Source organism: Nitrosomonas sp. JL21 (genome assembly GCF_009833095.1).
Taxonomy (GTDB): domain Bacteria; phylum Pseudomonadota; class Gammaproteobacteria; order Burkholderiales; family Nitrosomonadaceae; genus Nitrosomonas.
On record NZ_QRCB01000035.1, the window covers coordinates 1 to 56,689 of the forward strand.

The following is a 56,689-nucleotide window of genomic DNA, read 5'->3' on the forward strand; positions in this document are numbered from 1 at the left end:
CTGCCGACAGCGTGCTCAATCTATCGGATACGTCCAATACCCTGAAACTCCACGGCAATGCCGGGGATCTTGTGACGGTGCAGGATGATGGCTGGGTCGATGGCGGCGTGAATGGGTTTTATCATACCTATACTCATGGCGATGCGGTGCTGCTGGTTGGGGCGAATCTGGCGATTGATTTTGCGTAGCCGAAAGCTGCGCTTTTATTTGTATCCTCCTTGAGCAAGCATGATGCGGAATCATTGCTTGCTCAAGACCGGCGCTTGATATCCGTGCGGCATCAGCACCCACATTTTCCCGGTCTGTTTCATTTTTCCGGCTTGATTGGCGGCGTCCTGGCCGAATCCCCAGAAGAAGTCAGCGCGTATGCCGCCTTTGATGGCGTTGCCGACATCCTGCGCTACCATCAGGCGGTTCAGCGGTTTCTGAGTGTTCGGCCAAGTGGTGGCGAGAAATACCGGCGCGCCTTGCGGGATCGACAGGGGGTCGATAGCGATGCTTCTGCCCGCAGTCAGCGGCACGCCGAGCGCGCCGATCGGCCCGGACGAATCAGCCGGTAATTCGCGAAAGAAGACATAGCGGGGGTTCTGCTGCAATAACTCGGGCAATTTTTGTGGATTCTGTTGTCCCCATTGCTTGATGCCCTGCATCGAGGCCTGCTCCAGCGCCATTTCGCCGCGCTGCACCAAGACTTTGCCGATTGAGTTGTAAGGATGGCCATTCTGGTCGGCATAGCCGATTTTCATGACGTTGCCGTCATCAAAAACGATGCGCCCCGAGCCCTGCACATGCAGAAAGAATAACTCGACTTCATCCTCTACCCACAGAAAAGCATATTTATCGAGTATGCCTGGGTTATTCATGATATCGGCGCGAGTGTAATACGGCACGATCCTGCGGCCATCGGCTCGGCCGCGCAGGCGCAGATCCTTGAGTTCCGGATAGGTTGCGCCCAGATCGATGGTCAATAACTCAGCGGGTGCGGTATGAAGGGCATGGCGGTAGCGTTTTGACGGCTTGCGGCTGCCTTTCAATAAAGGTTCGTAATAGCCGGTGACCAGTCCTTCTTCGGTCGCGTCGGCGTTGATGACCTGATACGGCGCAAAGTAGCGCTCGAAGAACGCCCGAACAGCGGCATTCGTCGGTTTTTGCAGTGCAATGGCCGCTTCGCAGGATTCTTTCCACAGGGACTGCTTTTTGAGCACCGTGCAACTTTTGACAAACGTCTGCCAAGCGGGCAATAGCTCATCTTGCGTCCAACCGGGCAAGGCTGACCACTGGACGGGTTTGTGAATCGATTTGGCCTGGGGTTTTTCCGCTACCGGCGCAGTTGCGGGAGCAGGAGGCTGGCTGGCCGGCGGACTGATGGTTCCGGTGGAACAAGCATTCAGCAATAACAGCAGGACAACGATAAAACAGGTTTGGTTTTTCATCGGATTTTGGTTAAAGTGACGGCTCAATTGATTAACTTTTGGTATTACTTGTAAAGTATGTGGTGGTTACTCGTCGTTGAAGCAGCAGTGGCATTGGGTTTGTTTCTTTTTATCATCTGGTGGACGATGTTTTCCGGCAAAAGGAAGAAAGATGATGACAACAAACAGTGATACGCTCATAGAGACACTCTGAAAAATTACTGCGCTCGGTCAACGAATACGGCAGCGTATGAAACCCTATTCGAAATGTTCATGGATCGACCATACACCGCGTATGTTGAATCAGAGTTCGCCATGCTTGATCCTCGCTGACTCTCTTTTCTGAGAGTTTCCTTGGCAATCGGTAATGATGGCCGTTGATGCCGTCCAGGTAATCCATGTCAGACGGGGTTGTCGATATCGATGAACTGGTGATGGATGGCGAATTTTTGCGCGATATGATCGCCCAGCGCCTGCACGCCGTAGCGTTCGGTCGCATGGTGCCCGGCGGCAATGAAGGCCACGCCGGATTCGCGTGCGCTATGCACCGACTGTTCGGAAATTTCCCCGGTAATGAACGCATCGATGCCGTGCTGGATCGCTGATTCGAAATATCCTTGCGCAGCGCCGGTGCACCAGGCCAACTGGCGGATGGGCCGATCCGGATCGCCGATCATCATGGGCTTGCGCAATAACGTGCGCGATATTTTTTCACCGAAGGCGCCCAGTGTCGTCGCCTGCGGCAATTCGCCCAGCATGGCAATATCCTGATCGCCGAAGCGACCAGTTTCGATCAATCCCAGTTTTTTCCCCAGTTGAGCGTTATTGCCGAATTGTGGATGCACATCCAAAGGCAGATGGTATGCAAACAGATTGATGGAATGATTCATCAGCGCAGCGATGCGGCGGCTTTTCAACCCGATGATGCGCATATCCTCGCCGCGCCAGAAATAGCCGTGATGCACCAGGATGGCGTCGGCCTTGGCCGCTATTGCGGCCTGCAGCAGATCCAGCGAAGCGGTAACGCCGCTGATGAGGGTGTGGATGGCAGGATGCCCTTCCACTTGCAGGCCATTTGGGCAATAATCCTGAAAGCGGGATATTTCCAATAAATGATTCAGGTGATTCTCAAGTTCATCGCGATGCATTTTTTTCCCTTTGTTCCAGACTGCTTAGTGAACGATAATACCGCAGCTATTTTAATTTGGGAGTAAAACATTTCCATGTACCGACTCTGGTTGATTTTTGCACAAACGGCAACTGTATTGCTGGCTATTTTTTTTGTGGTCTCGACATTGCGGCCGGATGTGCTGTCGCTGAGGCCGCGCGGCGAGATCGTGACGGTCAGGGAAGCTGCGCCGGTAGTCGACGATAACAGGCCGGACAGTTATTCCAAAGCGGCGGAAATCGCAATGCCCGCGGTGGTCAATATTTTTACCAGCAAAGAAGTCAACGAGCCGGCGCATCCGTTCATGGATGATCCCGCGTTCCGCAGATTTTTTGGAGAACAGTTCGAATCCAAACCGCGGCGCCGCTCAAGCCTGGGTTCTGGCGTGATTGTCAGTGCCAACGGCTATATTCTGACGAATCATCATGTGGTCGAAGCCGCCGATGAAGTCGAAGTGGCGCTGGTGGATGGGCGCAAAGCCAAGGCGAGCCTGATCGGATCGGATCCCGAAACCGACCTGGCAGTGCTGAAAGTCAATTTGCAGGATTTGCCAGCCATCACTTTGGGCCTGTCTGATCAGGTCAAAGTGGGCGATGTCGTGCTGGCGGTCGGCAATCCGTTCGGCGTCGGCCAAAGCGTGACCATGGGCATCGTCAGCGCATTGAGCAGAAGCAAGGTGGGCATCAATACCTTCGAGGACTTCATTCAAACCGATGCGGCCGTGAATCCGGGAAATTCCGGTGGCGCGTTGACGGATACATCGGGTAATTTGATCGGCATCAACACGGCGATCTATTCACGCAGCGGCGGTTCTCTCGGCATCGGTTTCGCGATCCCGGTTCACAGCGCCAAGCAGATCATGGAGCAGATCATTCAATCCGGCAGCGTCGTGCGCGGTTGGCTCGGGGTCAGCATGCAGGATCTGACCGAAGATCTGGCCGAATCATTCGGAATGGATCATTTGAATGGTTCCTTGATTGCCAGCGTGCTCCGGGATGGGCCGGCGGATAAGGCCGGCATCAAGCCGGGCGATATCATCATCGCCGTGGAAGGCAAGACGGTGAAAAGCACGTCGGAATTGCTCAAGGCAGTGGCCGCGCTGCCGCCGGGCAATACCGTTGACGTTACGATCATCCGCGGCAAGCAGGAAAAGTCGATTCCCGTCAATGTCGGCGTGCGTCCGCGGCAGAAATAATTCATTCACACACGATGCCGAGCTGACATGCTATGAAGAGTTTAGTAACCTCTAACGGAATTCTGATGATCATCACTCAGTGGTTCAGCGCGAATATTCTTGCGTTGGGACGTGAAATGCGCTTGTCCTATCTGCCGCCACTGATGGTCTATGTCGCGGCAGGGGTGTCGGGTTTAACCGGTATCGTCGGGACATTCTACGTCAAGGAAAAGCTCGGGCTTTCCGCCGAGTTTCTGGCCATGCTCGGATTCTGGATGATGTTGCCGTGGGCGCTGAAAATGCCGATGGGTCATTTGGTGGATCTGATATGGCGCTGGAAGAGTCTGTTGGTTTACCTCGGCGCCAGCCTGATCATGCTGAGCTTGCTGATCATGATAGGGCTGTTGGGGCATACCGAAACGATGACTGCGATGGCGTCGGTGGAAACGTGGTATGTGATTTCGGCATTGCTGGCGCCGATCGGGTATGTGTTGCAGGACGTGGTGGCGGATGCCATGACGGTGGAGGCGGTGCCGCGCGTGGATGAAAACGGCATCGCGCTGGATCCTGAAAAGCGCAAACTCATGCACGTCACGATGCAGACCTTGGGGCGCGTTGCGATCATCGGCGGCGGCGTGTTGATTTCGGTTGCCAATGTATTTTTATTGCGCGATGCCGGATCGTTGCCGGAAGCTGAAAAAGAAGCCGTGTATTTATTGGTGTATGAGTTGGCGCTGATCATTCCGCTCATTTCGATCATGGGCGTGGTGTTCGCATCCTGGTTGCGGCGCCGCGAGCGCAAGCACTTGTTGGCGCAAGGGCATCAACCAAAGGATATCGACGGGTTGCTCGGCATGCATTCCACACCGCCTTCGATCAATTGGTGGATACTCGGCGGAGGACTGGCGTTTACGCTGATATCGCTGGGCGTGGGTTTGAGCCGCATACCGGGCGGTGAGGAAATCATATTCGCGATTTCGATGACCATCGTGATCTTTCTGATGTGGCGATTGACCGATGAACTGGAACCTGAAGCCCGTAATGTGCTGGTCGGCACCGCGTTCATGATTTTCATTTTTCGCGCCATTCCCGGGCCAGGCGCCGGATCGACCTGGTGGATGATCGACGAACTGGGGTTTGATCAGCAATTTCTGGCGGTGTTGTCGTTGATCGGCGCAGTACTGACGTTATTCGGCATGTTCATTTTCCGCCGCTTCATGGCAGAGCGATCGATTGCCTATATCATCGGTTTTCTGACGATTGCCGGCACGGTGTTGTCTATGCCGATCATCGGCATGTATTTTGGCTTGCATGAATGGACTGCGGCAATGACCGGCGGAATCGTCGATGCCCGCTTCATTGCGCTGATCGACACGGCATTGGAGTCGCCGCTCGGCCAGATCGCGATGATCCCGATGTTGGCCTGGATCGCCAATTCCGCGCCGGAACGGCTCAAGGCGACTTTTTTTGCCGTGATGGCGTCATTCACCAATCTCGCTTTATCCGCGTCGCAGTTGGGAACCAAGTATCTGAATCAAATCTATGTCGTGACCCGGGAAGTCAAGGAATCGACCGGGGAGATCACAGTGCCCGCGGATTACAGCGAATTGGGTCCATTATTGATTACCGCCACACTGATTGGGTTGCTACTGCCGCTGATTTCAATCGTCCTGGTTAAACGTTCCCGTTTTCGGAATGCATGAAAATCGGTAGGCATGTCCTATAAATTAATTTCTGCTGAATCCGATGAAAGCCAGACCTGTATACCTGCCATCTGACAGTTGTGTTCAGGTTTTTTTCAACTAAAAACTGAAGTGCTTTTCTGGGCATCGGTTGTTTCTAATAAAGGACATACTATGAAGAAAATTCTTCTCGTCGTGAGTTTGACCATCCTGTTCGTGACTACCTCGTTTGCGGCGGTGAACATCAATACGGCGTCGCAGGCTGAACTTGAATCTCTACAAGGCATTGGTGCCGTTAAAGCAAAGGCCATTATCGAACATCGGGAAAAGAATGGTTCCTTTGTTGCCATCGATGACCTGAAAAAAGTAAATGGGATTGGTTCTGGAACGATCGAACAACTTCGCGACCTCGTGACGGTTGAGGGCGACGGTGCTGTGACCCCTGCCAAGCAGTAATCGTTGATACGTATTTTTCACGTTAAAACCCCTCTGGGAATCCCAGAGGGGTTTTTGTTTGTGATTCAGATGAGAGATGGTTTTAATGTGAGCGGCATGTGTGATAACCTCAAATGATTTACGTTGAAATTTTCCATGTATAAAACCATTGAACATTTTGTCGGCAACACGCCTTTGGTAAAGCTCAAGCATCTGCCTGGCGCCACCAGTAATATCATTCTCGCCAAGCTGGAAGGGAACAATCCTGCCGGTTCGGTGAAGGACCGTCCGGCGTTGTCGATGATTCTGCATGCCCAAAAACGTGGCGAAATCAAACCTGGCGATACGCTGATCGAAGCCACCAGCGGCAATACCGGTATCGCGCTGGCGATGGCGGCGGCCATCATGGGGTATCGCATGGTGCTGGTGATGCCCGAGAATCTGAGCGTCGAACGGCGCCAATCGATGCGCGCCTATGGTGCAGAGATCAAACTGACGCCTAAAACCGGCGGAATGGAACACGCGCGTGACGTGGCCGAGGCGATGCGCGATCAAGGTCAGGGCGTGATTTTGAATCAGTTTGCCAATCCCGACAATCCGCTGGCGCATTATGAAGGCACCGCGCCGGAAATTTGGCGCGATACCGACGGCAGAATCACGCATTTTATCAGCAGCATGGGAACTACCGGCACGATCATGGGCTGCTCGCGGTTTTTCAAGGAACAGAAACCGGCCATCAGAATCATCGGCGTGCAGCCGGAAGAAGGCTCGCAAATTCCCGGCATTCGAAAATGGTCGCCGGCTTATTTGCCGAAAATTTATGATGTCGGTCGCGTGGATGAATTATTGTATGTCTCCCAGCACGAAGCCGAAGAGTTGACCCGGCGCATGGCGAGCGAAGAAGGCATATTCGCCGGAATTTCATCGGGCGGCGCACTGGCTGCGGCATTGCGAGTTTCCGCCCAGGTCGAGCAGGCAGTGATCGTGTTCATCGTCTGCGACCGGGGTGACCGCTACTTGTCCACGGGGGTTTTTCCGGCCTAATGAACGATAATAACTAGGACGCAGCGTAAGGCGGTACCGAATGAGTGATGTCGGTGCCAATGACTTGAGTGGCAGGTTACAACTTCACAAAAGAAATCATTTTTATCATGGTGGTGCCCTTGGCAGCGTTTATAATGACGCTTTTTATGAGTCAAGGCATCGCGGCCGCCGGATGAAAACAAGCTGTGCCGGATGGCTTCGATCCGATCATCGCATCGACCGGGCAATTGAAAAATATAGGTTCATTTTCATCGAGTATTTTAGGGCATGTTGAGCAGTAATTTTTTACTTCCCATTCGGGTTTATTATCAGGATACGGATACCGGTGGCGTGGTTTATCATGCGTCATATCTCAATTTCATGGAGCGGGCCCGCTATGAGTGGCTCCGGGAATTGGGGTTCAATGCAAAATCGATGACCGAGACTCATAACATTTTTTTTATGATACGGTCGATCCAGATCGACTATGTCAAACCGGCGGTGCTGGACGATTTGTTGAATGTGACAGTGACAGTGAAAGAGGTTGGGAGAAGCCGTATTACGTTGTTTCAGGAAGTATTGTGCAGTCAGGTCAAATTAGTGAGTGCCACGGTGCATGTGGTGTGTGTCGGTGCGGATACGCTCAAGCCAGTCAGTATTCCAGTGCCATTACGTGAGAAAATTGGGAAGCCCGAATGAGTACAACAGTAACGCAAGATATGTCATTTCTGCATTTGATCACTGGCGCGAGTGTGTTGGTGCAACTGGTGATGTTGATTTTGGTGATGATTTCGCTGTTATCGTGGTGGTATATTTTTCGAAAATTATTCGTCATTCGTAACGAGATCAACAAAACCGACGAGTTTGAGGATGTGTTCTGGCGGGGCGCCGATTTGAATTCTCTGTATCAGCGCACCACCAATTCGCGTTACGTATCGGGCAGCATGGAGCGCATCTTTGCAGCCGGCTTCAATGAATTCAACAAGCACCCGATCGGATCGGATCTCGATGCCGTCATGGAAAGCACCAGGCGGGCGATGCGCGCTACCTATCAGCGAGAAATGGATTATCTCGAGTCGCATCTGTCATTTCTGGCCACCGTGGGCTCCGTCAGTCCGTATATCGGCCTATTGGGAACCGTGTGGGGCATCATGAATTCTTTCCGCAGCTTGTCCAGCGTTACGCAAGCGACCATCGCCCATGTCGCGCCGGGAATTGCCGAGGCGCTGATTGCGACCGCGATGGGCCTGTTTGCCGCCATTCCTGCGGTCGTGGCCTACAACCGCTACGCCAGCCGCACGGATCAACTGGCGACCCGGTTCGAGAGCTTCATGGAAGAATTGTCCAATGTCCTGCAGCGGCGTGCGGCACAATAAACGAACACGGAGAGGATAGCCATGGCACGTCGCAAGCATCGACTCATGAATGAAATCAATGTAGTGCCCTATATCGATGTGATGTTGGTGCTGCTGATTATTTTCATGGTGACGGCACCGATGATCAATCATGGTCAGATCGAATTGCCTCAGATCGGTAAATCGCTGGCGACGCCGACCATGCCGCTGGAGGTGATCATCAAGGCGGACGGCAGTCTCACGCTGCGCGATCGGGCCAAGTCGACGGCAGAGCAGAAAGTCGACCGCACTCAATTGATCGATGCCGTCAAACAAAAACAAGCGCAGAACCCGGAACAACCGGTGGTGATCGCCGCGGATAAAAACGTCCGGTACGAGGAAGTCATCAAGGTGATGGATGTGTTGCAGCAGAATCAAGTGCAGAAAGTAGGCTTGCTGGCTCAGCAAAAGTGAAGGGGCGGTCATGAGTGTGAGCGTGCTGCGCAATTATCCGCATTCCGAACCCAAATCCCTGCTGGCCGGCGGCCTGGCTATTTTGGTGCACCTGATCTTTATTGCGCTATTGATGTTTGGGCTGAACTGGAAGGATCATCCGCCAGAAGGCATGATCGTGGATATCTGGACGGAATTGCCGAAGCCTATTGTCCAGGAGCCCGTGAAAACGCAACCGCCTCCGAAACAACCCAAGCCTGTGCAGGAGGCCAAACCCAAACCCGAGCCGCCCAAGCCGGAACCCGCCAAGCCCGAGGCGGCAAAAGCGGTGACGCCGCCAGTCAAGAAACCCGACATCGCGCTCAAGGAGAAGCCTGAGCCCGTCAAGAAAGAAACCAAGCCCGACCTGGAAGAACAAAAGAAAAAGGAACAAGAAAAGCTCAAAGAACAGGAGCGAGTCAAGGAACTGGAGAAACAGAAAGAGCTTGAGAAAAAAAAGGAGCTCGAAAAGCAGAAAGAACTTGAGAAACAAAAAGAACTCGAGAAGCAAAAGGAAATAGAGAAGCAAAAAGAACTGGAAAAACAAAAGGAACTGCAAAAACAGAAGGAAAAAGAACAAGCCGCGCAACGGCAGCGTGAACAAGAAGCCAAAGCGCGTAAGGAGGCCGAAGCGCAACGTGCGGCGCAGCAGGCTGCCGCCAGGAATCAGATCACCAGCGAGATTGGCAAATACAAGGCACTGATTCTTGCCAAGATACGCAGCCGGATCGTGATGCCTCCGGATTTACCGGGGAATCCGGTTGCGGAATTCAGCGTGACCTTGCTGCCCGGCGGCGATATTCTGGATGCCAGGTTAAGCAGGAGCAGCGGTCATGCCGCGTTTGACAGCGCGGTCGAGCGAGCGATCTTTTTGTCGAAACCGCTGCCGTTGCCGCCCGATCCTTCATTATTCAATGAGTTTCGCAATTTGAATATTAAAGTGCATTATCTTGAATGATTGCTATAATCAACGAAATCTTTTGTCATCCCTCATCCTATCGTCATGTTCATTCATTGGTTCACACATACCCGTACTGCACTGATCGTGATGCTGCTGTGCATCAGCACCTCATTGCAGGCTCAACTAAATATTGAAATTTTCGGTGGCGGTGCATCGCGCATCCCGATCGCGATCGTTCCCTTTGCTGAGGAAGGCAAGCTGCAACCCGCAATCACGCCGATCATCAGTGCCGACCTGCAGCGCACCGGCTTGTTCAAGTTGGTCGATCCGGCCGGTCTGTCGCCGCATGAACCGGCCGAAGTCGCCTATGCCGATTGGGCCAATCGTGGCGCTAATGCCTTAGTGATTGGCCGGGCCATTTCGGTATCGGGCGATCATGTCGAACTCCAGTTCCGGCTCATGGATGTGGCTAAGCGCTCCCAGTTGACCGGATTGGCGATAACGGTACCGCGGACGCAATTACGCGCCGCGGCGCATCGGATTGCCGATACAATCTATGAAGCCCTCACTGGCGATGTCGGGGTGTTCAGTACGCGGATTGCGTACGTGCTGAAGCGCGGCAACAAATATGCGCTTCAAGTCGCGGATGCCGATGGCTATAACGCGCAATCGATCATCGAATATTCCGAGCCGATCATTTCTCCGGCCTGGTCGCCGGATGGCAATCAACTGGCCTATGTGTCGTTCGAGAACAAAAAACCGGTGGTATATGTGCAGACCTTGGCGAGCCGAGAGCGCAAAGCGGTGGCTAGCTTCAAGGGCAGCAACAGTGCGCCGGCGTGGTCGCCGGATGGCAGGAAACTGGCGGTGGTGCTGAGCAACCAAGGTGGATCTCAGATTTTCCTGGTCAATGTCGACGGCAGCGGCCTGCAACGATTGAGCAGAAGTTCCGGCATCGATACCGAACCTAATTTTTCTCCCGACGGTCGCTCGATTATTTTTACGTCCGACCGTGGCGGTAGTCCGCAAATTTATCGTATGTCGGTCACCAGTGGAGAAAACAGCAATGCCGAGCGCCTGACGTTCGAAGGCGGCTACAATGTCAGCCCGGATTTCAGCCAGGATGGCAAGAGTTTTACGTTCATACACCGCAATAGCAATAATCAGTTCAACGTGGCTGTTCAGGACATTGGTTCCCGTCAGGTGCAAATACTGACAAATTCCAAATTCGACGAATCCCCCAGCTTTGCCCCGAATGGCAAGATGATCTTATATGCAACGGAAATTGACGGCCATGGTATATTATCCGCCGTGTCCCGCGATGGTCAGACACGGCAGCATCTCACAGTTCAATCGGGCGATATTCGAGAGCCGGCATGGGGTCCCCTACCGAAATGGAAGTAAGGTTTTATCACAAAAGGAGCGCGTAAATGAGGAAATTGTTGGGTATTTCATTGATCATTCTGTTATCAGCTTGCGCCAGTCAAACCACGCAACCGGATGTTGAGGATCTCAATGCGGGTGGTGTGGGGAGCGGTGTAGGAGGAAGCGATTTGATGGGCTCCGATTCTGGCCGGCCAAGCTACTTCAAGCAACTTCAGGATCCTAACAGCATTCTGTCGCAACGCAGCGTCTATTATGACTACGATAGCTATACCGTAAAAAGCGAATACCGTGAGCTCGTCCTGTCGCATGCCCGCTTTCTGCGTGACAATGCCGGTGCGAGCGTCATTTTGCAAGGAAACACCGACGACCGCGGCAGCCGCGAATACAATCTCGCATTGGGGCAACGCCGTGCGGACAGCGTCAGAAACATGATGACGCTGGCAGGTGCACGTGATGAGCAAATCGAATCGGTCAGCCTCGGAGAAGAAAAACCGCGGGCTTTGGGCAATGGAGAATCGGTCTGGAGCCAGAATCGCCGTACGGACATCCTTTATCGAGGTGAATGAGCATGTTGATACGCGCTTTATTGCTGCTGTTGGTGATGGTGAGTTCGAATGCGCAGGCAGCATTGTTTGGTGATGAGGAAGCACGCGAGCAAATCAGTGCGTTACGCAAACAGGTCAGCGAAATGGAAGCGCGTATCGCAAAGATGGAGCAAACACTGAATAGTCAGGCGCTGCTCGAACTCTACACGAAGGTGGAGACGCTCGGCGCCGAGCTTGGCCGATTGAACGGCCAGATCGAGATGCTGAGCAATGATAATTCGTTGTTGCAGAAACGCCAGCGGGATTTCTATATCGACCTGGATAATCGCCTGCGCGACGTTGAGCCGGCTCATAAACGGGCGCCCGCGCCGCATATCAGCCCTAAAACTTCGCCGCAGAGCATGGCGCCTCCGGCTTCGCCTGCATCGGCGGACTCAATTGAATCCTCGCCGTCCGCGGCGGTTGCTGGCATGGCGGAGTCCCCTCCCGGGGAAACCGGCGATAAGCTTGCCCTGACTCAACCTTCGCCAGGGGAGTCAGCGCGTTTGTCAGCCAGCGAGCTGGTGCCCCCGAGTCCAGTGGAAAACAATGCGTATAAAGAGGCATTCAGTTTCTTCAAGAATGGCGATTATGCCAGCGCCATCGCGCAATTCGAAAGTTTCCTGGAAAACTATCCTCAGTCCAGCCTCGCACCGGGTGCAGCCTATTGGATTGGAAATGCGCGTTATGCCATGCGCGACTATCAATTGGCTATCGATGCGCAGAGAAAATTGATTAATAAATATCCGGACAGCTCAAAAACACCGGATGCCTTCCTGAATATGGCCAGCAGCCAGTCGGAGATGGGCGACAGCAAAGGCAGTAAACATACGCTGGAAGATTTGATCGCAAAATACCCTCAGAGTGACGCAGCGAAGAAAGCCAAGCAGCGACTCGCCAATTTCAAGTAATTGATCTCCCTGCAAATGGCGAGAGCTATTTGTTCACCATAACCCGCAACAATGCCCCTAGATTCTGAAGTTCCTCCCATCATCAGCAGAAATCCAATGCACGCGTTAGAGACAGTCACTTTACGCATCAGCGAGATATTCTTTTCCTTGCAGGGCGAAACCAGCCGGGTTGGCTTACCGACGGTGTTTGTGCGCTTGACCGGCTGCCCGTTACGGTGTGGCTATTGCGATACGGCCTATGCGTTCACTGGAGGCCAACATAGCTCCGTGGCTGAAATTCTGCATCAAATTGCTTCCTATCAAACCCGTTACGTTACCGTGACAGGTGGAGAGCCGTTGGCGCAAAAAAATTGCCTGACTCTACTCACGGCGTTATGCGATGCGGATTATTCCGTGTCTCTGGAAACCAGTGGGGCTCTGGATATCTCTCAGGTGGATGCGCGTGTGAGCAAAATCATGGATATCAAAACGCCGGGTTCGGGGGAAGCTGCCAAAAACCATTGGGCTAATTTAGATTGGTTGAGGTCCGGTGATGAAATCAAGTTCGTCCTGTGCGATGAAGCTGATTATCAATGGGCTCGCGAACTCATTCTGGGCAAGCAATTGCAACGGCTATGCCCCATTCTGATGTCGCCGGTGCATGGTCTTTTAACGCCGGTCATGCTGGCAGAGTGGATATTGCGCGATCAATTGCCGGTCAGAATGCAAATTCAGATGCACAAGCTGCTCTGGGGCGAAGGGCCCGGGCATTGAGCCGCTAATTCTTGATTGACAGGATGAGTCCATGAATAAAGCCGTCGTTTTGGTATCGGGTGGTCTGGATTCCGCCACTGCCCTCGGCATTGCGCGCGAAAAGGGGTTTGAGTGTTATGCGTTGAGTGTCGATTACGGCCAGAGGCATCGCTCCGAACTCACCGCTGCACAGAACGTGGCTCGTTCCTTGAAGGCTCATGCGCATCAGATTGTCCCGCTCGACCTGACCGTATTCGGTGGTTCCGCATTGACCGATCAGGCGATTGCGGTGCCCCACGCCGGAGGTGAACGCGAAGAAACCATCCCGATGACCTATGTGCCTGCCCGAAATACCATTTTTCTGTCATTGGCGTTAGCATGGGCGGAAACGCTGGATTGCCGGGATATTTTTGTGGGTGTGAATGCAGTGGATTATTCCGGGTATCCGGATTGTCGTCCTGAATACATCCAGGCGTTCGAGCACATGGCCAATCTCGCCACTAAAGCAGCGCTGGATGGAAAATTCCTGACCATACATGCGCCGCTGATGCATTTGAGCAAGAAAGAGATCATTCAAACCGGGATCAATCTCGAGATTGATTTCAGCGCGACAGTATCTTGCTATCAAGCCGACGTTCACGGGCGCGCATGCGGCTGCTGCGATTCCTGTGCCATCCGGCGTGAGGGATTTCTGGCGCTTGGTGTGGTCGACCCGACCCGCTATCGATAATTTTAATTACGCACTGGCTACTGGATATTGCCGTAGCCAGGCTCTTGCACTTTTCATCCGCTTGCCGGTATATCGGGCAAGGTTCTGAAAAAGTTATTGGCGACACGCCCAGAAATAATACATCATCGCTCAAAAGGGCGACTTATGGATACTCAGTGAGTATTCTAAGCCTGATCCGACTCAGTACATTCCAGAACTAGTCACTTTCCCAGAACTTTCCTAAGAAAACTCTGATTGATTGGTTGCGCAAGCGAAACGCTCCGTGCGTGATCTTTATTATTGTGTTGAGTCATCTCGGTGGCTGCGCCCCATACGCCTCACGCTTCCTCGCGTTCATCGAATGAATCAGCATTTTTCTAAGTAATGACTTAGAGATTTCTCCTGAATGCCTTTACAGCCTAATCAGATTAATCCTACTTACTCGACCTTGTTGCTGGCCGTACTATTAAACCGGGTTAAGAATATGGAAATAATAGACCCTGAATGTAGCATCGAAAGAAAATAATAAAAAGTTTGTCGCACACCAATAAAAAGAACTGTGGCGCTGGATTCAAGTGGCCCAGTCAAACAGTCTCCTAAATTTATATATAAAAAAAATTACGGAGGTAAATAAAATGGCTAATTTCAGTAGAACCGATCTTGATTTCATCATTCAACAAGCAATCATTTCCGAGGCCGATTCAGCAGCTCAGGTTGGCGGTAATTTCAATGCATTGCCGGGATTGATAGGCAGCCCGCTATTGCCCGATGGCCTGCGCAATGTTGATGGAACCTACAATAATCTGCGGCCGGGCAGGTCAACATATGGCGCAGCGGATCAGGTATTTCCGCGTTTGCTGCCAGCGGATTTAAACGCGGCTGAGCCGGTGGCATTTGATGTGGATGGGCCGGGAGGACAAGCGGTGGGTAATCCGACTTCCTACGCGCAAAACAACGGCGCGGTATTCGATTCGCAGCCCCGCCTTGTCAGTAATCTGATTGTCGATCAGACCGATGATAATCCTGCAGCCGTTGCCGCTGCGGCAAATACCGATGGATCAGTGGCAAATATCGATGGCAAGGGTACGTTCTTCATTCCCAATGTGACGCCGGATGTCGGTTTGTCGGCACCATACAATGCGTGGTTTACTTTCTTCGGACAGTTTTTTGACCACGGTCTGGATCTCGTCAACAAAGGCGGCAGCGGCACAGTGTTCGTACCCTTGAAGCCGGACGATCCGTTGATCACAGAAGGTCCGGACGGTATTCCGAACACTGGCGATGAAGTGCAGCCGCAAAATGCGTTTATGCCGTTGTCGCGGGCAAGCAATTTACCAGGGGCCAATGGAATCCGCGGGGATGGCGATGATGTCCATAACCACATCAATCAAACGACGCCGTTTGTCGATCAGAACCAGACCTATACCTCGCATCCATCGCATCAGGTTTTTCTGCGCGAATATGCGTTCAATGGCGCGAACGATCCGGTGTCGACCGGTAAGTTGCTGGATGGCGCCGCTGCATTAGGCGGATTGGCGACGTGGGCCGATATCAAATTACAAGCGCGGAATTTGCTGGGCATCAATCTGACCGATGTCGATTTGACCAATCTGCCGAAAATTAAAACCGATACGTATGGCAAATTCATTCCCGGCCCGAACGGTTTTCCGCAACTGATGCTGAACGGCGGTGGATTACTGGAAGGCAATCCTGCTGTGCCGGTGACGATTCCGGCCAATGTGGTTCGCACCGGTCATGCCTTTCTGGATGACATCGCTCATACCGCTGCGCCACGCGACTTGAATGGTGCGATGAAACCGGCGGATACCGATAATGCACTGGGGCTTTCAGAATCGAATGCCTATGATAATGAATTGCTCGACCGGCATTTCATCACCGGTGATGGCCGCGGCAATGAAAATATCGGCCTCACGACTGTACATACGGTTTTTCATGCCGAGCACAACCGCAAGGTCGATGAAATCAAGGATTTGGTTCTTGCCAGCAATGATCCTGCATTCATTGCGCAATGGCAATTGCCGGGCGGTGCATGGAACGGCGAGCGCTTGTTCCAAGGCGCGCGCTTTGCGACCGAAATGCAGTATCAGCATCTGGTATTCGAAGAATTTGCGCGCAAGGTGCAGCCCAACGTCGACATCTTTATCGGCTACAACAGCACGATCGATCCCGCCATCATGGCCGAGTTCGCTCATGTGGTTTATCGCTTTGGTCATTCAATGCTGAACGAGACCGTGGCTCGAACGGATATTGGGCCGGGAGGATTGCTTGATCCCAACAATATTGACCTGACCGATGCCTTCCTGAATCCGGTGTCCTACGGTGCCGGTTACACCAATAACCTCGAAGCGGCCGCTTCCGTAGTGCGGGGTACGACTAAACAGGTTGGCAACGAAATTGACGAATTCGTGACCGAAGCTTTGCGTAATAATCTGCTCGGATTGCCTCTCGATTTGCCGGCGATCAACATGACGCGCGCACGTGATACCGGTATTCCGTCGTTGAATGAAGCGCGCCGCATGTTCTGGGAAGATACCGGCCAGAACCCTACGTTGCAGCCGTATGAGAGCTGGGCGGAATTCGGCCTGAACATCCGCCACCCTGAATCGCTGACCAATTTCATCGCGGCATATGGCACCCATCCCAGCATCACCAGCCAATCGACATTGGATGGTAAGCGGGCTGCGGCGCAGGCGCTCATAAATCAGGAGCGCGTTGATGATAACAGCAATGGCGCCGTCGATTTCATCAATAGTACCGGTGGCGTTACCGCTCAATCCTCGGGTTTGAATACCGTTGATTTCTGGGTAGGCGGACTGGCTGAGAAGCAATCTCCTTTCGGCGGATTGCTGGGTCCGACCTTCAACTTTGTATTCGAAACGCAACTTGAAAATCTGCAGGACGGCGACCGCTTTTATTATCTGGCGCGTAACGCCGGGCTGGATTTTCTCACCCAACTGGAAGAAAACACCTTTGCTGAGCTGATCATGCGCAATCTGCCGGGCGTGAAGCATCTGCCCGCAGATGTCTTCACGACGCCGGCGTTTACGTTTGAAGTCGCTAACCTGGGCGCAAGCGGACCGATCGTGGACGATCCCGATACGCTGAATGTGAATGAAGCGACATTGCTGAATCATCTGGGGCAACGCGCGCTGGTTCGCGACACCACACTCGGCCCGAATACCATCCGTTATACCGGCGATCAACATGTGGTCATGGGGGGCAATGACCTCGGTAATAATTTCCGTGCCAGCGAAGGCGACGATACGCTGTGGGGCGACGGTGGCGATGATCGCTTGGAAGGCGGCGCCGGCAACGATTCGATCAATGGCGGCGACGGTAATGACCGCATTACCGATTCGTTCGGCGACGACAATATCAAAGCTGGTGCGGGGCATGACGTCGTCAACGGCGGCCCCGGCATCAATCTGATTCTTGGCGGCGAAGGCAATGATTTTATCGTAACCGGCCAGGATATCTCGGAGGTGTTTGCAGGCCCGGGCAATGATTTCATTTTCGGCAATACCCCGAACGAAGTCATGATGGGCAATGAGGGTGACGATTGGATTCAAACCGGTACCGCCGATGGCGCGCCCGGGGATAATTTTGATCCGTTCAACCGCGATCCGATTCGCGGCAACGATGCCTTTCTCGGTGGCGGCGGTCTGGATGAGTTTCTCGGCGAAGGCGGCGACGATGTAATGAATGGTATGGCCGGTGCCGACAAGAATGACGGTAACAGCGGTTTCGACTGGGTCTTCAGCAAAGGCAGCGGTATTCCCGCCGACATCGATCTGACCCGGCCGATCATTCCGGGTGTGCCGGTGGATGTGCTCGACCGCTATGATTTTGTTGAAGCCGCTTCCGGATGGAACGAAGACGATGTCATCCGCGGCGATGACGAAACCGCCGCCGAACTGACGCTGGTTGATCCGAACACCGGTCAGAACAATGCGCTCGATAACGTCAACAATCCGGCGGGCGGTGGCCATAGCGCTGCGCAGCGGATCGCGATGATCAACGGATTAAGCGATGTGCTTGACGGCGCTACGTCTTTCGGAGCAGGTAACATTCTGCTGGGCGGCGCTGGTAACGACTTGCTCGAAGGGCGCGGCGGCGATGACATCATCGACGGCGATGCCTGGCTCGACGTGCGGATCAGCATCGATACCAACAATGACGGTATCGAAAATATATCGTTCGATAATATGACCAGCGCCTTGCGAACTGCAATGCAAAATGGCACTTACCGGCCCGATCAGTTGAAAATTGCGCGCGAAATTCAAACCGCGCTTCCTGGTACGGATGTGGACAGGGTGTTGTATCGGGATGTGTTCGCCAATTACCAGATCACTTTCAATCCGGATGGATCGGTGACCGTGGCGCACACCAACCCTGCTGTGGCCAATATTGATGATGGCACCGATACCTTGCGCAATGTCGAAGAACTGCAGTTCACCGATAGGGTGGTTGTGCTCAATGGCGGCGGAGGGCCTGGCGGCACGCCGGGTGACGATAATCTGGTCGGTACGCCGGGCAATGATGTGCTCGATGGCCTGGCTGGAAACGATACCATCAATGGTCTCGGCGGCGTGGATACGTTGATTGGCGGTCCCGGGAACGATACCTTCGTGGTCGATACCACGACCGATACCATTACCGAACTGGCGGGTGGTGGCACCGATACCGTGCAGAGCTCGGCGACGTTCACGCTCGGGGCGCAGCTCGAAAATTTGACGCTGACCGGCGCGGGTGCGATTAACGGCACGGGAAATGCGGCAGCCAATGTCCTGACCGGCAATGCCGGAAACAACACGTTGAGCGGGCTGGGCGGCAACGACACGCTGAACGGGTTGGGCGGCGTGGATACGCTGATCGGCGGAGCCGGCAACGACACTTTCATAGTCGATACAACCACCGATACGCTGACCGAAGCGGCGGGTGGCGGCAACGACACCGTGCAAAGCACGGTAACATTCACGTTGACTGCCCAGTTCGAGAATCTGACCCTCTCCGGGGCAGGTGCCATCAATGGCACCGGCAATGCTGCGGTCAATATTCTCACCGGTAACGGCGGCAATAATACCCTGAATGGATTGGGCGGCAACGATTCATTGAATGGCCAGGGAGGAATCGATACCTTGATTGGTGGCGCGGGTAATGATATCTATGTCGTGGATACCGCCACTGATGTGATTACCGAATTGGCCGGCGGCGGTACCGATACGGTGCAAAGTTCCGTAACCATAACGCTGGCTGCTCAAACCGAGAATCTGACGTTGACCGGCGTGGCTGCAATCAATGGCACAGGAAACGGCGGAGCCAACACGATAACCGGTAACGCCAGCAGTAATTCGCTGAGTGGCTCGAGTGGCAACGACACGCTGAATGGCGGTGATGGAAACGATATACTCATCGGCGGGGCCGGTCTCGATACCTTGACGGGTGGCGCGAATGCGGATATCTATCGCTATACCGCGACCCTTGCTGACTCGAATGGCGCTACGCGCGATGTCATCAATGGATTTGTTACCGGAACCGATGATGTCGACCTCAGTTTGATTGATGCCAACGCCGGGGTCGGCGGTAATCAAGCGTTTGCCTTCATTGGCGGCGCTGCATTCAGTGCGGCCGGCCAAGTGCGCTATGCTGGCGGAATATTGGAAGCAAACGTCGGTGGCGCTAACGGCAATGCAGCCGACTTTCAGATTCAGTTGGCAGGCGCGCCGACATTCGTTGCTGGTGATTTGATTCCCTGAACCGCTGGGAGTGGGAAAATGATCTGAACGTATGATGAAATGAAGGAATTGGGGAGGTGAGGATGCTCAGGATCTGCCTCCTCAATTTTTATCGAAGGAGCAAGTGCGAGCACATCGTCAGAATTAGGATGCTGAGGTTGTTTCATGCATCCAATGGAGGGGCCAATGTGCAGTGGCGGCAATCAGATCCGCCAGGGGCATGGCTTTGCCGATCAGTTAGCCTTGGATGATGTCACAACCGAGCGCTTGTAAACGCTCATAGGTGGCAATATCCTCGACACCTTCGGCGACGACCAATAAATTGAGCCGATGAGCAAGATTGATCATCGAATCGACCACTTGATGATGGGTATGGTGCGTGGTCATGTGCTTGACGAAGATCATGTCGATCTTTACTTCGTCGAGCGGAAGATTGAGCATGCGCGCCATTGAGGAATAGCCTGTACCGAAATCATCCATCGCCAGTTTCAAACCCATGTCCTTTAGTTTATAAAGCGTATTCAAGGTGTCCGAACGATTATCCATGATCGCTGTTTCGGTTAATTCCACCGTTACAATTTCGGGCGGCACCTGCCAGAGATTCAGCCCTTGTGCCACCAACTCGATCAATTCCGGATCCCGCAGATCGTCCGCTGAGAAATTGATCGATATCCCGGCGTCCAGCCCGGCCTGGCGATATTCGAAGCATTCTCTCAACGCGGTATGAAAAACCCATAATGTCAGCTTCGACATCAAGGTCGTGCCTTCGGCGACCTGAATCAATCGATCGGCGCGCATCGGACCATGACTGGGGTGATTCCAGCGCAGCAGCGCTTCAGTGGACTTAATCTTGCCACTGGCAATGCTATATTGCGGTTGATAGCCCAAATACAATTCGCTGGCCTCGATTGCATTGCCAAGATCCGACCATAAGTCGATCTGGAGATGAAGCGGATCTTCCATTTCCTCGGCAAACAGCCTGATGGGTTCCTGGGTGACTCGCGCCTGCCGGACTGCCGAACTTGCGTTGCTCATCAATTGCTCGAGTGTCGCGCTGGTGGAGTTTTTCAGGGCCACGCCGATTCGAGGCGCGAGGATGATATTGCGCCGATCCAGTACGAACGGCAGTGCCAGAACCCGCAGGATCTTGTGTGCCGCCAGCATGGCATGGGCGTCCGTCAGCAGATCGCTCAGTAAGCAACTGATTTGATAGCGGCCGGTGGTTCCTACCAGATCTTCCGGGTTCAAGGCGGCTTTGAGTTGGTGGGATACTTGCGCCAGAATCGTATCGACCACGGCAAATCCCAGAATGCCGTCGAGCTCGGCGAGCCGCTCGAAATTGACGATCAGCACTGCGTTGCGCCGATCGATGAGAGTCGGATCGCGCAATTTCTGCGCCGCTGATTGCAGGAAATCCTGATAGACAAGAACAGTCGTCGTCATGAGTGGATACTTATTGGCATCGGGTTATAAATAATATTTTTTCGCATCGATGCCGTAAGCGCCCTGAGGCAGATCTTTGGCAATGGCATATTGAATACCGCCGGGGCCGGGATCGGCTGAGCGTAAATCGATCGTGACCGGATTGTCATATGGCGCTTTCTTGGCATCGCAGATGATCATGACTGAAGGCAGTAATCGCTGAGTCCGGTTATGGGTCAGTACGATGGCGATCTCGCCGGTATTGAGCTCAACCAGACTGCCCACGGGAAACATGCCGATGCAATGCGCAAATTGCTCCACCAGAATATAATTCAGCCCATTCTGGGCATTTTCCTTGAGTTCCTTGATGGCATGAAACGGTTTCAGGCCGGGTATGCCCGATTGTTCCGTGATCAGCTCTTCATAGCAGTCGACAATTGCGGCCATGCGGCCGTAGGTATGCAACTGATTGGCATGCAGCCCATGTGGATAGCCGCTGCCATTCTCCCGTTCGTGGTGTTGCAGTATGATTTTCAGAACATCGCCCGGGGTATCGCTCAACGGGGCAATGATGTCTTCTCCAAACAGCACATGTTGCTTCATCAACTTGCGTTCATCCGGCTTGAGTGTGAGGCTCCTTTTATTCTGCATGGCTTTCGGTAAGCGCAATTTACCAATATCCATCAACAAACCACCCAACCCCAGGATGGACAACTCCTTGCGCGGAAAGCCGAGGTGGCGTCCGAAAGCCAGCAGATGGACAGAGGTTTTGATGGCGCTATCGTATAACTCTTCACCGGTCGTTTTGAGCTGCGCAAGCAACAAGGCCGCATCCGGATTCCTCACTACGCTTTCGCATAAGGTATTGACCACTTCATGGGCGGTGTGAATGTCGATCTTGTTATGGTGCTCAAGGCTCTGATTGATATCGCTGAACAGCGCCGTGATCGCGCTATAGGCTTTTTCTGCGACCGGCAGTTCTTGCTCTACGGTGCGAATGTCGCTGTAGGTCATTGCGCGCGGGGCCAATTTCTCCAGAATCTCTAAATCTCTGGCGCTGGGCGGCGCGACATGACTTTGATTGCTATGCAGGCTCGCTGATATCGGAGGTTCATTAAATTGCGGAGGTTGCTGAAGGACGGCGGTATCGCCGGGCGCCTGAGGTTCGAGCTGAGCAGAAATTTTGTGAATGATGGACGGTTCGCTTCGATCGATATCGACATAGACATAGCTGCAGTAGTGCTTGAGGACATCGATGTCGTTTTGCGATTCGATCAGAATCCCCTGAATCAGATAAGGTGTCTCCAACCACGGCCGATCGAGCTCACTGACGTACATTCCGGACTGTAATTCTTTCACGGCAACTATGATGGTGTTAGTGCTTGCTATCATGGATAGGGTTCAACGAATCGAATAACGCTTGTGTAGACAGGGTTTCCATGGGAAAGGAGCAGTTCCCATTTGTTCAATGTAAACGACCGGGCCGGAAAATTTCTTGAATAAAATTTCCAGGGAAATACTGAAAAAAACGAGCGGCGTTCAAGCCAAACGGGATCGGATTCTATGCCGCGCAGATTGACAAGTGCAGTAGTTTCAAGATTTTACTGAAACAGGACGTAGATAAGGCTCGGCAACAATAGAAATTAAAATGATAAATAAGAGGTTGTTTTGCCGCATGTTGATTCAAATTGAATCTCCACGCCTATCAACGATGAATCAAGAAGCATGCACAGCACATGCTTTGTATTAAGAAAGGAGCTACGCATGACTGATAATGAAATAATTACTTTTGTTATCTTGCCGATTGGGGTTGGTATAGGCCTAATAAATCGTTTTTTCTTTTTAAAAGGTGGCTGCATTATAAAAATGGATGGCTGGATTCCTAGAATTGCCGGTAGAAGAAAAGAAAATAGCAAGTGGGCAGGTATCATAGGCGACGCTGTACAAGGAGGAATTCTTATCATGTTCTTATACTTCGGCATTACATATCTACAACAGGAGTACAACAAGAATATTACAAGATTCAAGAATCCCTCAGTACTTACAAAATAAATAAGTAAGTCTGAGCTATTGCAGGAAAAAACAGAGTTCTGTCATGGCAGTGAATCAAGCCGCAGTAAACGAAGCGGCCGATGCGATAAAAACAACAGGGTCTGTAGCTGATGCGATGAATACCTTAACCACAAAGGATGCCAATGTATTTGTTTCGATGAGTACAGGATGCATTATCCCAGTTGGATTCCAATTAAGACCATGTATTAACCCAAGTGAAAACCTTCGACACAGGAGACGATGTTGCTGAATCACTTCAAACAATATTTCGTGCGCTGGATTGTTTTTATCGTCACGACAATTTGGTGGGTCGACACGTTTATCCTGGATGATCGCGTTGAACGCCACGAGTTGCCGGATGATTCGGTGATTGTAGTACTGGGACAAGAAGAGAAACACCGCTTCAAAGTGCCGGTGGAGTATTTGTACGACGTTTTGCTCATGCGGGAGTTTTCAGAAAAACAATCCGGTATATCAAATACGAAGTTCAAGAAGGTTTATCGGGGTGGTAATTATTTTTATGTTTACGCGACCTATCCCGACATGAAGCCTGTAGATCGTTCGAATGACAAACTGGGGCGCGGTAACAAAATTTCAATCAGCATTGCTACCAATGCCGGATCTATTCCATATCGAAAAAGTGCATTCCAATACGTGAGTGGCAGGCATCCTAATGGCGGAATGATTCCAGAAGGTTTTGATAGTACTGAAATCATTCAATATGAAGAAGATGATCTGGATAAATATTTTTATCGAGATGGTGACATTTATATGCAATGTATTAAGCGGGAAGAGACGCCCGATTATTCTCCTTCATGTACGGTTTATTTTAATTATAAGGAATTGGAATTAACTGTAAGTTTTGCTAGCAAATACAAAACCAATTTTTTGAATATACGTGCCCGTATACACGAATTATTAAAATCATTTGAACAATAAGCAATCACAAAGGCGTTTCACAATATGTCTGCCCAAATTAATTACCTGATAACAAAGGTTCAGGATGAGTGCGAGATTTGCGTGAAGCGCCTAATTTATCCCTCGCGTTCGCAACCGCTTTGAAGCTGTGTAAAACAAGCCAATTCTGTAGATCAGAAAATACTATGGATGATCTGATAGCTGCCTGAGCAAATACTTCGACAATGAGGAACAGTGTCGAACGAGCCATCGATAAAAGTTATGTGTTAATTTCCTAGCGTGGCGGGTTGATGAAGAATTCGCGCATCAGGAAATCTTCCAGACCTTTTGTATCTTTTTCACGTGCCGATAGAACGACGACCCGGTGCAGGCGGTGAGATTCCCAATTGAAGTCTTCCTTGTAGTATTCGCGGATCAGTCCGATCATGCGGCGAATGATGGCGAGTTCGACGTTTCCGTCCGGGCCTGCATCAACTTGTATGGTTTGCAGACGGGGATTGCTCTGACCGGTGGTCCAGGCGCGGAAGGAAAATTCCGCGGTGCGTGGCCCGATCCGGAGTATCTGAAAAATTCCGCTGGTGCCGGGCGCCTGGAGATTCCTTCTGACGTTCGCCATGCGAATCTCGTCAGCAGATTGCTGCGGTTTCGCGCTGCTGCTTTCCGCGGCTTGGTCGATATGATCAAAAAGCCCTTTTTCTCCCCGCCGGGCCCGTGCTTGATTGATGTACTCCGTTAAATCCTGCGCCGTCTCGGCAGGGGGTTCTGGAAGCGCTTTGGTTTTAGCCACTTCTTTTGCGGGTGTCGGTGACTTTGATTTAGTGGGCTTGTCGGCTGCCTTCGGTTTGCTGACGGATCGGGAGGGTGGGGGCGGCGATGGCTGCGGTGGCAGTTTGGGCGCCGGCTTCGGTGCTTCGGCGATGGCCGGTTTTTGCGGTTGTGATGGCGGCGGAGTTGGCGCAGAAGCGGGAATCGAGCTTGTCGCGTCCTCGGTTTCATCCAGATCGATAAAGCTGGCGGCAATCGGCGGCGGTGTTTCAGTTTCCACGTCGGGCAAAGACAGGAAAAACCCGACGCCCCAAATGATCAGGAGCCAGACGAGCGCAGCCAGTGGCAAGGGCCACCACAGGCGAATTTCTCTCGATCTGGAAGTTGTCATCGGTTTCCGATCTATTTATGTTTTACCGCGATCAGGAATTGCTGAGCGCCCGCAGCCCGAGCGCGCAGCATGGCCTGCACGACGAGACCCTGCGGTGCCTCGTTATCGGCGGAGACGATCAGTTTTTGTTTGGAGTCGGCTAGTAAGGGTTTCAGCGTAGCAGCCAACGAGTCGAGGGTAACAACGGTTTGATTGATGTAAATTTTGCTGTCTTTGGTCAACGTGAGCGTAACAGGTTTCTCCGTGCTCAGTTTTTCAGCCTCGCCTTCAGGCAAATTCACTTGCAGCGAATCCAGATTCTGCATGGACAACGATGCGAGCATGAAAGTCGCCAACAGGAAAAACATTACGTCGATCATCGGGATGATTTCGATTCTGCCTTTCTGAACCGTGCGGGATTTACGGAGCTTCATGGGTATTGTCCTGTTGATCCAGACGAATGTTGTCGATCAGCCGCGTTCCCAACCGTTCCATCTCATCCATCGTCAGCGATTGCAGACGGGAGAAGAAATTGAAGCCAAACAGGGCCACCAGCGCGATCGCCAGTCCTACCACGGTTGCGATCAGCGCCTCGGCAACCCCGCCGGTCACGGCTGTGGGGTTGACGACGCCTTCGCTGCCGATGACCTGGAACGCGCGCATCATCCCGACGACGGTTCCTACCAGGCCAAGCAGCGGTGCTGCGGTAACGATGGTTTCCAATGCCCATAATCGCCGCGCCAGGGATTCTTCGATGATTTGCGCTTCATCCGCCGCACGGGATTCCGTCCACCAGGCAGGCTGGTGTCGATTGGAAATCACGACTTCAAAGAACCGTTTGTAATAATGCCTGCTGTCCAAACCGGACAGTATTTTTTCTAAGTCATTCCATTTGAAACCGTAGGTTTCGACCAGATTGAGCAGATCGCTGGAGAGCCGTGCATAACGCCAATAGATGAATGCCTTTTCCAGCATGATGGCCAGCGCGATTACCGCTAATAACGACAAGGGCACGATGATGATCCCGCCAAGTTTCAACATCACCCAGGCCTGATTTAATTCTTCCATAGTCAACTCCCAAATTAAGGCTATTCAATAGCTGTGTTAATGTATTTTTCGTGGGGAAGCCCTGAAAAACTGCTGTGGGTGATCCTGCAGCGCTGAGATCAGGCTCGAAAATACTTATTACTTCCCCTGTAGGCTGGCCCTTTCTCCTAATTCCACCACCTTATGACCGATCATTGCTCGCTACATTTTCAAATCTACCTTCAGAAAACACCGAATTCAAACAACCCAAGCAATTGACCGCCTCGTTAAGAACTCTGCCCGCGAAGTATCGTTATTCCAGAGATAACGCATGCCATCTGATGGTCATGAGCACATCAAGGCGCAATTCGGTAACGTACTGAAACCATACGAAACGAAATAAATCGATGCTAAGAATAGTTGAAAACATCGTATGTTGGAACTGCAGACACTCTGAAAAGCTACTATTCAGTCATGTTGTGCTGGGGCCGGATTCAGAATGTCCTTTTAATTCATTATTTAACTTTACAATAGCCTTGGTTCGCTTACGCTTCGCTGGACATTTGCCCGCCAGTTTTTCAGCGTTTTCCAGCTGAGCTGTTTCATTGATAAATGATATATCTCGGTCATGCGGGAGCAGGAAATTGTAAAGCCTGTATCAATTGTTTACCATGTGTGAATATTGAAGAATCTGACCAGAGTCTGCGAGGCGCGAGGATGCCATGATGAAAAAACGCTTTCTGATACTTTTTTTGCTGCTTGTCGTAAAGTCTGCACACGCCGACTGGACTGCTGTGGAGACCGCCACAAAACCGGGAGTGAAGCACTTTTTCGATGCAGAAAGCCTGCAAAAAAATGAATCCTTCCGGAAAATTTGGGTATTGTCCAGCCACGATGTGAAGCAAAAAGGTGGCTATCATGCGATCAAGACATTGTATGAATTTGATTGTACTCATCATAAAGCACGACCCATCACCGTGTTGTTATATCCTGACAAAACTGCGTCTGAAGCCGTAATCGGAGCGCGTCATGACGAATCTGCCGATTGGTTCGGCTTTTCAGGAAATTCGATTTTTTATCAGGTTTCAACAGTCGCGTGCGCTCCTTGAAGAATGGGAGTTTCAATTTATAACTCTGCGGATTGCGTTACGATCAGAAAAATGTGATAGTTCACATCGAGTTCACAATTAATATCTATAATGAGTTCATTTTGCAATGACGAGGAATGCAGAGTATCGAGGAAAGTGAGCTTGGGCATTATGTTTTGAAGTTACAAGTGGCATGGCTGGATTGTTAATCGGGGCGTGTTGTATTTTCAATAATTTTACATATGTGTAATTAGATAGGGAGAAGGTAATGAAAGAGATAAAAAATAGATCACTGGCGATTTGTGCGGTGCTTTTATTGTTGAGTGGCGTATTGGTAGGATGTAAGCCGATTTTCGAGAAAAAGCCTGTCGAAGGTAAAGAAGGCAGTAAAGAGGCTGCCCCGGCAGCAGCACCAGCTCCGGCGCCAGCACCAGCTGCTCCGGCGCCTGCTCCTAAAGCTGAGGAACTTCAAAGCATCGATAGCTTGCCATCAACCACAGAGCCTCTGGATACCACAACCGCAGCGCCTGTTGCGGAAGCGCCTGTGGCAGCAGCGCCAGCGCAACATGCGGATGATGGTGACGATGTCGTCAAAACGACCCCTGCTCTGATGAAAAAAGTACAGCAAGCGCTGGTGAATGCCGGCTTCAATCCTGGCCCGGTGGACGGTGTCAGCGGCGGGAAAACAGTCTCTGCGATAGAAAGTTTCCAGAAACAGCAGGGCATTCCTCCAGGGAAACTGACGAAACGCACACTTCGCGCGCTCGGCGTAGCATTTTAAGCAACGAATGCGTTGAACCGAGTCAAATCGTCAAAACCCCAGGAATTAAAAACTCTTGGGGTTTTTTGTTGGAGTTTTCAGAAAGCTTGCTCTCTTTCTTAGAGGGGCAAAAATTTATAGTGCTTGTTTTGGTTCAGTACCTGTCATCGATGGAAAAAATAGGTGCGAATTTGAAATGAATCACAGCAGTTCCATTGGCACAGATGTGGATAGCATCCTTTTAACAATATCACCCATGGTGAAATGCAATCAGTAGTAGGGCGTTAAGAAAGAATTTGTGTGAACAATTGTCTATGCGCAGGGACAGACTGCCTGGTCAATGATCCTTCGCCGTCCACTTCTCTCCGATTTTCTTGTATTTTTTCTTGACCGCTGCCCAGGCAACTTTATGGGCTGTTTCTTCTTGAGATGAAGATGCGCGGCGTTTGTCGGGATTCTTGTATTCTTTCCAGGCGTGGTTGAATGCCTCCCGGTAAATATCCTGAGCATGATCGGGAAGTACGGTTGTTATGTTTTTCGGCAAATCGTCATTGGTTTTATAAGGCATTCGTCACTCCTCGAGTTCATGGATAGGTGGTTTCAACGGAGCTAGACAATTCAATCCTGTCCTACGGGCACAGGCTTACCGGAAGGTTTACGGATAGTGGGTTCTGCAGGGGTATTCTTTCTGAGCGGCGAATCTTCCGGAATGACTTCTTCAAAAGCGATATCCTCGATCGATTCATCAGCCGATGGGGAAGCCGGTTCACTGCTATCTTTGCCATTCATGGCTTTGATAGTGTTTGCCGTCATGATCGTTTCCTCATTTTGAACAATCGCTGCGTACCTTAATATTTTTGTCGGATAAATTCAGTTCGACAACGAACATTCAGTACCACTCTATAGCGTGCAAATGATGTGGGAATGTTTGACCTATCGCCGCGAGATTTGTGGGTCTCCGCACAGAGCGTTTCCCCAGGTATTTCTATAATTCCCATTAAATGAAAAAAACGATTGGATTATTTATCTGTGGAGTTAGATATGACAACCGATGAAAAATTAGAACTACCGATCAGTTGGGGATGGTTTCTGGCGCTAGGGATTAGCATGGTCATTTTTGGCACACTTGGGATTGTCTTTGCATTTTATCTGACTCTGGTCAGTGTCATCATGTTCGGAGTACTTGCGATCGTGTCAGGTATTCTGCAGCTATCTCATGGTGTCGCTGGCAACGAAAACAATTGGTCGGGAAAGGCTCTCCATCTATTAGTGGCTCTGATGTATATCCTATTCGGTGGTTTGGTGGTGTTCGATCCCGTGAGCGGTTCTTACAGTCTGACGCTGGTGTTGGCTGCGTTTCTGGTTATTGTTGGGATTTCACGTATTGCTTACGCTTGGAAATGCTGGAATCGAGGCTGGAAATGGAGATTGATGTTGCTGGCCGGCGGAATTGATGTATTGCTTGCAGCATTGATTATGTATGGGTGGCCAGAAACAGCGTTCTGGATGATTGGTTTGTTCGTGGCAATAGAGATGATGACCAATGGTTGGTTGCTCATTGCGATGGCGCTGGCAAAGCGAACACTTACGCGGGAAAACAAGGATTTTATCCAGACTACCACTGCTGAGAAAGATCCGACATAAATTGGAAAAATGAGCCGTTCATCCCTTCCATAGGATCATGCGTGCTTCTGGCAGTTTCGTTCGGATGGGAGCATTGATTTAAATGATGAATCGAACGATGAGGAGTCATGACTCATGAATTCTTTTCCTGCGAAGGATGCAATAGCCCGAATTAATCCTCCTTCTACTCCGGCGACACCGGAAATCCCGCCGGATAAATCTCCTGATGAAATTCCTTCAGAGCCGCCACCGATGGAAGATCCGCCTAATAAGAATCCACCCATCATGGATCCGGTCATTCCCGAAGTTAATGCAGGTAGTGAATCTGCTTCATCATCCTGAACATTCGAAGACTGATCGAAGATCAGCGGATTTTTTTGGATGGGTGCTTCATTCCTATAAATACGATAAAAATTTTCTACTGTATTCCTTTACTTAACGTTCGCCAGCGAACAGATCTCGGTTGTGTTTACGTTGCATGATACGAAAACATCACCCAAGAGGAGAAAAAAATGTATATTGCCGACAATACGACAATGACATCTGATGTGATTGATTCGAATACAGATTTATCCGCAGAAGAGATTCCATTGATTGAAGCCTATGATGAAGAAAGCTTTGTATCGATGGATGGTATCTATCGTATCGACGATTTCTAAACTCTGCACTCGAAGAATTTTTCCTGCGCGGATTTCATTGTAAATTGGATATCCGCCTTTCTTTCTAAGTAAGACTAAAAAATCAATATCATGGAGATCAATCATGAACAAAAAGCAAAACGTTTCATATATGCTGTCTTTTTGCGTGTGTTTATCGTTGTTGAGCGCTCCTGCCTTTACAGAATCCCCTCAACCAGAAACCTATCCAAAGCAAAAAGTACAGAAATTGGAAGGCGATGAGAATCGGTATCAACAGTTAAAAAAAGATGCCGATCCCAGAGGTAGAACCGAAGCCAATAAGGGAAATTTCGATACCGAAGTTCCACGGGGTGACGGCGAACAGTATCCTCCCGCAAAAACTCCCGATCAAAATAAGTGAGATTGTCTGCCGTTTACTCTCAAAACCCGCTGCAGCGGGTTTTTTAATTTCTAATTGTCTCAAACTCCTCCTTCGACCGGTCGACAGCTCCGATGGAGAACCAGCACATTGAATGCGCAGCTATTAACTCGTTGCTCACAGCAGGTTGATTCATTGTTAACTTCGCTATTCAAATCGGCAAGGATTTCGTCATATGATTTTTCTTGTTTGTGCCGGAACATTTTTCATCGATGTAGCCGAAAAGCGAAATTAGGCCAACACGTGCAATTCGTGCATATTCATTGAGCATACTCAGCTTGATTTCAACGAGCCGTACATGATCTGGTCAAGTCCAGCAGTTTTCTGCAACTTCCTCAATATTGTCAATATTCTAATGGCCGCATGAACCGAGTGCCTTGCCGGATGTGCTGTTGGGCATTCAGGTCGCGTTCATAGCGATGATCGCATAGTTGAGTCATCAATCAGCACAGTGAGGTGTCATCATGATCAGTACATGGCTGGCCAGGTTAATGGGCATTTTAGTGTAGAGTGCCATCACCACGGATTGTGTGTCCATCGAAGAGCAGCGAAGGAGCATGGTCAGACATTGCGAGGTGATTGGTTTAAAACGTAATTCACCAGAATTCTCGAATTGTATCGCTCGTTTGGATCGGCAGAATGGTATTTCGCAACAATGCGTTGGAGCATTCCGCTATGGTGTTCCTTATACCTATGGCAGATGCATGAGCGAGAGAGGGAGTTCAGGTTTGCTGCGTTAGAATGGAATTCAAGAGGCTATTACGCAAACACTGCAAATGAATCCGATTTCTCTGTGTTCTACTACTGCCTGACGGCTTTTCCGGCTCGGCTGATTTAAAAACAGATGAGATTTTCTCTGATAAAAAAGACCAGAAATACTCTGTTTGAATAGGTTTGCACATTTCCCGGTGAAGCAGGTAGACTGCTTTTTTTCAAAGCGAGGATGTGGACGTGCTCATCAATTGTGTCGCCTACCAGAACGGAATACGCCTGACTGATCTCGAAGTGGATGAGATCAGCGATTATCTCGAAAAACCAGGATGTTTTGTGTGGGTAGCGCTGCGCGACGCCACGCCTGAAGAACTTGATAAAATGAAGGAAGAGTTTCATCTCCATGAATTAGCGGTGGAAGATGCGCGTCACGGTCATCAGCGGCCCAAACTGGAAGAATATGGTGACTCGCTGTTCGTGGTGATGCATCTGTTTGAGCATGAAAAAGAAGAAATCAGTCTCGGCGAGTTGAACGTCTTTGTAGGGCCTAACTATATATTATCCGTACGAAATCGCAGTCGGCAGCATTTCATCGATGTGCGCGAGCGCTGTGAACGGGAGCAGCAGTTGTTGAAAGAAGGCTCAAGTTTTGTACTGTATGCGCTGATGGATGCAGTGGTCGATCGTTATTTTCCGATCATCGACCAGTTGGAGTCCGAGCTGGAGCAGATCGAAGAACAAATTTTCACCAAAGGCATCGCGGCCCGCTCCAACATCGAGCAGCTCTACAGTCTCAAACGTAATGTCATGGTTCTGAAACATGCTGTTTCACCGCTGATGGAAGTGGCGGGCAAATTGGCGAGCAGCCGGGGCCCCGCTGTCTGTTCCAATATCCGTGCGTATTTCCGCGATGTATATGACCACTTGCTGAGAATCGACGCTTCCATCGACAGCATTCGAGACACCATTGGCACCGCCATGCAGGTCAATCTCTCGATTGGCGCCATTGAAAACAACGAAGTCAGCAAACGCCTCGCAGCATGGGCGGGAATTTTTGCTGCCGCGACTGCCCTGGCGGGAATCTGGGGGATGAACTTCGAGCATATGCCGGAGCTGGAGTGGGAATATGGCTACCCGATGGCATTGCTGACCATTTGCACGGCATGTTTTTTTCTTTATCTGTGGTTCAAGCGGATCGGTTGGCTGTGATCGCATTTTCAAACACAGCCGCAGCAGAATCAACCTTGAATTCTAATCAGCCGGTTTTTTGCTAGACGTTGCTTCCTTCTGGATTTCAGCTTTCATCTTTTGGGTATCGGCTTGGTTTTGCAGAGATGACTTGCTTTCAACCTCCACTTCTTTGATGAACACTGCATATTCACTCGGATAAATGGTGGAACCCGAAAGTTGCGCATAGATCTTGGTAAGGATGGCGCTGACATACAGAATGATCGCCGAATAATACACCCATAACATGATGATCACGATGGAACCGGCAGCACCATACATCGAGCTGACATCACTGCTGGACAGGTAAACTGTAATGACCCACTTTCCGGCCATGAAAAGCAGCGCAGTGATGATGGCGCCAACGATGATGTTTTTCCAATGGATCTTGGCGTCAGGCAGGATTTTGAATATGCATGAGAATACGAAAGTGCTGACGATGAACGTGAGCGCCAGATTCAAAGAATAGGCGAGATAGACCGTGACGCTGGGAAAAATGAGTTGAAGCCGGACGAGTAATACATCCAGGGCTGCATTCACAATCAATGAAACGAGAAGAATGAATCCCAGCGAAATGACCATCGAAAAGCTCAGCAGCCGATTGACGATGAGTTTCATGAATCCGGTCTTGGGTTTTGCCTTCAGGTGCCAGATGTAATTGATCGATTCCTGGATTTCAACGAATACGCCGGTTGCCAAAAACATCAGCATGATGGCGCTTCCGATGGTTGACAATGGGCTTCTGCCGGAAATGATGGCGTTCTTGATCATTTCTTCGACCTGAGCGGCTGCCTGCGAACCGATCAATTCAGCCAGTTGAGGGTATAGATCGCCTTCGACGGCTTCGGTGCCAAAAAAGAATTGAATGATTGCAATGATGATGATGAACATCGGCGCGAGCGCGAACAGCGTATAGAAAGCGAGCGATGCGCTCATTTTCAGCACATTGACTTGAATGAATTCGGAAATGACTTCCTTGAATACTGGCCAGGCAGTCTTGAGCGTTAATTTCATCAGTGCAATCGATCCGTGTGGAGAATCCTCCAAATCGGTACTGTATCAAACAATCATGCGGCTTCCCACTGATTTTGCCAAGAGAATCGAGGTAGAAACGGCGTGTCTGTATTTATACTCCATCAGTTTCAAAAACGACTATTTGGGCATTACTGCGCTGCAATAACCACACAATCGGCCATTGCGGGTCAGGAGAACGGTTCACGCGATCCAATAATTGGCGCTTGGTTTTGCCGGTGACTACCAGCACGATATGTTCGCTGACAGCCAGCATATCGAGTGACAGGCTGACGCGCAGCGATGGTGCTGCTGGCGGCGCTGCGATGATGCAATGATCAGGCGGAAACGCATCGGCATTCATGCCGGGAAAAAGGGAAGCAATATGCCCATCTTCTCCCAGACCCAACACGGTCAGTGTCAATGGTAATGGCAGAGAACTCAGTCGATGATGGATGGCGCTGAGGGCATCGAATGGGTTTGCATGCTGAGTTTTTAGACCGATAAAGCGCGTGTTGGCGGGAAGATGCGCCAGTAAATAGTTTTTTATCAGGCGTTCATTGGATTGCTCATCATCGCTATCTACCCAGCGCTCATCGGATAGTGTGATCGTGATTCGATCCCAGGGCAGTGCGCATTTCGCCAATGCCGGCAGATAATGGCGCGGCGTGCTGCCGCCCGGCACAACCAGCGCAGCCTGAGGCTGGTGGAGCAGCGACTGCTGCAGGACAGTTGCCGCATGCTCGGCAAAGGCATGGCTGAGCGATTCCATGTCGGGGAAAACATGCCGTTGCATCGAGGCGGGCATCTAAACGATCAGCCCGCGGAGATCGGGAACGGTTTCCACGTAAGCGGGAAAAGGACTCGGGTCACCGGGATGAACGCGCCCCAGGAACGCAGTGTCGTTGGCCTCGGCGCCTTCCAGATCAGCCATCGCATCGCCTATCATGAGCACGGATTCAGATTTAAGTGCATGGGTCGATAAAATGTCGGCAATGATCGTTTTTTTGAGGGCGGGCGCACCGCGAACTTCAGTGAAATATTGCGCTAAGCCACGCCGTTCGACGATGATCTTAAGCTCTGTCTCCGGCGTGCCGGAAGCAACGAATAACGGAATTCTCTGCGATTGCTGGCGGATCAGCTCGATTGCGCCAGGCACGGCTTCAGCAGCGATGACAGCTTCGACCACTAATTCCGAGAAGCGCAGATCCAGCGCTTTTTCTTGCGCTTCGGTCAGCGGCGGCTTATTCAGCAGGTGTTCCTGAAAATGGCGGAATTTCCGGTAACGCGACATACCGCCATTTTGAGTATGGAACTGCACCACGGCATTGACGACATCTTCCCCGTAAGGACGGTAGAGATCGGCGAATGCCTGGGTCTTGATTTTTCCGGATTCCACGATGACGCCATCAAAATCAAAAATGATCGCTTGCCAATCAAGGACGTTCATAGCCCATTATGCCCGGTTGTCGGATGTGGTTGGCGTAGCGTCATCGTTTTCATCGCCATGGTGCAGATGCTGGTGGATTTCGCGCAGGCAATCGAGTATGCCTTGCCCCAGATCGACATGTTCATTCAGCACCAGTTTTCTGCCGATGCGCGGTTGGAAAGCATAGGGCGTGATTTCGTAATGATGCACGGTATTGGCTTCGTCGAAATGCAGTTCAACCGGCCACGGCAGCATTTCCGAGATCATCGTCATCACATCCTTGATGCGCAGTTTTTCCTGGCCGGTCAGAATCAGGTGGCGATTGGCAAATTCGGGCGCAAGGATTTGCACGCTCATGCGTGCGGCATCTTCGACGTGAATGTATTCGCGCATGGCTTCACCGCTGCCTTTGTAGGTAATGGCATGGTGCTCGACCGCTTCTTGCAGCATGCGGTAAATGCCGTTGCGCTTGTCGGCGCGCCTGCCATATAGCGAACCGTAGCGCAGAATGTTGTAATTCAGGCCGTAGCGTTCATGATAGGTTTCGGTGAAGCGCTCGGCAGCCTGCTTACTGGCGCGATAAAAAGATCCTGATTCGGAGTATACATAGACACTGCTGGCGAAGACGAAGCGGCGGGCACCGGCGATGCGCGCAGCTTCCAGCGCGTGCATATTGCCCAAAACATTGATGGTCGCGGTTGGTATGGGCTTGTCGTGGGCTTCATCGATATCGGCAATGGCGGCGAAGTTGTAGACGATCGATGATCCCTTGGCGGCTTCGATGACTTGCTCGAGATTCATGATATCGCCCACGATCATTTCCTGATTGTTCTTAAGGTACGGCGATGGGCTGCGGTCAAATAACCGTACCTGGTAGCCTGCGGCGGTCAATGCGTCAGCAACATGACTGCCCAAGAAGCCGCTGGCGCCGAATACAATGACCTTTTCGTTGGATATCGCTTTATCGATCATGATAGAACGCCTGTTTTGATGAGACCTTGCAATAAATTCTCTGCCGCTTCGATTTCCATGCGTTGCCGGGATTCCCGGGCGAGAGAACCGACATGCGAAGCCAGAAGAATGTTGTCCGATCCAATGAGTGGGCCTTGATAGGGTTCCTGCTCGAATACATCCAGAGCAGCGGCACTGATTTTGCCGGCGCGTAATGCCTCGGCGAGCGCATCTTCATCCACCAAGCCGCCGCGAGCTGCATTGATGACGATCGCGTCGGGTTTCATCGCAGCGAAAGCCTTGGTGTTCAGCAGATGATGCGTATCTGCCGAATAAGGCACATGCAGCGTCACGATATCAGCGTTCGCCAGTAATGTATCGAGCGGCACCAGTGTCACGCCGGTTGGCGCTTGACTGATATACGGATCATGCGCGATGACAGTGGCTTCAAACGCCTGACACAGTCGCGCAACGCGCCGGCCGATGTATCCCAGTCCGATGATGCCGACAGTCTGGGCTGCCAACAATCGTCCCTGCGTGCGCGGCCATTGTCCATTGCGCACCGCTTGATCGATCGATTTGATTTGCCGCAGCAGAGCGAGGATGAATCCCATCGTTAATTCGGCGACCGCTTGGGCGGGCGCTTCCGGCGTATTCAGAACGCTGATGCCGTGTTGATGCGCAGCCGCCAGATCGACGCTGTCCAAGCCGGCACCGCAGCGCGAAATCACTTTAAGATGGTCGGCAGACTGCAATACCCGCTCCGTCAGCGGTTCGATCCCTGCAATCAGGCCCACCGCTCCATGACCGAGCAATTCGCTGATCTCATCTTCAGTCAGCTTACGCCGATGCGGATTGGTGATGATGTTGAAGCCATTTTCCAATAAATGCTGGAGCGGCGGATTATTGTCGATGTCGAACGAAGATGTGGAAATGACCAATGTACTCATGAATTTTTCAATGTTGCGCGGATGGTTTGTAAATGGGAACGGCAGATCGCATCCAGGATACGGATATCCAATCCGTAGCCGAGGAAATTGAAACCGGCTTGAATGCGTTGCTGCAATGCTTGAAGATCGGGTTCGATGACATGAATGCCGCCGGGTTTGCCGGCACGGCGCCCCGCTTCGAGCACCTGGGCAATCGCTGCTTGCACTTCGGGATGATCGAGATCGCCCGGGCGGCCCATCGACCCTGATAAGTCATACGGTCCGATGATATATGCATCGATGCCCGGCACCGCCAAGATCTGATCGATGGCTTGGACTGCGTCGACATGCTCGATCATCACCACGATGACTGCATTGTCGTCGAGCCACTGCCGGTACGCCTGGAAACTGGCGCCATAGCCTTGCGCTCGTGCCAGACCTACGCCGCGTTGCCCGCGCGGGGGATAATAAACGCCTTCGACTGCGGCCTTGGCATCCGCAGCAGATTTGATCATCGGCACCATGATGCCGGTCGCACCCGCATCCATCACGCGTTTGATCTGGTCAGAGTGATTGGATGTCAGACGCACGATGGCGGGGCACTCCTTGCCATCTAAAACCTGGATGATGGATTGCACGTCGCTGAGTTCCAAGACGCTGTGTTCCATATCGAGTACCAGCCAGTCGAATCCTGCTGCCGCCATGATCTCGGCGATTGACGAATGCCCGAGGGTGACCCATGAGCCGATGGTCAATTCCAATCGATTCAGACGTGATTTCAAAGTCATAACGTTATTCCTAATATCCTAATAGTGAGCGAGCAGGGGATCCGATTCCATCAGTTTGGCAACGCGCGCCAAGTCCGCTGGCGTGTCAACTGCCTGGGTATTGAAAGTGGTATGCACCATTTTGACGTGCATGCCGTGTTCGAGCAGGCGCAGCATGTCGACCGATTCCAATTGCTCGAGCGGCGTCGGCGTCAGACGGGTGTATTGAAACAGCGTTTCCCGGCGAAATGGGATGATGCATACCTGCTTATACGCGGCGGTATCGGCAAACCCCGTTTTCGCGAGACTTGGGATCGGGCGGCGCGACATGTACAACGCATCATTGTGGCGATTCATGACGACCTTGATGGTATTGACATCGAGATAGTCCGCTTCATCTTCGATTCTACGCACCAGGTTGACGCAACCCAGCGCCGGGTCATCACGAAAGGGCGCCACGGCTGTGTCGATCATATCGGGATGAGTCATCGGCTCATCGCCTTGCACCATGACGATCAGATCGGCATCGAGATGAGTGACGGCTTCTGCGACGCGATCACTGGCGCGCTCGTGAGTATCGGCGGTCATGATCACGCGTGCACCAAAATTTTCTGCAATGTCGCGGATTTCATCGTCGCAAGTGGCGATATACGTGGCATCGAGCGATCTGCTCATGGCCACTCGCTTATAGATGTGTTCGATCATAGGGCGACCCAGGATAGCAGCGATCGGTTTGCCTGGAAATCGGGATGAGCCCATGCGGGCAGGTATTACAGCGATAGTTTTCATGAATCTGTCGTGAAATTAAAGAGTGGTTGACATCGGTATGAGTTTTAAAAGACACCCTTTAAAACTGTTTTGCTGATTATCAGGTTTTTCCTGTTTGTTGAGCAATAATTATTGTTAAACTTGACGAATTTTTTACATGGCGCGTTTTATGATGGTCATTCTGGTTCGTTGCTGGTAATTGAAGGGTGGCCGGAGTAAAATGGCGCGCTTTGCAGAATATCCTGTTTAATAAGGAAAATACAACAGATGTCAGGTATCGAATACCGTTATGTCTTCATAACCCTGTTATGAAAGCGCTTTTTTTTCTCCGTCATTACAATGATATTGATCATGTCACTCCGGTTATCTACAAATGGATCCAATCGGGTCATCAGTGCGATGTGGTTTTAATCGGTTCACCGAAATTCCGTCGCGATTTTCGCGTTCAGTTCCTAAGCCAGCTTCCGGGCGTGCGCGTGACGCATATTCGTGAATTATTTGCCTGGATGGATTACATCAAATGGCGCCTGCAGATGTTGTTGCTGACGCGCAATGTCCGGCGCATTAAGATCATCGGTCCGTTGGTCACCAAAATCGCCGAGCGGTTTGATGAAAAAGAACGCGAACCATTATGGCGGCACACTGCAGAGTTCTTGTTGAACAGAAGCTTCGGCGATTACCACAAAGGTGTGGTGGCGTTCGATTGGATCGAGCGGAATTCCGTCATTTGTGTCGAATGGGTTGAGGTCGTGGTAGCCATGGCAAAGAATCGTGGACTGGGAACGGTGTCGTTGCCGCATGGCGACAGCCCACACGCCAGTCAATTGATTCGCCGGGGTGAGCGGTTCAAGGAACCCGATGTGACCTTTTCGGCAGCCACGATATTTGATCGTGTCGTGGTGCCGAATGAGTTATGCGCGACACGCTTTCGGCCCTTCATGGCAGAACATCAGCTTGCTGTGCTGGGTTCGCCACGCTACTGTGAGGAATGGCTGAAAATTCTCGCCGGCTTGATGCCGCCGTCGCCCCTCGTGCGTTCGGGCAGCCGGCTCAAGATCGTCATGTTCCTGAGAAAAGCCAATTTCACGACTTTCTGGGAAGAAGTCGGTGAGGTCGTGCATATGATTGCACAATTTCCCGAAGTCGAATTGATCATCAAACCGCATACCCGCAGCGGTTGGAAGCAATCATTGACGAAAGACAGTTCAATCCGGCAATTGCCCAATGTGCGAGTGGCCGGTGATGATGCGCATTCGGTACATTTGATGAATTGGTCTGATGTGATCATCGATTTGGCCACATCCGTGGTGTTTGAGGCGGTGCGCGCCAAGAAGCCGGTTCTGGCTGCGGATTACTTGATAGCAGCCCGCTCAGCGGTGGCGTACTACATGCCTGAAACCGAGTTGAAATGCCGCGATGACGTTTATGAACACATTAAAAACTTCCTGGAAAATGGATGTGATTCTTTTTATGTTGAAGCGCATCGGCAGCGTTTTCTGAAAGAAATGCTGGATTTTCCGGATGCGGAAGTATTGCCTCGTTATGTGGCATTATTGGAGCAATCCGCACACTGAGTTGCTTCAATGATATGCATTGTCAGAAGCCGACGGGGTTTAGTCTTATAACACGATAAGGTGATCGTGATGCGAGCAAAAGACATTTTGAATGAGCTGGTGGTTGCAGCGTACCGGCTGAAAGGCGGGTATGTCACGATACCGGTGCGGGGGCAATCGATTGTTATTTCAGTGGATCATCTGCGCACGCTGAAACGTGCCAGAACGTATTCGGTCAAGGAACCGGATACGCTCGATTGGCTCGACAGTTTTGAACCGGGTTCATGTTATTTCGATATCGGGGCGAATATCGGCCAATATTCGCTGTATCCGGCCAAGAAGTATGGCGATCAGATCCGCGTCTATGCGTTTGAGCCGCAAAGTAATAATTATTATGCGCTCAACAAGAATATTTACTTGAATGGTCTCGATGAGAATATTTTGTCGTATTGCGTGGCCGTGTCCGGAAAAAGCGAATTTTCCAAGCTGTATATTCCCAAGTTCATACCCGGCGGCAATCGTTCCCAGTTTGGCGCGGAAGATATTGAGAATATGAAGATATCTGCGACGCACGTGCAAGGGATGTTCGGGGTAACGCTGGATGATCTATGCAGCCAGTGGGGATTTCCATATCCGAACTATATCAAGATCGATGTGGACGGGATTGAAGTCCCTATTCTCAAGGGCGCTACGGCGGTGTTGGCCAATCCGGCCCTGAGATCCGTCATTGTCGAACTGGGCACTGAAGAGGAGCGAAACACCGCGATTGAGTTGATGAAACAAGCCGGTCTCAGCGTCAAACAACGTTCCACCAAGAATTGGGGCGAAGCCTATCTGATATTTGGAAGGGAATGACGGGGTTCGCGCACACGTCGAATGCGCCAGCCGTCGATGTGATCATTCCGGTATTCAATGCACCGGTTTTGAGCAAGCGTTGCATCGAATCAGTGATCACCTATTTGGGTTCATCCATTCAGGCGATCCATATTCAAGACGATGCCTCCGATCGTGAAACGGCTGCGATGCTCGATCAGTTGTCCTGTCCACTCCTGCATATCGTTCATGCCCCTAACAATCAAGGCTATGGCGCATCTGTGAATGAAGCGATTGCGCGTTCGAAAGCGGATTTTGTGCTGGTGCTCAATTCGGATACCGAATTGCATGAGAATATCTTGCCGCCCTTGTGCAATGCATTCATGGCTGATTCACAATTAGCCGTGATCAGTCCAGTGCATCAGGATGTCAAGGTCCGGTTCGAGCGCTACCGCCGTCAGCCTGGTGGTTACATTCTGACGCATCGCTTCCAGGGGTATGGCTTCTTGATTCGACGGGAACTCTTCAATGGACTCGGTGGATTTGATCGACAATTTGGACGCGGCTATTTCGAAGATACCGATCTGGGACGCAGGCTCGATGGACAGGGTTGGCGCATCGGCGTGCATCCGGATGCGCATATTCTACATGCCGTCGGCGCTTCTTTTGGGCGCGGACAGTCATACCGCAAGTTGGTGGCGAAAAACCGGGCGAAGTATTTGGCGCGCTATCCTGGAGCCCACCAGAATATTGTATTGATTTCGGGGCGCTCTACCTACGCAGATTTGCCTGATCAACTGATTGAATCGATCAACCATGTGCTGCGACAGGGCGGGGTCGTTCATTGGCTGACACCGGCGCCAGTGCAGCAACTACCGTCTTTACAGTTGCGCAACCGTTCGATCAGTTTCAAGAGAATCGTGAAACTGATTTTGCGCGGGTGGTCGCGCGAGGACAAACGAGTGTCTGCAATATGGGTGTTGCCCGGCGTTTCTGTACTATTGCGCTTGCTGATTACGCTGTGGGTTCGAATGCGCTCTTTGGAGATGCGTACCTGGAAAACCGGGTGAGTCGAATCGGGGTACTGATGGCAGCAGAAACATCAATAAAACTTACCAGAAAATCTGGCCTTGCCAGGAAGCACATTGAAATTTGAAATTAAAAAATCAATGGCTCATCGCATTTCATGATGTATGACTATCACCGGTCCTTGTTCGATGAATCCTATCCGTGCATCCCATCCCTGGCGTGAACCCTTCATCAAATTGGCGTTGGTGCTGGCTTGTGCAGGATTTTGGCGGAGCGAGCTGAACGTTATTTTATTTCCATTGCTGGGAATCGCATGGCTGTCAGACGGCGGTCTAGGACGATTATTGCAGACAATCAAAAATCCTTTGGCTCATGCCATTCTTGTGTTATGTGCGCTATTGCTGATGGGATTGTTGTGGAATGACTCGGTGCATGACGGACGGATGAAATGGCTGAAATATTTTGTCCTGCTCATGTTTATCCCGTTTTATTCATTGTTGAATAAAGAGCGCGCAGTATGGGCGATCGGTGGATTGTTGGCGGGTTATGTCGTTGTCCTGGCGTTGGGGATTCATCAGTGGTTAAATTCAGGTGAACCTGGTGTCGCGCTGATGAGAATGTCTTATCTGAGTTTTTCCGCGATGCTGGGCGTTGGCATCGTAACGTCAGTGAGTTTTGCCTGTAGAACTCGATCGGCGATGCTAGCGGCAGCGTTATGGGTTGTTGCGCTGGCACTGATTTTTGTTCAATTCCATCAGGGTGGCAGAATTCTTCTGTTAGCAACGCTTGTTGTAGTGTTGCTTCTGGCATTTGTGCGCTACAGAATCGACATGAAGAAATTCGCCGGGATTGCGGTTACTTTGGTGCTGGCGGCTGCGGCGTTTGCATATACCAGCCCTGTCTTTCAAGAAAGGTTGATTCAGATCAGAAGTGATGTCGAATTATTGCAACAGGGTGATTACCGGTCGAGTTTGGGATATCGCCTGGCCATGTGGGATGTCGGTTTGCACGGGATTTCCGAGCGGCCTTTCACGGGATATGGAACAGGTGCGCCAGAGCGGTATTTTGATAATACGATCCTGACCTATAAGGGTGGTCTTTATCACAATCTGCCGGAATTTCAGAAAACTTCGCATTTTCATAATGATTGGATAGAAATTGGCTTGCATGTCGGGATTCCTGGCATGATGGCATTATTATTCCTGATGGTGAACTGGTTTCGGGTATTTAAAAGCGCAGGATTGGGTATTTTGGGTATAGGTTTGATAAGCTATATCCTGCTGTCCGGGTTAACGGATACTTTTTTGATTTTCAGCCGGACACCGGTGTTACTACTAATGATTACTGCAATAGCATTGTCTTGGCAGAACAGACCAGTTCATTAGGAAAACGGTGTAAAGTCATTGAATGAGCGCAAAAGTTTCTCAGCGGTTTCTCAAACAAGAAAGTGATAGGCTATGCTAATGAACGAAATTGGAACTGAATCCAATGCGGTGTGCTATCTGTGCGGCAACGAAGGAAAAGTGATGTATCGTCATTTAACGGATACTCATTTCGGAGCGCCGGGAGAATGGACGTTGAAGGCATGCACGGGAATAGATTGCGGCCTGCTGTGGCTGGATCCGAGGCCGACGATTGATGACATCGGAAAAGCATATCGCCAGTATTACACTCACGGCAACATGAAAGATGTTTGCCCATCGTATTGGATACGCTTCATTCGCGCCATTTTGCATGGCATGAGTACCCATCTTCTAAGGTTACATAGCGAGCGGCGGCGTTACAAATGCATGTACCTCGATAAAACACCGCCAGGCCGCTTGCTTGAGGTTGGTTGCGGTAACGGTAAACGCCTGGCGCGTATGAGAACAATGGGTTGGAACGTGATGGGACAGGAAATTGATCCGGCGGCTTCTGAGTATGCGCGCATGCAAAAAGGAATTACCGTTCATTTGGGGCCATTGGAGACACTCGATAAATCAAATGAATATGATGCGATCATCGTGAGCCATGTGATCGAGCATGTGCATGATCCTGTGGATTTGCTCAGAAACTGCCATCGGCTATTGAAAAAAGATGGTCTGCTGTTGATGCTGACACCTAATGCGGCTAGTTTTGGCCATCGCACCTTTGGTTCAGCGTGGCGTGGGCTTGAGCCGCCCCGGCACCTGCATCTCTTCACGAGCAAGACCCTGATTCTCTTAGGGAAGGAGGCTGGCTTCAATCGCCAACGCGTGTGGACGACCTCGGTGGGAGCCTTTGGGATTGGGCAACAGAGCCGAGCGCCGACCGGAATTCTTTCACCTGGAGCTGGGTTCATGTCTCCGCGGGACGTGTGCAGAGGTTTTTGGTTTCAACTTGCTGCACGTTGGGCTTTGCTGAGGGATCCGGATTCGGGAGAAGAATGCGTTCTGATTGCAGTCAAATGAATGACTCGTCCGAGTACGATGGAAGAGAAATATGAGTAATGCGCAATCTACGGAGATCACCGATTCGGGCGAATTAATTCCCGTGAATCCAGCTATTGAATCGTATATGCGCAAATTGGTCGTGCATACCGATCATCCAGTTCTGGTCGAGATGGAAGAATTTGCTCGACTGGAAAATTTCCCGATCGTCAATCGCCTGGTCGGAATTTTTCTTGAAACCCAGACGAGAATGATCGGCGCAAAAAGAGTATTTGAGTTTGGAAGTGGATACGGTTACTCGGCCTATTGGTTTGCAAAAGCTGTCGGTGAACGGGGTCGAGTGATTTGCAGTGATGCAGATGCCAGAAATTTCGCACGTGCCGAACATTATCTGAAAACTACGAATGTGTGGTCACGAATAGATTTTTGCGTCGGTATGGCGCAAGAGGTATTTGCGCAAACTGAAGGTTTATTTGATATTTGCTATAACGATGTTGATAAGGTGGGGTATCCGGAAGTCTGGCGCATGGCTAAGAATCGAATTCGCTCAGGCGGTCTATATATCGCCGATAACGTGCTGTGGCATGGCCGCGTTGCGACGGAAACTTCTGACGCCGCGGCGGAGTCGACAGCGGCAATCATGGAACATAATCAGTTAATCTTTGATGATCCCGAATTTGATGCATTCATCAATCCGACCCGCGATGGTGTGATTGTGGCGCGGAAAAAATAATCACGGACTAACATGAAGACCTGGGATATGATTGCAGAGAGTAATTGGTTATATAATTCTCGTGGCAGTGACCTGAATTAGTTGGTATAGTTGTTGTTCCCTTGTAGAATCTTGAGCGATAAGCTCAGTATTAACGGCAATCAGTTTTTAAGGAAAAAATTTTAATATGCAAATTCATGTTTATGATACCTATGTGAAAGCGAAAGACGGACATACGATGCATTTTGATGTATTCACGACGGTTAAGGATGATCAGAAAGCGGTTGAGTATGCCAAACAATGGCTAACCTCGATTGGTGAAGAAAATGCAACGGTTACCAGCAAAGAATGTAGCTTCTGTCATAGTCAGAGCGCTCCTCCTAATGTCATTGATGAAATTAACAAAAACGGTTTTTACATTTATAAGATGGAAGGTTGTTAATTGTTGGTATTGTTCGAGTCATTCATCAAAAGTTTTTATTTCTTAGTAATTGGTCAAAATTCTGAAGGTTTCCAAAATGAAGCTCAATGTTAGCAAGTTAATTATTTCCAGTGCTGTTTTTAGTGTACTGCTATATGGCTCTGCTCAAGCTACCGAACCCAAATTGATCGTTGAGCAGGGTGATTGGGCGGCTTATATGTTCATGGAAAACAACAATAAAGTCTGTTACATGGTCAGCCAACCCAAGAAAACATCCGGGAATTACACCAAGCGTGGAGAAGTATATGCGTTGGTGACGCATCGTCCAGCGGAAAAAAGTAAAAATGTTTTTAGTTATATTGCGGGTTATACCTATAAGCCCGGCAGTGAAGTGACGGTCACCGTCAACAATCAAAATTTCCGCCTTTTTACCCAGGATGATTCAGCTTGGGCTTCAGATGAAGCCACGGATAATAAAATCACTGATGCGATTAAACGGGGTAGCTCACTGGTCGTGAAAGGCGCATCATCCCGTGGCACTGAAACAGTGGATACTTTTGGTTTGAGCGGATCGTCTTCGGCGTATAAAGCCATTTCATCAGAATGTGGTGTGAAATAACCGAGTATGAAGGATAAAATAGTCATTTATCAGAAGCCTACCTGCAGTAAATGCAGAGCAACGGTAGCTCTCCTGGAGGAAAGCGGAGAGGAATTCGAGACGGTCAATTATTATGAGACTTTGCTCACGAGTGATAAATTGCGCGAGTTGATTCAGAAGCTTGATGTGTCACCGCGAGACATATTGCGCAAGGACGAGCCGGCTGCAGCAATCTTGAGAACGGCTTCGGACGATGAGATCATCCACGCCATGGTTCATGATCCTGATCTGATTCAGCGTCCTATCGTGGTACGTGGTGATACTGCTAAGTTATGTCGACCGCCGGAAAATGTATTGGATCTGCTCAAATAAATCAAAATAAGAATTAGAATTCAAATTTCTTATCATCTATCGTATCCCAATCAATATACTTAAACGATTAAAGGTGCCATAAAAAACCGCAGGCTGATAATACAATACCTAGCCTACGGTTTTTTTTGTTTTAGTTGGTTTTATTTTATTGATTCTGTTTCGTCCACCCTGAACAACGCACTTCAAATCCGAGGCCAGGGGTTGAAGTGGCTGGACGTTCGGTGCGTGAGAGAAAGAATTCTGTCCAGAAACTCTCAAATACCGGCTGCTCAGTCAGTCCAGCCAGCTTGACCAATGGATGTTTGTGATTGATCAGTTCTGTCAACGACTGCTGAAAAAAGTCACCGGTCGAAGGATGTTTGTTTATCGTTAGGTCTCATCAAAATCTCACTAGAATTTGCAAGAAATACTCTGCAATTGTCTCATTTCCGGCAAGCTTCAACTTAACAATCAATAAAACACATTCATCCAATCATGATGTTAGGTGTTATTCAGGGCAGACTACTTACCTTGATCTTCCTTCTCAACAGAAGCTTCTGGGGTTGTCGCTTGAGATTTGGCGACATTTGAGGGCTGTTTATTGTCCCCGCCGCGAGCTGTCAATTTTTCCCGAATGCGCGCAGATTTTCCTGCCCGATCTCTCAGGTAATACAATTTTGCTCTGCGAACGGCGCCCCGGCGTTTAATTTCGATATTGGCAATCAGAGGAGAATATGTCTGAAAAGTACGTTCCACCCCTTCACCACTTGAAATTTTACGCACCGTGAAGGCAGAATTTAACCCCCGATTGCGTTTTGCGATGACTACGCCTTCGTAAGCCTGAACTCGTTTACGGTCGCCTTCAACGACATTCACACTGACAATGACAGTATCTCCTGGGGAGAAATCTGGTATATCCTTATTAAGACGTTTTATTTCTTCTGCTTCTAGCTGTTCGATGAGATTCATATGTTTTCCTTTTGATTCCGATGTGACAATTTTACCTGGATTTGTAAGAAATTGATTGTTTAAATTCTTCTAAAAGTTTTTCTTCTTCAGCGGTTATCCCTTGAGCGAATTTCAGTTCGAACAGGTCCCGTCGCTTAAGCCATGTTCTTCCCAGCGCTTGCTGCAAGCGCCATCGCTGAATCTGCGCATGATTGCCGGATAGCAATACCTCGGGTACCCGATGATCTTTATGCAATTCAGGCCGAGTATAGTGGGGATAATCCAACAGTCCATTGACAAACGAGTCCTGATTTGCGGATTCAGCATCACCTAATGCTCCAGGTATTTGCCGGACAATACAATCAATAAGCACCATTGCCGCTAATTCGCCGCCTGAAATGACATAATCTCCAATTGAAATTTCGCTGTCCACTTGAGTCGTAATCAGCCGTTCATCGATTCCTTCATATCGTCCGCACAATAAAATTATTCCAGATAACATGCTGAGCTGCTTGACTCGATGATGATTGAGCTGCTTACCTTGAGGAGTCAAGTAAATGACATGAGTGCTTTGCACGCCAGCGGCAGCTTGACGTGATCTGGCTTGAGTAATGGCATCCTCTAATGGCTGTGCCATCATGACCATCCCAGGTCCACCACCATAAGGACTATCATCTATCGTGCGGTAATTGTCATCTGTAAAGTCGCGAGGATTCCATGTTCTCAGATTGAAGATATCGTTCTTCTTGGCTTTTCTGGTTATGCCATGCTCAGTGATGGCATTGAACATGTCAGGAAACAGTGTCACGACATCACATTCAAAGGGCATGGATCTCCTTAAGGTTTAATAATCGATATTCCAATCAACAATAATTTTTGAAAGCTTCAAATCTACGTTAATAACGTATTGGGAAATGAAAGGAATGAGAATTTCTTTGGTTCTAGAATCATTGTGTACACACAGAACATCATTTGCACCTGTCTCGAGTAATCCTTTGACAATACCTAATTGTTCACCTTCGAGATTGGTGACATTCGTGCCGATCAGATCTGACCAGTAGTAGCCATCGTGTCCCTTTTCGGATAGTACAGGTAAGCAATCTCGTGGAATGGCAATCTGCATGCCTTTGAGTTTCGATGCTTCGGTGCGATCCGCATATCCTTTCAGCTTTGCAGTTAAAATATGGCCATTAACATGGCCTGATGTGACCTGCACTTGATGCCAGTCATGACTGTCGCCGCTTAACCACCAGGAAGAGAATTCCATCAATCCGTCAATACGTTCTGTGTAGGGATTGACTTTTATCCACCCCTGAACGCCAAAAGGACCCATTACATGGCCCATGATTACCATCGGGACGGAAGATACGGTTGCTTTAATTATTGGTCGAGACTGATTTGTTTGTGTTGAATTGCTTGACTAGTCGAGTAGCCGTTGCTGATAATTGGGCTCCTTTGGACTGCCAATACGCTATTCGATCTATTTGAATTCGAAGAGATTCTTCGCCACCCACCGCTCTGGGATTATAGAAACCTACCCGTTCGATAAATCGACCATCGCGTGCATTCCGAGAATTTGCAACGACCATATTGTAAAAAGGACGTTTTTTTGCACCACCTCTTGCTAATCTAATAATGACCATATTTTTAAATTTAAAGCCTTACATTGATAATTGAGATAATAACTTTATGCGTATCTAAAGAACCCTAGATTTTACAGGAACTTTTTTAACACTTACAAGTAATAAAATAGGATTATTTTTATTTATCGTTTAAGTTAAGGATAAGAGCTTTTAAAGCAATAAGAATCGTAAATTCAATATCACACACTAAGCCAATTAATTATAAAGTTATTACCGGGGATTTGTTTAATTGACCGCCGAAGTTGCCAAAAAATTGATTATAGCCGAATCAAACCAGTGCGTTTCTTGTGGGTTGTGCTTGCCTCATTGTCCGACCTATCGGGTGATGAAGTCAGAAGCAGATTCACCGCGTGGACGCATTGCGTTAATGGATGGGGTTGCGCGAGGCCAGATTCCTTTGAATGAAAAATTTATTCAACATATGAATCTGTGTTTAACGTGTCGAGCTTGTGAAGCGGTTTGTCCCAATCATGTGTCTTATGGAGAATTAATTGATCAGGCAAAGGTGCTGATTGTTGATTCCGACTCATCTCGAAACTCTGAGAAGAATTCGATCAAAAGAATATTTCTAAATCGATTGACCCGGTTGCAGCCTGTTGATTTAGAATGCTTGCGCCCCTTATTTCGTTTTCTTCAAAACACAGGTTTACTCAGATGGTTATTAAGATTTGATCGATTTAAAAAAAATAATTTAATTAAAAGTATTGCGCAGCTTCCTTCGATTAAATTTCCCTATGCGACAGCTATCGATACGAATGTCTCATCAATGGCTAATCATTGGCAGGAAGTATATCCTGCGGAAGGCCAGGTGCGCGGACATGTAGGACTGTTTTTGGGGTGTATAGCCCGAATAGCGGATGTGGCAACATTGAATTCGAGTATTTTTGTATTGAACCGGCTGGGATATACCGTGCATGTGCCATTACGGCAAACCTGTTGCGGGGCGTTATATCAGCATAGGGGAGAATTGCGTCAAGCCGCAACATTGGCGCAGCAAAACAAATCTTCTTTTGAAGAGCTTGAAGTAGATTGGATTATTAGCACCGCATCAGGCTGTGGTGTTCAATTACTGGAATCAGGCGTTGGCAATGAAAATTGTCAAGTGATCGATATCAATCAATTTTTAGTCACTGCTAAAGGATGGGAAGGCATTACAATTGCTTCTTTGCCTCAAAAAATACTGGTTCATGATCCCTGCAGTTTGCGCAATGTGGTGGCGGGTCATGCCTATGCTTATCAAATTATTTCATTGATTCCAGATGCGCAAGCGATACCTTTGGCGGGTAATGATCAGTGCTGCGGAGCGGCGGGAACGTATTTTATTGAACATTCCGCAGTCGCAGACATCTTACGGGAAAGCAAGATATCTGCTGCTCTGAACGGTGAGTCTTCATATTTGGTAACCTCGAATATCGGATGTGCACTATACATTGCCGACGGGTTGTATGAAAAGGATGCCCGCATTGAGGTGTTGCATCCGGTGACATTGCTGGCAAGGCAAATGGGTTTGCAATTATAATGAAGCCAGATCATTGCTAAAAAATAGAAAAAATGGAATCGCTGCACATATGATCTTGCGTCACAACAGAAACAATAGGATGGATTTCAAATTTTTTCACATTCATAAACCATGATACATATTGATAAGATTATTATTGGGTTCGATAGTGCGCTGCGTACGTTGTTGACGCCGGCTCAGACGTTGCGTCCTGTCCCGGGAAGTTCGCTGCCGGAAGCGGAGCTTACCGACGCAGAGAAGCAATTATCCTCTGCATTGATGCGGGTGAATCATGTTGGAGAAGTTTGTGCGCAAGCATTGTACCAAGGACAAGGATTAACCGCGCGCAACAATGACGTGCAACAAACACTCATGCAGGCAGCTCGTGAGGAAACGGAGCATCTGGCATGGACCGAGCGGCGCATTGCCGAGTTAGGTGGGCGCAAAAGTTTGTTGAATCCTTTATGGTATGGAAGTTCCTTTGCAATAGGCGTTGTGGCTGGACTGTTGGGAGATAAATGGAATTTAGGGTTTCTTGCTGAAACTGAGCATCAAGTCGGTACGCATTTGGCTAGCCATTTGGAGCGCCTGCCTTTACAGGATGAGAAAAGCCGCGCTATTGTCAAGCAAATGAGCATTGATGAAGCAAGCCATGCCAACATGGCCTTGTCATATGGGGGAGCAGAGTTGCCGTTGCCAGTAAAAGTTACGATGAAGCTGGGGTCGAAAGTAATGACTCATACGGCGTACTGGGTATAGGATATTAAAATTGAATTGCATTGCGTATGGTCATAGGATTGATCGCGCACAGGGGCTGATAAAGTTGGCATAACGATGAAGAATATCAATCTAACGCACCATTTTCTGATTGCAATGCCCACAATGGCGGATTCCATTTTTTCCAAAACTCTGACCTATATTTGTGAGCATAATGAGCAGGGGGCAATCGGTATAGTCATCAACCGTCCTACTGATCTTACGCTGGTAAATTTATTGAAACAACTGGGGATTTATCCGTCTGATCATTTAGCAGAGGCTACACCTGTGCTTTTCGGCGGCCCTGTGCAAATGGATTGCGGATTTGTGTTGCATCACCCCGTGGGTCAATGGCAATCAACGCTCGCTGTCAACAAAGAAGTGGGCTTGACGACTTCACTCGATATTCTTAAAGCGATCGCCAATTCTGACGGGCCCGAGCAAGTCCTGATTGCGTTGGGCTATGCTGGTTGGGCTGCAGGTCAGATTGAGCATGAACTGGCGCAGAATTCATGGCTAACCGTTCCAGCCTCTGCAGAGGTCATATTTGATATGCCATCAGAAGAGAGATTGCCTGCAGCAATGCAGCTTTTAGGGATCAACGATGCCAATCTTTCCAATGAAGTCGGGCATGCCTGACTATTTCTGCGAATGACCCATCAATTTTCTGTATTTTCTTCAGATCCTCAGGCGTCGGAACAGATGCCCGATGGCACCGTATTGGCCTTTGATTTTGGTAAAAAACGGATTGGTGTGGCGGTAGGAAATAATGTACTGGGCGTTGCGCGGGCTTTGGTGACAATTGATACCGAAGTTACAGCGCGGCGTTTTGAAGCGATTGCTCAATTGATCGGTACCTGGCAACCAGTGATGCTGGTTGTGGGTTTGCCGCTGCACAGCGATGGCACCGAACATGAAATGACACAGCTGAGTCAGCGTTTCGCGCGACGCCTCGCAGGACGCTTCAATCTCAGAGTCATCCTGAAAGATGAGCGTTATACCAGTGAAATTGCCAGTTCAGAACTACGTCAAGCAGGAATTTCCGGCAGAAAGCAGAAATCGGTGTTGGATCAATGGGCGGCACAACAAATTCTTCAATCTTTCTTTGATGAACGACATGAAATTGCCTGATGCTGAATTAGTGTTTCAGAATCTCGCGAAGGAGATTCTATCTGCGGATAATAAGCTGTTTGCACTGGTTGGTATTCATACCGGCGGTGTATGGCTGGCCGAGAGGTTGCATCATGAAATGGCTGGTGCTTTGCCGCTGGGTACCTTGGATGTGTCTTTTTACCGTGATGACTTTGATAAGATTGGGTTGCATGCACAAGTTGAGCGATCAAAGATACCGTTTGAAGTGGAGGGCGCACACATTTTATTGGTGGATGATGTGCTTCACACAGGTCGGACAATTCGCGCGGCAATTAATGAATTATTTGATTATGGACGTCCTGCGAGCATTAGCTTGGCTGCGTTGGTTGATCGTGGAGGAAGGGAATTGCCGATCGCTGCGCAATATACAGGCGTGGAACTTGCCATTCCGGCAGATAAGATGCTGGAATTGCAACGGGATAAAAGCGGCAGGCTGAATTTGGTTTTGTATGACAAGAGCTCGGCGGAATGATCAATAGGAATCCGCAACTGGACGAAAATGGCGTGCTCCAGCACCTGCTGACAACGGAGGGACTGCCTGCAGCCATCCTATTGCATATATTGGATACCGCTGAATCCTTTGTCGGAGTGACTGAGCGTGACGTCAAGAAAATCCCTTTATTACGTGGTAAATCAATCTTCAATCTATTCTTCGAGCCGAGTACGCGAACGCGGACGACCTTCGAAATTGCTGCGAAGCGCTTGTCGGCGGATGTGATCAATCTCAACATTGCAGTATCGGCGCAATCCAAGGGTGAGACCTTGCTCGACACTGTCAACAATCTGTCCGCCATGAATGCAGATATGTTTGTGGTGCGCCATTCTCAGAGCGGCGCCGCACATTTGATTGCAAAACATGTCCAATCTGATATTCATGTGATCAATGCCGGGGATGGCAGTCATGCACATCCTACGCAAGCCTTGTTGGATATGTTCACGATACGTCGCTATAAGCACAATTTTCGCAACTTGCGCGTTGCGATCATCGGCGACATTCTGCATTCGCGCGTAGCGCGCTCGCAGATTCATGCGTTGACTACCTTGGGTGTACCCGAAGTGCGCGTGATTGCTCCCAAGACTCTGTTGCCAAAAATGGTGGAGCGTCTGGGCGTGCATGTGTATCACGATATGGCCAAAGGATTGAAGGGTATCGATGTATTGATGATGCTGCGCTTACAAAATGAACGCATGAAAGGTGCAAATCTGCCCAGTGCTGAAGAATATTTTAAATATTATGGACTTACTCCTGAAAAATTAGCCCTTGCGAGAAGCGATGCGATCGTCATGCACCCCGGGCCGATGAATCGTGGTGTAGAGATTGATTCGGCGGTTGCCGATGGAAGGCAATCGGTGATTTTGCCTCAAGTGACCTTTGGTATTGCGGTACGCATGGCTGTCATGTCAATTTTGGCCGGTAATCAAGCTTAACGTCAGTTCATGAAAATACATATTAAAAATGGGCGTCTGATTGATCCCAAGAATGGTGTGGATGCGGTTCAGGATTTATTTGTTGCAAAAGGTAAAATCGTGGCGATAGGACATCCGCCCAACGAATTTCAAGCCAGTCGTGTCATTGATGCGCAGTCGTTGATTGTATGTCCAGGATTGGTTGATTTATCGGTACGGCTGCGTGAGCCGGGACTGGAATATCGTGCAACCCTGGAGTCTGAGATGAGTGCAGCGGTTGCCGGCGGTGTAACGAGTATTGCTTGTCCGCCGGATACGGATCCGCCGCTGGATGAACCTGGGCTGGTGGAAATGCTGAAGCATCGTGCCAAAAACCTGAATCAAGCGCATGTTTATCCGATTGGAGCGCTTACCCAAGGCTTGAAGGGCGAACGTCTGACAGAAATGGCCGAACTGTATGACGCGGGTTGCGTGGTATTCGGCCAACCAGATGGCTTGTTGCCTAATCTGCGCGTATTGATGCAAGCTATGCGATATGCTTCTACATTCGATTTTAGCGTGTGGTTGCGTCCGCAAGAAATCAGTTTGACCGGAGATGGTGTGGCGCACGACGGCGAAGTAGCTACGCGGCTGGGTTTGCTGACAGTACCTATATGTGCGGAAACGATCGCTATTTCGAATATCATTCTGTTGACCAAGGAAATTGGTGTCAAAGTGCATTTGTGCCGAGTGTCCAGCGCTGAAGGGCTTGCCATGATCCGTGCGGCGAAGCAGCAAGGATTGCCTATAACCTGTGATGTTACGGTTAATCATTTACATTTGTCCGATATGGACATTGGTTTTTTCGATTCGAATTGCCATCTGATGCCACCGCTACGCAGTTCGAGTGATCGAGAAGCGTTGCGGCAGGGTCTGATGGATGGGACGGTTGACGCCATTTGTTCCGATCATGCCCCCGTCGATGAGGATGCGAAGTTACTGCCATTCGCACAATCGGAGATTGGTGCGACAGGAGTGGAATTGTTGTTACCTCTCACGCTAAAATGGGGCGCAGAAATGCGTCTTTCGCTATCTAAGGCGGTAGCAAAAATGACATCGGAGCCTGCCCGGATATTGGGCATCAATGCGGGGCATTTATCGATCGGGAGTTCAGCGGATATCTGTATTTTTGATCCTGATCATTACTGGAAAGTGACTCCCATGGCGATTCTGAGTCAAGGGAAAAATACGCCTTTCATGGGTATGGAATTACCTGGTCGTGTTAGGTATACGTTGGTAAACGGTCATATCGTGTATGAACAATGAAGATTGATGTACGAATGCATCAGAATGTAACGCAATGTGTTTTTAATTGATACTTGGAGCAGCATGTCTAATCCATTACTAGACTTTTCCGGCTTACCTCATTTTGCGGAAATTAAGAATGAGCATATTACGCCGGCGATTGAGGTTCTGTTAACAGAAAATCGAACAGCGGTTGAAAGGGTGAAAGCCGATGAGCGGATTCCAGCCTGGGATACTTTTGTGCAGCCTATGGTGGATGCCAGTGAGCGGTTATCCCGCGCATGGGGGCAGATATCGCATTTGAATGCGGTAATGAACAGTGCGCAGTTACGGGAAATTTATAATGAAAATTTACCGTCGATTACTCAGTTTTATGCTGAAATGTCCCAAGATCTGACCTTATTTGAAAAATTCAAATTGTTACGCTCGAGTGCAGAATTTGATGCGCTGTCGCCGGCGCGGAAAAAGATTATCGATAATGAGTTGCGCGATTTTCGTTTAGGCGGCGCCGAACTGCCAGCGGATAAAAAGCAGCGTTTCTTGGAGATTCAAGAAGAGCTATCGAAGCTATCATCAACATTCAATGATAATCTGCTGGATGCCACCAATGCTTTTTCCCTTTATGTTGAAGGTACTGAAACTGTAGCCGGCATTCCAACTGACGTGCTGCAGGCAGCTCTGGAGCAAGCTAAGAATGATGGTAAATCAGGTTGGAAGTTTACGTTGCACATGCCGTCCTATTTGCCTGTGATGCAGTATGCCGACAATCGTGATTTTCGTGCGCAAATGTATCGTGCCTATGCAATAAGGGCCAGTGAGTTTGATAATCAGGCTGGATCAGATCGGGACAATATGCCGCTTATCAACAAGATATTGCAACTGCGTCGTGAAGCAGGGCAAATCTTGGGTTATCAGAATTATGCCGAAGTTTCGTTGGCCACGAAAATGGCTACATCGCCGCAGCAAGTTCTCGATTTTCTGAAAGAATTGGCAATCAAAGCGAAACCTTATGCGATGAAAGATTTGCAGGCGCTTCAGCAATTCGCTGCCGAAAAATTGAACCTTCAAACGCTTGAGGCATGGGATCTTGCCTATGTGAGTGAAAAACTGCAGCAAGCACGCTATGATTTTTCCGATCAGGAAATCAAACAGTATTTCCCCGAGGGAAAAGTGTTGGCGGGCATGTTTCGATTAGTGGAAAAAATGTATGGAATTCAAATTTCTCAAGTTGCTGCAGCGCGAAAAGTGCAGTATTGGCATCCGGACGTTAAGTTTTTCGATATTCATGATTCCAACGGGCAGTTAATCGGGCAGTTTTATCTTGACCTGTATGCGCGGTCGAGTAAGCGAGGTGGAGCTTGGATGGATGAAGCGATTGCGCGCCGCCGAATCGATAATATGAATGCTGAAAAAGACGATATACAGATTCCGGTTGCATATCTTACGTGCAATTTTTCTGCGCCCGTCAAAGTCGATGGTCAATTGCGGCAAGCTTTGTTCACGCATAATGAAGTGATCGTGTTGTTTCATGAATTTGGCCATGG

Annotated in this window: 61 protein-coding genes and 2 pseudogenes (1 of these 63 cut by a window edge); 42 read left to right on the forward strand and 21 right to left on the reverse strand. The window is 49.9% G+C overall.

Annotation, left to right across the window (positions count from 1 at the left end):
• Positions 1-188: pseudogene (locus ABF87_RS10805) on the forward strand (hypothetical protein); the annotation flags it as partial.
• A 51-nt stretch (positions 189-239) separates the two neighbouring features.
• Here the strand turns inward: ABF87_RS10805 and ABF87_RS10810 are convergent.
• Together ABF87_RS10810 and ABF87_RS10815 are read right to left on the reverse strand one after the other, a co-directional pair.
• Positions 240-1,433: a murein transglycosylase A gene (locus ABF87_RS10810; RefSeq protein ID WP_160829138.1), complete on the reverse strand. Its 1,194-nt coding sequence runs from the start codon at positions 1,431-1,433 to the stop codon at positions 240-242.
• A gap of 380 nt (positions 1,434-1,813) precedes the next feature.
• Positions 1,814-2,560: a Nif3-like dinuclear metal center hexameric protein gene (locus ABF87_RS10815; RefSeq protein WP_160829139.1), complete on the reverse strand. Its 747-nt coding sequence runs from the start codon at positions 2,558-2,560 to the stop codon at positions 1,814-1,816.
• A gap of 75 nt (positions 2,561-2,635) precedes the next feature.
• Here ABF87_RS10815 and ABF87_RS10820 point away from each other — a divergent pair, with 75 nt between their 5' ends.
• The 14 genes from ABF87_RS10820 to ABF87_RS10885 all read left to right on the forward strand — a co-directional run bounded on the left by ABF87_RS10820 (position 2,636) and on the right by ABF87_RS10885 (position 19,720).
• Entirely contained in the window at positions 2,636-3,775 is a 1,140-nt protein-coding gene (locus tag ABF87_RS10820) for a Do family serine endopeptidase (protein ID WP_160829140.1), read from the forward strand.
• 32 nt (positions 3,776-3,807) lie between these two features.
• Positions 3,808-5,457: a folate/biopterin family MFS transporter gene (locus tag ABF87_RS10825; protein WP_160829141.1), complete on the forward strand. Its 1,650-nt coding sequence runs from the start codon at positions 3,808-3,810 to the stop codon at positions 5,455-5,457.
• A 153-nt stretch (positions 5,458-5,610) separates the two neighbouring features.
• Complete coding sequence (locus tag ABF87_RS10830; RefSeq protein WP_160829142.1) at positions 5,611-5,892, forward strand: ComEA family DNA-binding protein; 282 nt, start codon at positions 5,611-5,613, stop codon at positions 5,890-5,892.
• Between the two features lie 135 nt (positions 5,893-6,027).
• Positions 6,028-6,915, forward strand: a complete 888-nt coding sequence (gene cysM, locus ABF87_RS10835; protein ID WP_160829143.1) for a cysteine synthase CysM — start codon at positions 6,028-6,030, stop codon at positions 6,913-6,915.
• A 267-nt stretch (positions 6,916-7,182) separates the two neighbouring features.
• Positions 7,183-7,593 carry a tol-pal system-associated acyl-CoA thioesterase gene (gene ybgC, locus ABF87_RS10840; RefSeq protein ID WP_160829144.1) on the forward strand — a complete coding sequence of 137 codons (411 nt, stop codon included), beginning with the start codon at positions 7,183-7,185 and terminating at the stop codon, positions 7,591-7,593.
• Positions 7,590-8,270, forward strand: coding sequence for a protein TolQ (gene tolQ / locus ABF87_RS10845; protein WP_160829145.1), 681 nt, complete (start codon positions 7,590-7,592; stop codon positions 8,268-8,270). The genes ybgC and tolQ overlap by 4 nt, the downstream gene beginning before the upstream one ends.
• 21 nt (positions 8,271-8,291) lie before the next feature.
• Complete coding sequence (gene tolR / locus ABF87_RS10850) at positions 8,292-8,702, forward strand: protein TolR (RefSeq protein WP_160829146.1); 411 nt, start codon at positions 8,292-8,294, stop codon at positions 8,700-8,702.
• Positions 8,703-8,712: 10 nt separating this feature from the next.
• On the forward strand, positions 8,713-9,678 hold the full coding sequence (tolA, locus tag ABF87_RS10855) for a cell envelope integrity protein TolA (protein WP_160829147.1): 966 nt from the start codon (positions 8,713-8,715) through the stop codon (positions 9,676-9,678).
• Positions 9,679-9,723: 45 nt separating this feature from the next.
• A complete protein-coding gene (tolB, locus tag ABF87_RS10860; RefSeq protein WP_160829148.1) occupies positions 9,724-11,025 on the forward strand; it encodes a Tol-Pal system beta propeller repeat protein TolB in 1,302 nt (433 codons plus the stop codon).
• A gap of 26 nt (positions 11,026-11,051) precedes the next feature.
• Positions 11,052-11,573: a peptidoglycan-associated lipoprotein Pal gene (gene pal, locus ABF87_RS10865; protein WP_160829149.1), complete on the forward strand. Its 522-nt coding sequence runs from the start codon at positions 11,052-11,054 to the stop codon at positions 11,571-11,573.
• A 2-nt stretch (positions 11,574-11,575) separates the two neighbouring features.
• Positions 11,576-12,502: a tol-pal system protein YbgF gene (gene ybgF, locus ABF87_RS10870; RefSeq protein ID WP_160829150.1), complete on the forward strand. Its 927-nt coding sequence runs from the start codon at positions 11,576-11,578 to the stop codon at positions 12,500-12,502.
• 96 nt (positions 12,503-12,598) lie between these two features.
• Positions 12,599-13,255: a 7-carboxy-7-deazaguanine synthase QueE gene (gene queE / locus ABF87_RS10875; protein ID WP_160829151.1), complete on the forward strand. Its 657-nt coding sequence runs from the start codon at positions 12,599-12,601 to the stop codon at positions 13,253-13,255.
• A 31-nt stretch (positions 13,256-13,286) separates the two neighbouring features.
• Positions 13,287-13,964, forward strand: a complete 678-nt coding sequence (queC, locus tag ABF87_RS10880; RefSeq protein ID WP_160829152.1) for a 7-cyano-7-deazaguanine synthase QueC — start codon at positions 13,287-13,289, stop codon at positions 13,962-13,964.
• 614 nt (positions 13,965-14,578) lie between these two features.
• Positions 14,579-19,720, forward strand: a complete 5,142-nt coding sequence (locus ABF87_RS10885; protein ID WP_160829153.1) for a peroxidase family protein — start codon at positions 14,579-14,581, stop codon at positions 19,718-19,720.
• Positions 19,721-19,936: 216 nt separating this feature from the next.
• Here ABF87_RS10885 and ABF87_RS10890 read toward each other — a convergent pair whose 3' ends face one another.
• Both ABF87_RS10890 and ABF87_RS10895 read right to left on the reverse strand, forming a co-directional pair.
• A complete protein-coding gene (locus ABF87_RS10890; protein ID WP_160829154.1) occupies positions 19,937-21,142 on the reverse strand; it encodes a GGDEF domain-containing phosphodiesterase in 1,206 nt (401 codons plus the stop codon).
• 24 nt (positions 21,143-21,166) lie between these two features.
• The gene (locus ABF87_RS10895) at positions 21,167-22,513 is read right to left on the reverse strand and encodes an HD domain-containing phosphohydrolase (protein WP_160829155.1); all 1,347 of its coding nucleotides are present in this window, start codon (positions 22,511-22,513) and stop codon (positions 21,167-21,169) included.
• A 372-nt stretch (positions 22,514-22,885) separates the two neighbouring features.
• Here ABF87_RS10895 and ABF87_RS10900 point away from each other — a divergent pair, with 372 nt between their 5' ends.
• Both ABF87_RS10900 and ABF87_RS10905 read left to right on the forward strand, forming a co-directional pair.
• Positions 22,886-23,173 (forward strand): hypothetical protein, encoded by a 288-nt coding sequence (locus ABF87_RS10900; RefSeq protein WP_160829156.1) that lies wholly within the window; start codon positions 22,886-22,888, stop codon positions 23,171-23,173.
• A gap of 240 nt (positions 23,174-23,413) precedes the next feature.
• Positions 23,414-24,112, forward strand: coding sequence for a hypothetical protein (locus ABF87_RS10905; RefSeq protein WP_160829157.1), 699 nt, complete (start codon positions 23,414-23,416; stop codon positions 24,110-24,112).
• A 253-nt stretch (positions 24,113-24,365) separates the two neighbouring features.
• On the opposite strand, the gene ABF87_RS10910 is transcribed toward ABF87_RS10905, so the two are convergent.
• Genes ABF87_RS10910 through ABF87_RS10920 form a run of 3 tightly spaced genes read right to left on the reverse strand, consistent with a single transcriptional unit; the run spans position 24,366 to position 26,294 of the window.
• Entirely contained in the window at positions 24,366-25,247 is an 882-nt protein-coding gene (locus tag ABF87_RS10910; RefSeq protein ID WP_160829158.1) for a hypothetical protein, read from the reverse strand.
• 11 nt (positions 25,248-25,258) lie between these two features.
• On the reverse strand, positions 25,259-25,660 hold the full coding sequence (locus tag ABF87_RS10915; protein ID WP_160829159.1) for a biopolymer transporter ExbD: 402 nt from the start codon (positions 25,658-25,660) through the stop codon (positions 25,259-25,261).
• Positions 25,647-26,294 (reverse strand): MotA/TolQ/ExbB proton channel family protein, encoded by a 648-nt coding sequence (locus ABF87_RS10920; protein ID WP_160829160.1) that lies wholly within the window; start codon positions 26,292-26,294, stop codon positions 25,647-25,649. Before ABF87_RS10920 ends, ABF87_RS10915 begins: the two co-directional genes overlap by 14 nt.
• A gap of 680 nt (positions 26,295-26,974) precedes the next feature.
• On the opposite strand from ABF87_RS10920, the gene ABF87_RS10925 reads away from it, so the two are divergent.
• Both ABF87_RS10925 and ABF87_RS10930 read left to right on the forward strand, forming a co-directional pair.
• Entirely contained in the window at positions 26,975-27,361 is a 387-nt protein-coding gene (locus ABF87_RS10925; protein ID WP_240143644.1) for a surface-adhesin E family protein, read from the forward strand.
• Positions 27,362-27,608: 247 nt separating this feature from the next.
• On the forward strand, positions 27,609-28,121 hold the full coding sequence (locus ABF87_RS10930) for a peptidoglycan-binding domain-containing protein (RefSeq protein WP_160829161.1): 513 nt from the start codon (positions 27,609-27,611) through the stop codon (positions 28,119-28,121).
• Positions 28,122-28,437: 316 nt separating this feature from the next.
• Here the strand turns inward: ABF87_RS10930 and ABF87_RS10935 are convergent, their stop codons facing one another.
• Together ABF87_RS10935 and ABF87_RS10940 are read right to left on the reverse strand one after the other, a co-directional pair.
• A complete protein-coding gene (locus ABF87_RS10935; protein WP_160829162.1) occupies positions 28,438-28,668 on the reverse strand; it encodes a ChaB family protein in 231 nt (76 codons plus the stop codon).
• Positions 28,669-28,718: 50 nt separating this feature from the next.
• Positions 28,719-28,913, reverse strand: coding sequence for a hypothetical protein (locus tag ABF87_RS10940; RefSeq protein WP_160829163.1), 195 nt, complete (start codon positions 28,911-28,913; stop codon positions 28,719-28,721).
• A 228-nt stretch (positions 28,914-29,141) separates the two neighbouring features.
• On the opposite strand from ABF87_RS10940, the gene ABF87_RS10945 reads away from it, so the two are divergent.
• The 5 genes from ABF87_RS10945 (at position 29,142) to corA (ending at position 32,699) form a co-directional block, all read left to right on the forward strand.
• On the forward strand, positions 29,142-29,744 hold the full coding sequence (locus tag ABF87_RS10945) for a DUF308 domain-containing protein (protein ID WP_160829164.1): 603 nt from the start codon (positions 29,142-29,144) through the stop codon (positions 29,742-29,744).
• Between the two features lie 114 nt (positions 29,745-29,858).
• Entirely contained in the window at positions 29,859-30,065 is a 207-nt protein-coding gene (locus ABF87_RS10950) for a hypothetical protein (RefSeq protein ID WP_160829165.1), read from the forward strand.
• A 170-nt stretch (positions 30,066-30,235) separates the two neighbouring features.
• On the forward strand, positions 30,236-30,382 hold the full coding sequence (locus tag ABF87_RS10955) for a hypothetical protein (protein WP_160829166.1): 147 nt from the start codon (positions 30,236-30,238) through the stop codon (positions 30,380-30,382).
• A 103-nt stretch (positions 30,383-30,485) separates the two neighbouring features.
• The gene (locus ABF87_RS10960) at positions 30,486-30,761 is read left to right on the forward strand and encodes a hypothetical protein (RefSeq protein WP_160829167.1); all 276 of its coding nucleotides are present in this window, start codon (positions 30,486-30,488) and stop codon (positions 30,759-30,761) included.
• Between the two features lie 969 nt (positions 30,762-31,730).
• The gene (corA, locus tag ABF87_RS10965) at positions 31,731-32,699 is read left to right on the forward strand and encodes a magnesium/cobalt transporter CorA (RefSeq protein WP_160829168.1); all 969 of its coding nucleotides are present in this window, start codon (positions 31,731-31,733) and stop codon (positions 32,697-32,699) included.
• Between the two features lie 42 nt (positions 32,700-32,741).
• Here the strand turns inward: corA and ABF87_RS10970 are convergent, their stop codons facing one another.
• From ABF87_RS10970 to ABF87_RS11000, 7 genes are all read right to left on the reverse strand, one after another.
• Positions 32,742-33,731: a YihY/virulence factor BrkB family protein gene (locus ABF87_RS10970; protein WP_160829169.1), complete on the reverse strand. Its 990-nt coding sequence runs from the start codon at positions 33,729-33,731 to the stop codon at positions 32,742-32,744.
• 112 nt (positions 33,732-33,843) lie between these two features.
• Positions 33,844-34,536, reverse strand: a complete 693-nt coding sequence (pgl, locus tag ABF87_RS10975) for a 6-phosphogluconolactonase (RefSeq protein ID WP_240143645.1) — start codon at positions 34,534-34,536, stop codon at positions 33,844-33,846.
• Entirely contained in the window at positions 34,537-35,178 is a 642-nt protein-coding gene (locus tag ABF87_RS10980) for an HAD family hydrolase (protein ID WP_160829170.1), read from the reverse strand. It lies immediately after the preceding gene.
• Positions 35,179-35,184: 6 nt separating this feature from the next.
• Entirely contained in the window at positions 35,185-36,129 is a 945-nt protein-coding gene (locus ABF87_RS10985) for an NAD(P)-dependent oxidoreductase (protein ID WP_164503221.1), read from the reverse strand.
• A complete protein-coding gene (locus ABF87_RS10990; protein WP_160829171.1) occupies positions 36,126-37,058 on the reverse strand; it encodes a phosphoglycerate dehydrogenase in 933 nt (310 codons plus the stop codon). Before ABF87_RS10990 ends, ABF87_RS10985 begins: the two co-directional genes overlap by 4 nt.
• Positions 37,055-37,825, reverse strand: coding sequence for an aldolase/citrate lyase family protein (locus tag ABF87_RS10995; protein WP_160829172.1), 771 nt, complete (start codon positions 37,823-37,825; stop codon positions 37,055-37,057). Before ABF87_RS10995 ends, ABF87_RS10990 begins: the two co-directional genes overlap by 4 nt.
• 18 nt (positions 37,826-37,843) lie before the next feature.
• Positions 37,844-38,593 carry a 3-deoxy-manno-octulosonate cytidylyltransferase gene (locus ABF87_RS11000; protein ID WP_160829173.1) on the reverse strand — a complete coding sequence of 250 codons (750 nt, stop codon included), beginning with the start codon at positions 38,591-38,593 and terminating at the stop codon, positions 37,844-37,846.
• A 287-nt stretch (positions 38,594-38,880) separates the two neighbouring features.
• Between ABF87_RS11000 and ABF87_RS11005 the strand changes: the two genes are divergently transcribed.
• From ABF87_RS11005 to ABF87_RS11045, 9 genes are all read left to right on the forward strand, one after another.
• A complete protein-coding gene (locus ABF87_RS11005) occupies positions 38,881-40,146 on the forward strand; it encodes a hypothetical protein (RefSeq protein WP_160829174.1) in 1,266 nt (421 codons plus the stop codon).
• Positions 40,147-40,215: 69 nt separating this feature from the next.
• Positions 40,216-40,980: an FkbM family methyltransferase gene (locus ABF87_RS11010; protein WP_160829175.1), complete on the forward strand. Its 765-nt coding sequence runs from the start codon at positions 40,216-40,218 to the stop codon at positions 40,978-40,980.
• Positions 40,977-42,008 carry a glycosyltransferase gene (locus tag ABF87_RS11015; protein WP_160829176.1) on the forward strand — a complete coding sequence of 344 codons (1,032 nt, stop codon included), beginning with the start codon at positions 40,977-40,979 and terminating at the stop codon, positions 42,006-42,008. The genes ABF87_RS11010 and ABF87_RS11015 overlap by 4 nt, the downstream gene beginning before the upstream one ends.
• A gap of 123 nt (positions 42,009-42,131) precedes the next feature.
• Positions 42,132-43,352, forward strand: coding sequence for an O-antigen ligase family protein (locus ABF87_RS11020; RefSeq protein WP_240143646.1), 1,221 nt, complete (start codon positions 42,132-42,134; stop codon positions 43,350-43,352).
• 78 nt (positions 43,353-43,430) lie between these two features.
• Positions 43,431-44,396: a class I SAM-dependent methyltransferase gene (locus ABF87_RS11025; protein WP_240143647.1), complete on the forward strand. Its 966-nt coding sequence runs from the start codon at positions 43,431-43,433 to the stop codon at positions 44,394-44,396.
• A gap of 31 nt (positions 44,397-44,427) precedes the next feature.
• Positions 44,428-45,108 (forward strand): O-methyltransferase, encoded by a 681-nt coding sequence (locus tag ABF87_RS11030; RefSeq protein WP_160829178.1) that lies wholly within the window; start codon positions 44,428-44,430, stop codon positions 45,106-45,108.
• Positions 45,109-45,274: 166 nt separating this feature from the next.
• The gene (locus ABF87_RS11035; protein WP_160829179.1) at positions 45,275-45,529 is read left to right on the forward strand and encodes a DUF2024 family protein; all 255 of its coding nucleotides are present in this window, start codon (positions 45,275-45,277) and stop codon (positions 45,527-45,529) included.
• Positions 45,530-45,605: 76 nt separating this feature from the next.
• Entirely contained in the window at positions 45,606-46,127 is a 522-nt protein-coding gene (locus tag ABF87_RS11040) for an invasion associated locus B family protein (RefSeq protein ID WP_160829180.1), read from the forward strand.
• A 6-nt stretch (positions 46,128-46,133) separates the two neighbouring features.
• Positions 46,134-46,478, forward strand: coding sequence for an arsenate reductase family protein (locus ABF87_RS11045; protein ID WP_160829181.1), 345 nt, complete (start codon positions 46,134-46,136; stop codon positions 46,476-46,478).
• Between the two features lie 145 nt (positions 46,479-46,623).
• On the opposite strand, the gene ABF87_RS11050 is transcribed toward ABF87_RS11045, so the two are convergent.
• From ABF87_RS11050 to rpsP, 5 genes are all read right to left on the reverse strand, one after another.
• Positions 46,624-46,803 (reverse strand): hypothetical protein, encoded by a 180-nt coding sequence (locus ABF87_RS11050; protein WP_160829182.1) that lies wholly within the window; start codon positions 46,801-46,803, stop codon positions 46,624-46,626.
• 176 nt (positions 46,804-46,979) lie between these two features.
• Positions 46,980-47,426: a 50S ribosomal protein L19 gene (rplS, locus tag ABF87_RS11055; protein WP_240143648.1), complete on the reverse strand. Its 447-nt coding sequence runs from the start codon at positions 47,424-47,426 to the stop codon at positions 46,980-46,982.
• A 31-nt stretch (positions 47,427-47,457) separates the two neighbouring features.
• On the reverse strand, positions 47,458-48,234 hold the full coding sequence (gene trmD, locus ABF87_RS11060) for a tRNA (guanosine(37)-N1)-methyltransferase TrmD (RefSeq protein WP_160829183.1): 777 nt from the start codon (positions 48,232-48,234) through the stop codon (positions 47,458-47,460).
• Between the two features lie 15 nt (positions 48,235-48,249).
• Positions 48,250-48,750 (reverse strand): ribosome maturation factor RimM, encoded by a 501-nt coding sequence (rimM, locus tag ABF87_RS11065; protein ID WP_345789908.1) that lies wholly within the window; start codon positions 48,748-48,750, stop codon positions 48,250-48,252.
• Positions 48,751-48,781: 31 nt separating this feature from the next.
• Positions 48,782-49,048, reverse strand: coding sequence for a 30S ribosomal protein S16 (gene rpsP, locus ABF87_RS11070; RefSeq protein WP_160829185.1), 267 nt, complete (start codon positions 49,046-49,048; stop codon positions 48,782-48,784).
• Between the two features lie 253 nt (positions 49,049-49,301).
• Between rpsP and ABF87_RS15320 the strand changes: the two are divergent.
• The 9 genes and pseudogenes from ABF87_RS15320 to ABF87_RS11110 form a co-directional block, all read left to right on the forward strand.
• Positions 49,302-49,511: pseudogene (locus ABF87_RS15320) on the forward strand (4Fe-4S dicluster domain-containing protein); the annotation flags it as partial.
• 303 nt (positions 49,512-49,814) lie between these two features.
• Positions 49,815-50,567, forward strand: a complete 753-nt coding sequence (locus ABF87_RS15095; protein WP_240143649.1) for a (Fe-S)-binding protein — start codon at positions 49,815-49,817, stop codon at positions 50,565-50,567.
• A gap of 111 nt (positions 50,568-50,678) precedes the next feature.
• Entirely contained in the window at positions 50,679-51,305 is a 627-nt protein-coding gene (gene coq7 / locus ABF87_RS11080) for a 2-polyprenyl-3-methyl-6-methoxy-1,4-benzoquinone monooxygenase (RefSeq protein ID WP_160829186.1), read from the forward strand.
• Positions 51,306-51,380: 75 nt separating this feature from the next.
• Positions 51,381-51,941: a YqgE/AlgH family protein gene (locus ABF87_RS11085; RefSeq protein ID WP_160829187.1), complete on the forward strand. Its 561-nt coding sequence runs from the start codon at positions 51,381-51,383 to the stop codon at positions 51,939-51,941.
• Positions 51,942-51,953: 12 nt separating this feature from the next.
• Entirely contained in the window at positions 51,954-52,433 is a 480-nt protein-coding gene (ruvX, locus tag ABF87_RS11090; protein WP_205012691.1) for a Holliday junction resolvase RuvX, read from the forward strand.
• Positions 52,420-52,926, forward strand: coding sequence for a bifunctional pyr operon transcriptional regulator/uracil phosphoribosyltransferase PyrR (pyrR, locus tag ABF87_RS11095; protein WP_160829188.1), 507 nt, complete (start codon positions 52,420-52,422; stop codon positions 52,924-52,926). Before ruvX ends, pyrR begins: the two co-directional genes overlap by 14 nt.
• Entirely contained in the window at positions 52,923-53,882 is a 960-nt protein-coding gene (locus ABF87_RS11100) for an aspartate carbamoyltransferase catalytic subunit (RefSeq protein ID WP_160829189.1), read from the forward strand. Before pyrR ends, ABF87_RS11100 begins: the two co-directional genes overlap by 4 nt.
• 9 nt (positions 53,883-53,891) lie before the next feature.
• Positions 53,892-55,166, forward strand: coding sequence for a dihydroorotase (locus ABF87_RS11105; RefSeq protein WP_160829190.1), 1,275 nt, complete (start codon positions 53,892-53,894; stop codon positions 55,164-55,166).
• 63 nt (positions 55,167-55,229) lie between these two features.
• Positions 55,230-56,689 carry the 5' portion of a M3 family metallopeptidase gene (locus tag ABF87_RS11110; protein WP_160829191.1) on the forward strand. Its footprint extends 634 nt past the window's final position, so only the first 1,460 of its 2,094 coding nucleotides appear in the window; it begins with the start codon at positions 55,230-55,232; its stop codon lies beyond the right edge, outside the window.

Excerpts from the sequence above, each read along its gene's own strand:
- ABF87_RS10940 (WP_160829163.1), bottom strand. The coding sequence starts at position 28,913 with ATGACGGCAAACACTATCAAAGCCATGAATGGCAAAGATAGCAGTGAA.
- ABF87_RS11035 (WP_160829179.1), top strand. The coding sequence starts at position 45,275 with ATGCAAATTCATGTTTATGATACCTATGTGAAAGCGAAAGACGGACAT.
- ABF87_RS15095 (WP_240143649.1), top strand. The coding sequence starts at position 49,815 with ATGGCTAATCATTGGCAGGAAGTATATCCTGCGGAAGGCCAGGTGCGC.
- coq7 (WP_160829186.1), top strand. The coding sequence starts at position 50,679 with ATGATACATATTGATAAGATTATTATTGGGTTCGATAGTGCGCTGCGT.
- ABF87_RS10895 (WP_160829155.1), bottom strand. The coding sequence starts at position 22,513 with ATGATAGCAAGCACTAACACCATCATAGTTGCCGTGAAAGAATTACAG.
- pgl (WP_240143645.1), bottom strand. The coding sequence starts at position 34,536 with ATGCCCGCCTCGATGCAACGGCATGTTTTCCCCGACATGGAATCGCTC.
- queE (WP_160829151.1), top strand. The coding sequence starts at position 12,599 with ATGCACGCGTTAGAGACAGTCACTTTACGCATCAGCGAGATATTCTTT.
- rimM (WP_345789908.1), bottom strand. The coding sequence starts at position 48,750 with ATGGGCCATGTAATGGGTCCTTTTGGCGTTCAGGGGTGGATAAAAGTC.
- ABF87_RS10925 (WP_240143644.1), top strand. The coding sequence starts at position 26,975 with ATGATGAAAAAACGCTTTCTGATACTTTTTTTGCTGCTTGTCGTAAAG.
- ABF87_RS10830 (WP_160829142.1), top strand. The coding sequence starts at position 5,611 with ATGAAGAAAATTCTTCTCGTCGTGAGTTTGACCATCCTGTTCGTGACT.
- tolB (WP_160829148.1), top strand. The coding sequence starts at position 9,724 with ATGTTCATTCATTGGTTCACACATACCCGTACTGCACTGATCGTGATG.
- ybgF (WP_160829150.1), top strand. The coding sequence starts at position 11,576 with ATGTTGATACGCGCTTTATTGCTGCTGTTGGTGATGGTGAGTTCGAAT.
- cysM (WP_160829143.1), top strand. The coding sequence starts at position 6,028 with ATGTATAAAACCATTGAACATTTTGTCGGCAACACGCCTTTGGTAAAG.
- ABF87_RS10960 (WP_160829167.1), top strand. The coding sequence starts at position 30,486 with ATGAACAAAAAGCAAAACGTTTCATATATGCTGTCTTTTTGCGTGTGT.
- ABF87_RS10885 (WP_160829153.1), top strand. The coding sequence starts at position 14,579 with ATGGCTAATTTCAGTAGAACCGATCTTGATTTCATCATTCAACAAGCA.
- tolA (WP_160829147.1), top strand. The coding sequence starts at position 8,713 with ATGAGTGTGAGCGTGCTGCGCAATTATCCGCATTCCGAACCCAAATCC.
- ABF87_RS10890 (WP_160829154.1), bottom strand. The coding sequence starts at position 21,142 with ATGACGACGACTGTTCTTGTCTATCAGGATTTCCTGCAATCAGCGGCG.
- ABF87_RS11025 (WP_240143647.1), top strand. The coding sequence starts at position 43,431 with ATGAACGAAATTGGAACTGAATCCAATGCGGTGTGCTATCTGTGCGGC.
- rpsP (WP_160829185.1), bottom strand. The coding sequence starts at position 49,048 with ATGGTCATTATTAGATTAGCAAGAGGTGGTGCAAAAAAACGTCCTTTT.
- ABF87_RS10915 (WP_160829159.1), bottom strand. The coding sequence starts at position 25,660 with ATGAAGCTCCGTAAATCCCGCACGGTTCAGAAAGGCAGAATCGAAATC.
- ABF87_RS10825 (WP_160829141.1), top strand. The coding sequence starts at position 3,808 with ATGAAGAGTTTAGTAACCTCTAACGGAATTCTGATGATCATCACTCAG.
- ABF87_RS11010 (WP_160829175.1), top strand. The coding sequence starts at position 40,216 with ATGCGAGCAAAAGACATTTTGAATGAGCTGGTGGTTGCAGCGTACCGG.
- ABF87_RS10905 (WP_160829157.1), top strand. The coding sequence starts at position 23,414 with ATGTTGCTGAATCACTTCAAACAATATTTCGTGCGCTGGATTGTTTTT.
- ybgC (WP_160829144.1), top strand. The coding sequence starts at position 7,183 with ATGTTGAGCAGTAATTTTTTACTTCCCATTCGGGTTTATTATCAGGAT.
- ABF87_RS11030 (WP_160829178.1), top strand. The coding sequence starts at position 44,428 with ATGAGTAATGCGCAATCTACGGAGATCACCGATTCGGGCGAATTAATT.
- ABF87_RS11005 (WP_160829174.1), top strand. The coding sequence starts at position 38,881 with ATGAAAGCGCTTTTTTTTCTCCGTCATTACAATGATATTGATCATGTC.
- tolQ (WP_160829145.1), top strand. The coding sequence starts at position 7,590 with ATGAGTACAACAGTAACGCAAGATATGTCATTTCTGCATTTGATCACT.
- ABF87_RS10900 (WP_160829156.1), top strand. The coding sequence starts at position 22,886 with ATGACTGATAATGAAATAATTACTTTTGTTATCTTGCCGATTGGGGTT.
- ABF87_RS11105 (WP_160829190.1), top strand. The coding sequence starts at position 53,892 with ATGAAAATACATATTAAAAATGGGCGTCTGATTGATCCCAAGAATGGT.
- queC (WP_160829152.1), top strand. The coding sequence starts at position 13,287 with ATGAATAAAGCCGTCGTTTTGGTATCGGGTGGTCTGGATTCCGCCACT.
- ABF87_RS10985 (WP_164503221.1), bottom strand. The coding sequence starts at position 36,129 with ATGATCGATAAAGCGATATCCAACGAAAAGGTCATTGTATTCGGCGCC.
- ABF87_RS10945 (WP_160829164.1), top strand. The coding sequence starts at position 29,142 with ATGACAACCGATGAAAAATTAGAACTACCGATCAGTTGGGGATGGTTT.
- ABF87_RS11015 (WP_160829176.1), top strand. The coding sequence starts at position 40,977 with ATGACGGGGTTCGCGCACACGTCGAATGCGCCAGCCGTCGATGTGATC.
- pal (WP_160829149.1), top strand. The coding sequence starts at position 11,052 with ATGAGGAAATTGTTGGGTATTTCATTGATCATTCTGTTATCAGCTTGC.
- pyrR (WP_160829188.1), top strand. The coding sequence starts at position 52,420 with ATGAAATTGCCTGATGCTGAATTAGTGTTTCAGAATCTCGCGAAGGAG.
- ABF87_RS10970 (WP_160829169.1), bottom strand. The coding sequence starts at position 33,731 with ATGAAATTAACGCTCAAGACTGCCTGGCCAGTATTCAAGGAAGTCATT.
- ABF87_RS10950 (WP_160829165.1), top strand. The coding sequence starts at position 29,859 with ATGAATTCTTTTCCTGCGAAGGATGCAATAGCCCGAATTAATCCTCCT.
- ABF87_RS10810 (WP_160829138.1), bottom strand. The coding sequence starts at position 1,433 with ATGAAAAACCAAACCTGTTTTATCGTTGTCCTGCTGTTATTGCTGAAT.
- ABF87_RS10815 (WP_160829139.1), bottom strand. The coding sequence starts at position 2,560 with ATGCATCGCGATGAACTTGAGAATCACCTGAATCATTTATTGGAAATA.
- ABF87_RS11020 (WP_240143646.1), top strand. The coding sequence starts at position 42,132 with ATGACTATCACCGGTCCTTGTTCGATGAATCCTATCCGTGCATCCCAT.
- ABF87_RS10930 (WP_160829161.1), top strand. The coding sequence starts at position 27,609 with ATGAAAGAGATAAAAAATAGATCACTGGCGATTTGTGCGGTGCTTTTA.
- tolR (WP_160829146.1), top strand. The coding sequence starts at position 8,292 with ATGGCACGTCGCAAGCATCGACTCATGAATGAAATCAATGTAGTGCCC.
- ABF87_RS11040 (WP_160829180.1), top strand. The coding sequence starts at position 45,606 with ATGAAGCTCAATGTTAGCAAGTTAATTATTTCCAGTGCTGTTTTTAGT.
- ABF87_RS10990 (WP_160829171.1), bottom strand. The coding sequence starts at position 37,058 with ATGAGTACATTGGTCATTTCCACATCTTCGTTCGACATCGACAATAAT.
- ABF87_RS11100 (WP_160829189.1), top strand. The coding sequence starts at position 52,923 with ATGATCAATAGGAATCCGCAACTGGACGAAAATGGCGTGCTCCAGCAC.
- ABF87_RS10935 (WP_160829162.1), bottom strand. The coding sequence starts at position 28,668 with ATGCCTTATAAAACCAATGACGATTTGCCGAAAAACATAACAACCGTA.
- ABF87_RS10910 (WP_160829158.1), bottom strand. The coding sequence starts at position 25,247 with ATGACAACTTCCAGATCGAGAGAAATTCGCCTGTGGTGGCCCTTGCCA.
- ABF87_RS10920 (WP_160829160.1), bottom strand. The coding sequence starts at position 26,294 with ATGGAAGAATTAAATCAGGCCTGGGTGATGTTGAAACTTGGCGGGATC.
- ABF87_RS10820 (WP_160829140.1), top strand. The coding sequence starts at position 2,636 with ATGTACCGACTCTGGTTGATTTTTGCACAAACGGCAACTGTATTGCTG.
- ABF87_RS10980 (WP_160829170.1), bottom strand. The coding sequence starts at position 35,178 with ATGAACGTCCTTGATTGGCAAGCGATCATTTTTGATTTTGATGGCGTC.
- ABF87_RS10955 (WP_160829166.1), top strand. The coding sequence starts at position 30,236 with ATGTATATTGCCGACAATACGACAATGACATCTGATGTGATTGATTCG.
- trmD (WP_160829183.1), bottom strand. The coding sequence starts at position 48,234 with ATGCCCTTTGAATGTGATGTCGTGACACTGTTTCCTGACATGTTCAAT.
- ABF87_RS11000 (WP_160829173.1), bottom strand. The coding sequence starts at position 38,593 with ATGAAAACTATCGCTGTAATACCTGCCCGCATGGGCTCATCCCGATTT.
- ABF87_RS10995 (WP_160829172.1), bottom strand. The coding sequence starts at position 37,825 with ATGACTTTGAAATCACGTCTGAATCGATTGGAATTGACCATCGGCTCA.
- ruvX (WP_205012691.1), top strand. The coding sequence starts at position 51,954 with ATGACCCATCAATTTTCTGTATTTTCTTCAGATCCTCAGGCGTCGGAA.
- ABF87_RS11085 (WP_160829187.1), top strand. The coding sequence starts at position 51,381 with ATGAAGAATATCAATCTAACGCACCATTTTCTGATTGCAATGCCCACA.
- rplS (WP_240143648.1), bottom strand. The coding sequence starts at position 47,426 with ATGAATCTCATCGAACAGCTAGAAGCAGAAGAAATAAAACGTCTTAAT.
- ABF87_RS11045 (WP_160829181.1), top strand. The coding sequence starts at position 46,134 with ATGAAGGATAAAATAGTCATTTATCAGAAGCCTACCTGCAGTAAATGC.